The sequence below is a fragment of the Enterovibrio sp. QJM3NY_24 genome, assembly GCF_057786035.1.
This window is the reverse complement of record NZ_CM173519.1, coordinates 403,701-461,371: the sequence shown is the minus strand read 5'-3', so window position 1 is coordinate 461,371 and position 57,671 is coordinate 403,701. Positions and strand designations below refer to the sequence as shown.

Sequence of the window (57,671 nt, the reverse complement as noted above, 5' to 3'; positions counted from 1 at the left end):
ACGCTAAACTGGGGGCAACGGCACCAAAGAAGGGCGGTAAGTTATAGACTAAGGTTAACGGCCCAAACACTTCATTTGATATATAGAAGGAAAAACCAAAAATAACACCGGATAGCACGCGTGCGCCCATGGTCACCGTACGTAGTGGGCCGAAAACAAAGCTCAGCGCCAACAGCATCATTACACCGATAGACAGCGGCTGCAGTACCTTTCGCCACAGAGCAAGTTCATAGCGAGTCGCATCCTGTTTCGATGCCTTCAAGTATTCGACGTAACTGTATACTCCACTGAGTGATAACTCTTCTGGTTTCACCGTTACGATGGAAAGCTTCTCAGGTGTCAGCGTCGTTTTCCAGGCTAACTGATCTTCTTTGGTTTCACTGATTTTAATCGGGCCTTCAAAGTGAGTGACGGTGACATTGTTTAGCATCCAACTATCTTTATCCAGATAAGCCCCGCTATCCGCAAACACCATGCTTTTGAGTACTTGGTTGTCGTCAAACTTCCAAATATTCACGCCAGTCAGTGACTCTTTCTGATCGGTTCGTGCAATATAAATAAAATCACTGCCGTCTTTCGCCCAAACACCACTGCGAACAGACATGACGTTACCGCCTGATTTCGCGAACGTTCTCAGTTCACGTGCCGCTTTTTGGGCATCGGGTGCGCCCCACTGCCCTAATGCCAGCACCACCAGCATCAATGGCATTGCCGTTTTTAACACAGAAAGGCCAATATCTAGTTTGGAAAAACCCGAGGCCTGCATTACCACCAGTTCCGAACTTGATGCCAATGAGCCAAGGCCAATCAATGCACCCAGTAATACCGCCATCGGGAAAAACATCTCAATATCGCGCGGCATGCTCAACATGACATATTGCACAGCCGTCATCATGGTGAAAACACCATCACCCACTGAGCGTAGCTGTTCAACAAACTTGATAATGGCCGAAAGCCCCACCAAGGTTGCCAAACACAACGACGTTGTCGCAATAATCGTGCGCCCAATGTAAAGGTCGAGGATCTTAAACATTAGCCGGTCCTCCTCAATCGATATCTCAACTTACGCATGGGTAATGTGTCCCAGCTAATCAGCCCAATAGCCACCAACAATGCCAGTAAGTTGATACTCCAAAGACCGATTTCAGGCCGCAGGTTTCCTTCTTCTATTGCCGATTTAGCCGCGCTTATTGCAAGGAAATAAGTCAGATATATCAATACCGCAGGGAAAAGTTTTGCAAAGCGCCCCTGTCGAGGGTTCACCGCAGAGAGCGGCACAACGATCATTGTCATTAACGGGATACACAATACGAGAGCGATACGCCATTGCAACTCAGCCTTTGCTTGTGGCGACGACTCATTTAACAGAGCAGGCGTCGGCATGGCATCCCAATCACGTTGTTTCTGGCGAACTTCGCGCTGGCCAATCAACACCTGATAATTGTCATAGTCGGTAATGGTGTAATCCAGTCGAGTAGGTAAACCTTCATACCGGACACCGGTATTTAAATCCAATACCTGACGTCCATCTGGTAGCTCAGAAACAAAACCCTTTTCGGCAACAATCACGTTTGGACGCATCGTATCGCGAGGCACAGGCTGGGCAATAAAGACGTTATGCAGATTCTGTCCGCTTTCCGTGATTTCATTAACAAAGACCACTGCCTGACCATCTGGTGTGGTTTGGATTTGCCCTTGCACGAGAAGCTCAAGACCAGAATCAGATTCCAGGCTTTCCATCACCTTAATTTCTTTGTCATTCGCCCAAGGCGTCAGCCACAGTGCATTAAATGCCGCAACAGCCCCTGTCAACAAAGCCAAATACAATGCCGCGTGGATCAGGAACTTGTTCCCAATCCCCGTCGCATTCATCACGGTAATCTCACTTTCAGCATAAAGACGGCCAAAAGTGATCAAAATCCCGATATAAAGGCTAAGTGGCAACATCAACATTGCCATCGATGGCATGTAAAGACCGACCAGTGTTAACACATCACTACCCGGAATTGAGCCATCTGTAGCGTTTGCCAGCACACGTATGAACTTCTGACTAAAAAAGACCAGAAAAAGCACAAACAACACAGCGAGTTGCGTTTTCACTGTCTCTCGGATCAAATACCGAACAATAATCACGGTGTTTTACCTTTAGAAAACTTGTTTTTTTACTCGAATCGCTATAGTTTTTGGGTAAATGAGTTATTTTTTAATCTTTCGGCCAAGTGTTGACCTGCTTAATTCAATTTACCTCGAACACGAAATCGAGTTCCAATAAAGCGGGCATTATCCAACATTTAGCCTCACTTGTCTTTAGGATGTAGGAGTACGCATGGAGTTCAGTGTAAAAAGCGGGAGTCCCGAGAAGCAACGTAGCGCGTGTATCGTAGTTGGTGTGTTTGAACCACGCCGTTTGTCTCCGGTGGCAGAACAACTCGATAAAATCAGCGATGGGTACATTAGTAGCCTTTTGCGCCGCGGAGATCTCGAAGGAAAGCCTGGCCAGATGCTGCTACTGCATCACGTTCCTAATGTACTTTCTGAGCGAGTGTTGTTGGTTGGTTGCGGTAAAGAGCGTGAACTCGGTGAGCGTCAATATAAAGAAATTATCAAGAACACCATCAACACGCTTAACGAAACTGGCTCAATGGAAGCAGTCTGCTTCCTGACCGAATTGCACGTAAAAGGTCGCGACACGTACTGGAAAGTTCGTCAAGCAGTAGAAAGCACCAAAGACAGCCTCTACACCTTCAATCAATTCAAGAGTGTGAAACCGGAAACCCGTCGTCCACTTCGTAAATTGGTATTCAATGTACCTACCCGTCGCGAGCTAAACCTAGGTGAGCGCGCGATTACCCATGGTCTCGCTGTTGCGTCTGGCGTTAAAGCGTGTAAAGACCTTGGCAACATGCCACCAAACGTAGCAAACCCGGCATACCTTGCCTCTCAAGCGCGCCGTTTGGCAGATGACTTCGATAAAGTCAGCACCAAGATCATCGGCGAACAAGAGATGAAAGAGCTAGGCATGACATCTTACTTAGCCGTTGGCCAAGGCTCACGTAACGAATCGATGATGTCAATCATGGAGTACAAAGGCCATCCAGACCCTGATGCCAAACCAATTATCTTGGTTGGTAAAGGTTTGACCTTTGACGCTGGCGGTATATCTCTGAAGCCACCAGCCAGCATGGACGAAATGAAGTACGACATGTGTGGTGCAGCATCGGTATTTGGCGCAATGAAGTCGTTAGCAAAACTTGAGCTACCAATCAATGTTATTGGTGTCTTAGCAGGTTGTGAAAACATGCCAGATGGCGGCGCTTATCGTCCGGGTGACATCGTAACCACTATGTCAGGTCAAACGGTTGAAGTATTAAATACCGACGCAGAAGGCCGTTTGGTTCTATGTGACGCACTGACCTATGTTGAGCGTTATGAACCTGAGTGCGTGATTGACGTAGCCACACTAACCGGTGCTTGTATTGTTGCACTAAGTCATCACATCAGTGGCTTGTTATCCAATCACAATCCGCTGGCGCATGAAATTGTCAACGCCTCAGAGCAAGCCGGTGACCGCGCATGGCGTCTGCCAATGACCGAAGAGTATCAAGAACAGCTGAAGAGCCCATTTGCCGATATGGCCAACATTGGTTCACCTGGTGGTGGCACTATCGTTGCTGGTTGTTTCCTCTCACGCTTTGCAAAGAAATATAACTGGGCGCACCTTGATGTTGCTGGCACATCTTTTAAAGGTGGAGCCAACAAAGGGGCGACAGGTCGCCCTGTCCCATTGCTCGTCCAGTTCTTACTGAACCGCTCTGGCCTGGAGACGGTGGAGTAAAACTTCACAACATCGACAAGGAGGCTAAACAGCCTCCTTTTTTTCGTTTGTCATGTCGTTAGCCAAAGAAAAAGCGATGGCTTTTCAGGCAAGCTAACCGCAAACTTAACCGCATTAATTCGCCGTTAAATAGAGAAACTCACATGGCATTGGCAACCTTCTATTTATTAGATGACACCCATACAGATCCCCAGCGCTGTATGGTAGAAAAAGCCGGCCAACTTTCAGCGCTTTTTAGTCAACAAGGTATGAAGGTTTACATTTCGGCGAACGATAAATCTCAAGCGGAAAGCGTCGACGAATACCTTTGGCAACAGTCACCCGATAACTTTGTCGCACACAATCTTGTGGGTGAAGGGCCGAGAGGCGGCGCGCAAGTTGAAATAGGCTGGGCAGGAGTCCGACATACCGGGCACAGAAATGTGCTGATAAATCTGTCCGAAGAAGCAGCAATTTTTGCGCCTTCCTTTGCACAAGTGGTAGACTTCGTGCCTTGCGATGAAACTCTCAAGCAACAAGCGCGAGAGCGCTACAAAATTTACAGAATGGCTGGGCGTCAAATGCGAACCCTCGCCATTGATGACATGTCCTAAATCTCACACTGATCCGTCAAGAGCGCTATGGAAAAGACATACAACCCAACATCAATTGAAAAGGCGCTTTACCAGCGCTGGGAAGAGGCTGGTTATTTTAAGCCTCACGGTGATACATCAAAAGATGCATACAGCATCATGATCCCACCACCCAATGTCACCGGCAGCCTGCACATGGGTCACGCGTTCCAAGATACCATCATGGACACCTTGATCCGTTGCGAGCGTATGAAAGGCAAAAACACCCTTTGGCAGGTAGGTACCGATCACGCAGGTATCGCCACGCAAATGGTTGTTGAGCGCAAGATCGCGGCAGAAGAAGGCAAGACTAAGCACGATTACGGTCGTGATGCCTTCATCGATAAGATCTGGGAATGGAAGAACGAATCTGGTGGCACCATCACCAAACAGCTTCGTCGCCTTGGCGCATCTGTCGATTGGGATCGTGAACGCTTCACCATGGATGACGGTTTATCAAATGCCGTTCAAGAAGTGTTCGTCCGTCTTTTCCAAGAAGATCTGATCTATCGCGGCAAGCGACTGGTTAACTGGGATCCAAAACTGCACACCGCCATTTCAGACCTAGAAGTCGAAAACAAAGACGTCAAAGGCTACATGTGGCATTTCCGTTACCCATTAGCGGATGGCGTGAAAACGGCTGATGGCAAAGACTACATTGTTGTCGCAACCACTCGTCCAGAAACTATGCTGGGTGATACGGGTGTTGCCGTTAACCCTGAAGATCCGCGTTATAAAGATCTGATCGGCAAAGAAATCATGCTTCCGATTGTTGGCCGTCGCATCCCAATCTTGGGCGATGAGCACGCAGACATGGAGAAAGGCACAGGCTGTGTGAAAATCACCCCTGCGCATGACTTCAATGACTATGAAGTCGGCAAACGCCACCAGCTGCCAATGATAAACATTTTGACCTTCAATGCTGACATCCGTGACAGCGCTGAAGTGTTTAGCACCAACGGCGAATCAAGCGACGCTTACAGCAGTGAGCTGCCAGAAGCGTACCGTGGCATGGAGCGCTTTGCCGCGCGTAAAGCCATCGTTGCTGAACTTGATAGCCTTGGCCTGCTAGAAGAAATTAAAGACCACGACCTTACCGTGCCTTACGGTGACCGTGGTGGTGTGGTTATCGAACCAATGCTGACCGACCAATGGTACGTGCGCGCAGCAACACTGGCGCAGCCAGCGGTTGAAGCCGTCGAGAATGGCGACATTCAATTCGTGCCTAAGCAATACGAAAACATGTACTTCTCTTGGATGCGTGACATTCAAGATTGGTGTATCTCTCGCCAGCTTTGGTGGGGACACCGCATTCCTGCATGGTATGACAACGACGGTAACGTCTATGTTGGCCGCAGCGAAGAAGAAGTGCGTGAGCAAAATAACCTTGCACCCGTGGTTGTGCTTCGCCAAGACGACGATGTGCTTGATACCTGGTTCTCATCTGCATTGTGGACGTTTGGTACACAAGGTTGGCCTGAGCAAACCCCTGATCTAAAAACCTTCCACCCGTCTGACGTGTTGGTAACAGGTTTCGACATCATCTTTTTCTGGGTTGCTCGCATGATCATGATGACCATGCACTTCTGTAAAGACGAAGATGGCAAAGCGCAAGTGCCATTCAAAACCGTTTATGTCACCGGTCTTATCCGTGATGAAAACGGCGATAAGATGTCGAAATCCAAGGGTAACGTCCTTGACCCAATCGACATGATTGATGGTATCGGTCTTGAAGAGTTAGTTGAAAAGCGTTGTGGCAACATGATGCAGCCTCAACTTGCTGCCAAGATTGAAAAGAACACGCGCAAAGCCTTTGAAGGCGGCATTGAACCTTACGGTACAGATGCACTGCGTTTCACCCTAGCAGCCATGGCATCAACAGGCCGTGACATCAACTGGGACATGAAGCGCCTTGAAGGTTACCGTAACTTCTGTAACAAGCTATGGAACGCAAGCCGTTACGTGCTGATGAATGCAAAAGACCAAGATTGCGGAACCTCTTTGTCTAAAGAGCAGCGCGCTGCGATGGAATTCTCACTGGCAGACAAATGGATTGAGTCTCAATTCCAACTGGCAGCGAAAGATTTCAACGCACACATCGAGAACTTCCGTCTGGATATGGCAGCCAACACGCTGTACGAATTCATCTGGAACCAATTCTGTGACTGGTACCTAGAACTGACCAAACCTGTTCTTTGGAAAGGCACAGAAGCGCAACAGCAAGCGACGCGCTTCACACTGATCACTGTGCTTGAGAAGACATTACGTCTTGCTCACCCAGTACTGCCATATATCACCGAGTCTATTTGGCAGAGCGTTAAGCCATTGGTTGAAGGTATTGATGCAGCTAACTTTGATGAAACCATTATGCTGCAAGCATTGCCGCAGTATGATGAAGCACAGTTTGATGCAGATGCCTTGGCTGACATTGAGTGGGTGAAAGCCTTCATCACCTCAATTCGTAACCTGCGTGCAGAATATGATATAGCGCCAAGCAAACCGTTGGATGTCATGCTGAAAGCCGCCGATGATAAAGACATCGCGCGCGTGGAAGCAAACAAACAAGTACTGATGTCTCTCGCTAAGCTTGAAGACATTCGTGTACTGACATCAGGTGAAGAAACCCCAGCATGTGCGACAGCACTTGTGGGTAAATCTACCCTAATGATCCCAATGGCAGGCCTCATCGATAAAGATGAAGAGCTAGCGCGTCTAGATAAAGAAATTGCCAAGACACAAGGCGAAATCAAACGTATCTCTGGCAAGCTGAGCAATCAAGGTTTCGTGGCTAAAGCGCCAGAAGCGGTTGTTGAAGCAGAGCGTGCGAAACTAGACGGTTACCACGAAACACTGGTGAAACTGGAAGAACAGAAAGCGATCATCGCTGCACTGTAATTCAACGCTTCAAACGGTTTAACCAATAAAAGGCTGACGAGTAATCGTCAGCCTTTTTTGCATTTCAAGATTCGAGATTCGGTAAACAATTCTCACCCAATCAACGTCCATATCCCGTATAGCAGCAGATAAAGATAACCCTGCTCTAGTGGTTTGTTTCTTTGATTGATTTTCGCCTCGGTTCTTTACACATCGCCAATCAATAGGTTTAACCTATCAAAATAATTCACAGAAAAGCCATTTACAAATGAGAATTATTTACAATAATAGATCTGTACCCATGAGGGATCTGAGGACCTATTATGAAAAAGACCATGAGCTTTGCTGTCATTCACTTTACTGTTGCGTTTACTGTCGCTTATATCCTGACAGGCGATATTCTGATTGGTAGCTTGATTGCGATGATCGAGCCCATGGTCAATACGGTTGCTTTTTACTTCCATGAAAAAGCTTGGGACAGCAAGCGCTTAAAGCGCACCATGAAAAATAACCCTGGCCGTAAAACAGCAAGCTTTGCGGTGATTCATTTCAGTGTCGCGTTTGGTGTGGTGTACGTGCTAACAGGCGATATCTTGATTGGTAGCGTGATGGCGATGATCGAGCCTTGTATCAATACCATGGCGTATTACCTTCACGAGCGTGTTTGGCAGAAAAAAGAAGCGTTTCGTATGATGCAATGTCGCCACAATCACACTGTCACCGCATAACACCTCATCAAAAATAACAGGGCAGCTGAGGCTGCTCTCTTTGTCACTGATAACCCCTAACGTCTCTTCCCTCTTCAGTTTGTTGAATCAACGCAGTCATTTTTATTTTGGTTAAAAATACTAATGCCTTACTCTGTATGACGTAAGCCATTTGCGATTCATCGCGAGACACCGAAGTTAATGGAGACACTATGCACTCAGGTCCTGTGGAAATTCGATCTTTAGTCCGACAGCTGCTCAGACATCGTGGGCTATTAGATAATATTTATGGCACCGCAGGCCTGACGACAGTGCAATGTCATGTTCTGATCGAGCTTGAGCAAGGTGCATTAAGCGCAGAAGAATTGGCAACACGACTCAACATTGACGTGATCAACGCTAACCGCACCCTCGCTATCTTGATTAATAATGACACCGTGGCCTATCAAGTCGATGCCAGAAATGCACAACCGCGTTATCTGCTAAGCGACTTTGGACACGATCGGCTCAACCAGCACCATGTCGGCATCAATCAAGAAATCGCCTTGTACCTTGAGCAGCTAGATCTCGATGAAATCGAAAATCTCTCCCGCTCATTGCATCGCTACAACCGAGCAATGGAACAGAGCGAGCATCAAAAGGGCTTCACCTTGCGCCCACTAGAGCCTGCTGATAACGCAGCCATCGCCGCAGTTATTCGTAAAGTATCGACAGAATATGGGCTAACAGAAGATAAGGGTTACAGCGTGGCCGACCCAGCGCTCGATTCGCTCAGTGAATGCTACCAAGCAGATAATGCCTCATATTGGGTCGTAGAACATAAAGGGAAGATCTTGGGTGGCGGCGGCATTGCACCATTGGAGGGAGAGGCATCGCTGTGTGAACTACAGAAAATGTATTTTCGTCCCGAGCTGCGAGGCAAAGGTTTTGCCCGTCGTCTTGCCGCAATGGCGATGAAATTCGCCCGTGAAAAAGGCTATACCGGTTGCTATCTCGAAACCACAGCCTGTTTAAAAGAAGCGATTCATCTTTATGAATCTCTTGGTTTTAAACACCTAGATAAACCCTTGGGGAAAACCGGACATGGTGACTGTGAAGTTGTGATGCTGAAAACCTTTTAGGTTGGTAGTGATAATCTCCAATCACGGATCAGCGCGCACAAAAAAGCCGGACGAATCCGGCTTTTTCCGTTTTGTAAGAGAGAACGCGATTATTTCGCGTCTTCCTCTTCTTCCAAGTCACCTTCTTCTTCGTCGTCTTCTTCATCAGACTCAAAGTAAGTGCCCCAGCCGTCGTAATCGATCTTATGTTTTTCAGCCAATGCCGCTAGTTTCTCAACCTGCTCATCGATGCGTTCTGCATCAAGGGCTGATTCCATCACAGCATCAAAGCAAATAACCGTCGAGCCATCATCTAGTTCAAGTTCTTCTGCATCTAGCACTTCAAAACCTAGTTTGAACGCCTCAACCGCTGCACCTTCCAGCTCAGCAAAACTGTCAGCAGACAGGTGATGCTCGATGGTATAAAGCGCATCTGGATCGCTACCATCATCTAGCAGCGCAGCAATGATTTCGCGGGTTTCCGCTTTTTGTTCTTCAATAATGTCAGCGTAAGACATTGGATAACTCCAGACTGAAATAATAACCGAAGCACTATCGCATGGATTGGCTTGCTTTGCCACGTCCAATTGATAGCGCATGAAGACGCAGTATGACTGCGTTTATCGCTAAAAATCTCGCATTGAATGCATGTTAATTAAAAGTAAAATTGACCTTAACCAACAAGGTTGTCATTATTTGAGAACAGGGAAATAACAACACAAGATGCTACACATACTTAGGTTTTGCCTCATCTTGCGCCAAGAAAACCCTAAATTATGGAATAGTGTGCATTTATATCGCATAGATAAGCACAAATGAGCGCATGCACTGGCAGGTCAAGCACGAGATACCGCTGACTCGGCAAGCCGAAGTGCTGCTGTTGAGATAAATGGATTTACGACACGTTTTCAGGCGTCTTTGCTAGCAAACGCCCCTGTTACAGAATTCTGTCGCTTAATCTCCATGTTTTCCCGCCATTCCGGACAAAATGATCGCGTTTAAATCCACTATTCTGACTCCAGATCAGTGGCTTCGATTCGCATATTTTGCCAACTGGCGGAGCTAATAATAATTCAAGAGAGAAACGATCATGAGTCAGTTATATGTGGGTTCTGAAGTCGGACAATTGAAACGTGTGCTGCTGCATAGACCAGAGCGAGCCCTCAACCACCTCACTCCTTCAAATTACAAAGATCTGCTGTTTGATGATGTTTTGGCCGTCGAACGTGCCGGGGAAGAGCATGATCAGTTTGCACAAACATTACGAGATCAAAACGTAGAAGTCTTACTGCTGCACGATCTGCTGGCAGAGACCTTAGCCATACCAGAGGCTAAAACTTGGCTTCTCGATGTGCAGGTTGGTGAATACCGCTTGGGCTACCAATTTGCAGGGGACGTACGCACGTACCTTAACGAGTTAAGCCATGAAGAGTTGGCACACATTCTTCTCGGTGGTTTGAGCTATATCGACTTCCCTCTTCAGTCGTCCTCTATGATGCAGGCAATGCATGAGCGCACTGATTTCATTATCGACCCATTGCCGAACCACCTGTTTACCCGTGACACATCTTGCTGGATATACGGTGGTGTATCGCTCAACCCAATGGCGAAACCTGCTCGTCAGCGCGAAACCAATCATCTCCGTGCCATTTACCGTTGGCACCCGATATTTGCGGGCAGTGACTTCCTCACTTACCTAGGGGCAGAGCAGCGCGACTACGACAACGCCATGGTTGAAGGTGGTGATGTGCTTGTAATCGGTAATGGGGCAGTGTTAGTCGGCATGTCTGAGCGCACCACACCACAAGGTGTTGAGGCGTTGGCAAAAAGCCTATTTGAACAAGGTCAGGCCAAAGAAGTTATCGCCATTAACTTACCTAAACATCGTTCTTGCATGCACTTAGACACTGTCATGACCCACATGGATATTGATACCTTCTCAGTCTATCCGCAGGTTATGCGCAAAGATCTGCAATCTTGGCGATTAACCAACAAAGGCAATGGAGACGTCGACGTGAAAGAAGCCGATTACTTCCTTCATGCCATTGAGAAAGCACTTGATATCCCGCAACTCAATATCATCACCACGGGTGGTGACAGTTTTGAAGCCGAGCGTGAGCAATGGAATGACGCGAATAATGTCCTCACCGTACGCCCTGGCGTCGTTGTTGGTTACGAAGGCAACGTGTATACCAACGAAAAATACGACAAAGCAGGGATTACCGTGCTGCCTATTCCCGGCGATCAGCTTGGACGCGGACGCGGTGGCGCGCGCTGCATGAGCTGCCCTATCGAACGCGAAGGGCTATAACTCCCGGCTTATTCCACACTCCTGAATCGATGAAGGCCGCTGTAAAGTGGCCGCTTTTTTTATTCCCTACGCCTCTCTATTTTAATGAATACCGATCCATCACATATAATTATTTATTCACGGGGGTTGCATTCCTACTCACGTTTAAGTGAAAATCGTGATTATTATCATAGTGGACCATGATTCTGCTATTCAGTTGTACACGGGATTTTGAAGGGAACTCATTATGGCTTTTAATCTTCGTCACCGGAATTTTCTCAAGCTGTTGGATTTCACGCCTCGCGAGATTGAACACCTGCTTTCTTTGTCTGCCGAGCTTAAAAAAGCCAAATATAATGGCTACGAACAGCCACGTTTGAAAGGCAAGAATATTGCCCTGATCTTTGAAAAGGCCTCCACCCGTACACGCTGTGCATTCGAAGTGGCCGCGTTCGATCAAGGCGCACAAGTCTCGTACCTTGGCCCATCAGGTTCGCAGATTGGCCATAAAGAATCGATGAAAGACACGGCACGCGTGCTGGGTAGAATGTACGACGGCATTCAGTACCGCGGTTTTGGACAAGAGATTGTTGAAGAACTCGGTAAATATGCAGGTGTGCCTGTTTGGAATGGCCTGACGGATGAGTTCCATCCAACACAAATCCTCGCTGATTTTCTCACCATGCAAGAGCATGGTCGTGGCAAACAATTGCATGAAATCAAATTTGCCTATCTGGGCGATGCGCGCAATAACATGGGTAACTCGCTCATGGTGGGCGCAGCAAAAATGGGCATGGATATTCGTTTGGTTGCGCCGAAACAATTTTGGCCAGAAGCCAGCCTCGTTGAACAATGCAAAGCCATTGCAGAAACAACTGGCGCGCAAATCACCTTGACCGAAAACGTTGAAGACGGCGTGAAAGGGTGTGATTTTCTCTACACCGATGTTTGGGTGTCGATGGGCGAATCAAAAGAAGCATGGGATGAACGTGTCGCACTGATGACGCCATACCAAGTCAACATGAACGTCATCAACGCCACGGGCAATCCGCATGTGAAGTTTATGCATTGCCTGCCCGCTTTCCACAACGATGAAACCACCATCGGCGCAGAAATCGCTGAAAAATACGACATGAATGGTCTCGAAGTCACTGAAGATGTGTTTGAGTCCGACTATTCCATCGTGTTTGATGAAGCAGAAAACCGCATGCACACCATTAAAGCAGTGTTAGTGGCCACGCTGGGCAACTAACCGTTTCCCCCTGATTACCGCTGTGTGATACAGCGGTTTGTTATCTTGTCAGACACGCGTCGCTGCGATCCCCTTTGCCCTCATGACTCTCTCAGGTTTATTCTACGAGTCTTGCGCCCTCACAAAATGGGCGTATAATTCTCCGCAATTTGTCAGAAAAATGAATCGAAATGCCACACTTAGCGACACAATCAACGGCTAAACAGTGCCCTAAAGTGGCAATGGCATCCTATTTCGTTTTTCATGTATTGATAAAAAAAGCCTCCTGATCGGGAGGCTTTTTTTTGACCAAAATGTACCACCGATAGCCATCATGAACTGGGTTTACACCAAGCTCAGACGTGATGAGCAACCACAGAGGGAAGAAAAGACATGGCGACCTCGCTGTACAACAAACACATTATCTCCATCCCGGAGTTGTCCCGCGAAGAATTGGAATTGATTGTCGATACGGCCGGCAAACTGAAAGCTGAGCCAAACCCGACCTTGCTGAAAAATAAAGTTGTCGCCAGTTGCTTCTTTGAAGCCTCCACACGCACGCGCCTATCGTTTGAAACGGCTGTTCAGCGTCTTGGCGGGACCGTAATAGGTTTTCCTGATGCAGGGAATACGTCATCAGGCAAAAAAGGGGAAACCCTGTCTGATTCCGTGCAGGTCATTTCTTCTTATGTTGATGCTTTCGTTATGCGTCATCCTAAAGAAGGCGCTGCACGTCTGGCATCAGAGTTTTCTAAAGGCGTGCCAGTGATTAATGGCGGAGATGGCGCAAACCAACACCCGACTCAGACACTGCTCGATCTGTTCAGCATTTTCGAAACCCAAGGTCGTTTGGATAACCTGAGCATTGCCATGGTTGGAGACCTGAAATACGGCCGTACCGTCCATTCTCTGACGCAGGCACTCTCTAAGTTCGACAACAATCGCTTCTACTTCATTGCACCAGATGCTCTGGCGATGCCCGATTATCTTCTGGAAGAATTAGACGAAACAGGGATCCCTTACAGCTTGCACAGCAGCATCGAAGATGTGGTGCCAAAGCTCGATATTCTTTATATGACTCGTGTTCAAAAAGAGCGTTTTGACGAATCTGAATATGCGCACATTAAAGCGGCATTTATTCTCGACACACCCGCACTTGAGCATGCTCGTGAGAACCTGAAAGTGCTTCACCCGCTTCCACGCGTGGATGAAATTACTGTCGCTGTTGATAAAACGCCTTATGCGTATTACTTCCAGCAGGCAGAAAATGGCGTCTATGCACGTCAGGCGCTATTAGCACTGGTTATGAACGAAGAGATTTAAGGCAGGAGCAAAGGTCATGGTAAAACAAAATAAACTGCAGGTTGAAGCCATCAAGAACGGAACGGTTATCGACCACATTCCTGCCAACGTCGGCTTTAAAGTGATGAAACTGTTTAAGCTGCATAAGAGCAACGAACGCGTCACTGTCGGCCTGAATCTGCCTTCATCTGCATTGGGTGCAAAAGACATTATCAAGATTGAAAATATCTTTGTCAGCGAAGAGCAAGCGCAGCAATTGGCACTGTACGCACCTAACGCTACTGTGAATCAAATTGAGAACTATGAAGTGGTGGCTAAGCTTCCACTCACGCTACCTCTGGATATTCTTGGCGTGTTCAGTTGCCCAAATACGAACTGTATTACGCACGATGAAAGCGCAGTAGAAACTAGCTTTAACGTCATTAACAAAGCCGATGACATCCATCTGAAGTGCAAATATTGCGAGAAAGTATTCTCACGCGAAATCATGACCGAGAATCACTGATAACGACTCGCCAACAGCATTAAAGCACGAAATAAACTGACTCGACTGCGCCGTGAGTCAGGCCGACGGAAATCGTCGGCTTTTTCTTGCGCTTGATGCGAACAAGAAACGACAACACACCTAAAATGTGATTTAGCAGGTTTACCTAATCGCTGCCAAGATGCAGACTAGGCGCCTACCCTGTTTCCGTACCCAATGTTTAATTAAGGATAGGTAAATGACTAAAGTGCTTCACACTGAACACGCGCCAGCAGCGATCGGTCCATACATTCAAGGTGTTGATCTTGGCAACATGGTACTGACCTCAGGCCAGATCCCAGTTAACCCAGTCACCGGTGAAGTATCTCCCGATATTGCTGTTCAGGCACGTCAGTCACTGGAAAATGTGAAAGCGGTTGTTGAGTCATCAGGCCTGAAAGTAGGCGATATCGTAAAAATGACTGTGTTCGTTAAAGATCTTAACGATTTCGGTACAGTGAACGATGTCTACGGTAAGTTCTTTGATGAGCACAATGTAGAACACTACCCAGCGCGTTCTTGCGTGGAAGTGGCTCGCCTGCCAAAAGATGTCGGCATCGAAATCGAAGCCATTGCGGTACGTAAGTAATTATTACGCCCGCAATTGACAGCGATAGAACGAAAAAAGCGGCGTGAATACGCCGCTTTTTATTTGTCTGTCACACCGAGTCTACGCTTACGCTGTTAGCTGCTTTTCAACATGGTCGACAACCTGAGAGAACCATGCCGTAAATCGCTCAGGCGTATCACGCATCGCACCAAGCATTTCGGCCTCTGGCCACCAATGCCAATCCATCACTTCATCAGGATTAGGCACAAGCGCCACATCATCCGCTTTACATACAATAATTTGGTCCAGCTCATGCTCAGTCAAATGGTTATCAAGTTCCGCGCGATAGCAAAATGTTACACCCATTTGAAACGCTAGCGGCGCAACAATCCCCAATTCTTCGTTCAGGCGACGTGCAGCGGCAGCATCAAAAGATTCACCCTGCATGGGATGGGAGCAACACGTGTTAGTCCATAAACCGCCACTGTGATATTTGCTCTGAGCACGTTGCTGCAGTAAATACTCGCGCCCTTGCAACGTGTCGCGATAGATCATCACAGAAAAAGCCAAGTGCAGCAGACCTTGCTGATGCGCTGCCATTTTGTCAGCAAGCCCAATCGGCTCGCCGCTTTCCGTTACTAGAACAACCCAATCTTTCCGCATATCTGTTCTACTACTCTCAAAAACACCTGCAGTTATAAACACAAAAGGATACGCATCTGCGTATCCTTTTGTTCAACGTGTTTAGCCTTGAGCTTAAATGAAAGTTTATGACTTCTTGTTCAACTCGGCCACTTCTGCGTCAAGTTGCGCCAATTTTTCAGCCATCACATCATGGCAACGAGAAGCCAGTTCACGCACCTGCTCTTTGGTTAAGCCTTCAGTAGAGATAGGATCCATCACCTCCACAATCACGTGGCCGTTATCACCGCGCGATACGCTAAGATCACGGGTTGAGCTACACACGATAGGAACAATCGGCACACCAGCACCAATGGCTGCGTGAAACGCACCCGTTTTGAATGGCAGAAGTCCACGACCACGAGAACGCGTTCCTTCAGGGAACAGCCAAACAGAAACATTATTCTCTTTGATTTTATCTACGACCTGACCAATCGTGCCCATCGCTTTACTTCGATTGTTACGATCAATCAAAATATTGCCGGTTAACCAATAAATAAGACCAAAAATAGGAATGTAAGTAAGGCTTTTCTTACCAACCGTCACCGCACCAGGGCGCACAGCGTTAGAAACCGTCACCAAATCCCAAGTATTCTGGTGATTGGCAATATACACACAAGTCCCTACGTCTTTTGAAGCCTCAGTCTGACGCAAGTCCAGTTTAATACCAAAAATGCTTGAAAGCCTGCCGAACCAGCGACCAATCGTATAAACATTCTTTGGATTTCTTGGACTTAGCAGGCAGTAACCACAACCGAAAACAAAGATGACAATCGCAAACAAGGCAATAGCCAACAGTCGTAGTATAAAGTACATTTTTCTCTCCTAATGCCTGACACCCGCAATCGGGGTAAGGAAAACGTCCCTGTGAGTAATACCCAACTCGCGTTGGCATTACAGCGTACAGGTGTGCGCTAAAACTCAATGGCGACTAGTATACGTATCCAACGACAAAATTCACCCATCGATCGGTCAATCATCGCCAAGCTGATAAAAAAACCCTCCTTCCGGAGGGTTTCGATTTTGATTTCGTGACTACGCTTCCGGTGTTTCTGATGGCTCAGCATCATTCGGTGATGCAATCTCTATCGTGGTAACCCGTTGTAATCCACGAGGCAACATTGCTCCACGTCGTCCACGCTCTCCGCGGAAGTTATCAATGTCAGAAGGCTTGAGCGAAAGCTTACGCTTGCCGGCATGCAGAGTCACGGTAGCACCACTTGGTACCACGAATAACTGAGCAAGCAACTCTTCACGCGCTTTGGCGCGTGCAGCAGGGATATTAATGATCTTATTCCCTTTGCCTTTGCCCAACTGCGGCAACTCTTTCACCGGGAAGACCAACATACGGCCTTCGTTAGTGATAGCAATAATGTCGTCGTGATCGAGATCGCCCACTTTTTGAGGAGGCATTACTTCTGCAGCCTGAGGCAAACTGAGCAATGCTTTACCACTGCGGTTCTTCGACAGCAGATCATCATGCTTACACACAAAACCATAACCTGCGTCTGATGCCATCAGCACCACATTCTCGTTCTCGCCCATCAGTACATGACGGATTGTCGTGCCTGCAGTAACATTCAGGCGACCAGTAATAGGCTCACCTTGGCTACGTGCAGACGGCAAGCTGTGCGATTCAAGCGCATAGCTTCGGCCATCCGTACCAATGAATACGACAGGTTGACTGCTCTTACCGCGTGCGGCAGCAAGGAAGCTATCACCAGATTTATAACTCAATGTGGTTGCATCTACATCATGCCCTTTGGCATGACGGATCCAACCTTTGTCTGACAGCACAACAGTGATCGGCTCGCTTGGGATCAGATCACGCTCTGTCATGGCTTTTGCTTCTTCGCGCTCAACCAATGGCGAGCGACGATCATCACCGTACTTTTCAGCATCGGCCATGATCTCTTTTTTCATCAGCGTGTTCATACGACGCTCAGAACCTAATAACTTCTCTAAGTGATCACGTTCTTTATTCAGCTCGTCTTGCTCACCGCGGATCTTAATCTCTTCCAGTTTTGCTAACTGGCGAAGTTTGATTTCAAGAATGGCTTCCGCTTGCGTCTCGCTAAGCTCAAAGCGCTGCATCAGCACATTTTTAGGCTTATCTTCGGTGCGGATGATCTCAATGACTTCATCAATGTTGAGATACGCTGCCAACAAACCATCAAGGATATGCAGGCGAGCCAATACTTTGTCTAAACGGAATTGCAGGCGACGGCGAACCGTTTCACGACGGAACACAAGCCATTCAGTCAGAATATGCAGCAGGCCTTTCACCTGTGGACGACCATCAAGGCCGATCATATTCATGTTCGCACGGTAGCTGCGCTCAAGGTCGGTAGAAGCAAACAGGTGATTCATCAGCTGATCGCAATCAACACGATTCGAACGTGGCACGATCACAATGCGAGTTGGGTTCTCGTGATCAGATTCATCACGAAGATCTTCCACCATTGGCAGTTTCTTCGCGCGCATTTGGTTGGCAATTTGCTCAAGCAACTTGGCACCAGACACCTGATGAGGCAATGCCGAAATGACGATATCGCCATTTTCTTTATGCCAAACAGCACGCATTCTGACCGAACCTTTACCACTGCGATAAAGCTTTTTCAGCTCCACATTCGGGGTAATGATTTCAGCTTCAGTTGGATAGTCTGGCCCTTTCACATGTTCCAGAATGCCATCCAGATCAAGCTGAGGCGTATCAATCAATGCCACCAGCGCATTCGCCACTTCACGGGCATTGTGTGGGGGAATGTCTGTCGCCATACCCACCGCAATGCCCGTCACACCATTCAACAGAATGTGTGGCAAGCGCGCAGGCATGGTTTTTGGCTCTTTCATGGTGCCATCGAAGTTCGGCTGCCAATCAACAGTGCCTTGGCTGATTTCGCTCAACAACACTTCAGAGAATCGAGACAAGCGCGATTCTGTGTAACGCATTGCTGCAAAGGATTTTGGATCATCCGGCGCACCCCAGTTACCCTGACCATCCACCAAGGGATAACGGTAGGAGAACGGTTGAGCCATCAATACCATGGCCTCATAACACGCTGAATCGCCGTGTGGGTGGTACTTACCCAACACGTCACCCACAGTACGGGCGGATTTTTTATATTTTGCTGTAGCCGACAGGCCCAGTTCCGACATTGCATAGATAATGCGGCGCTGTACTGGCTTTAGACCGTCACCGATAAACGGGAGTGCGCGGTCCATGATGACGTACATCGAGTAGTTGAGGTATGCATCCTCAGTGAACTTCCTAAGAGGAAGCTGCTCGACACCGTCATAAGTGATATCAGTCATTGAAAACGTCCGATCTTAAAATCAAATTAAATGTCTGCCAACTCGGCCATATCGCCTTTTTCTTGCAGCCAATGGCGGCGATCTTCAGCGCGTTTCTTGCCTAGCAGCATATCCATCATGCGATCCGTTTCTTCTTGATCGTCTATGGTGAGCTGCACCAAACGACGAGTATTAGGATCCATGGTGGTTTCGCGAAGCTGCAATGGGTTCATCTCACCCAGACCTTTGAATCGCTGAACATCAATTTTTGCGCGCTTTTTACTTAAGCTTTCTAAAATGCCCTTTTTCTCTGCATCATCGAGGGCATAGAACACTTCTTTACCACAGTCGATACGATACAAAGGCGGCATCGCCACATAAACGTGTCCGGCTTTTACTAGCGCATGGAAATGTTTAACAAACAACGCACACAGCAAGGTCGCAATGTGAAGACCATCCGAGTCCGCATCCGCGAGGATACACACTTTGCCGTAACGCAGGCTGGTCAGATCTTCGCTGTCAGGATCAATACCCAACGCCACTGAAATATCGTGAACTTCTTGAGATGCCAACACTTGGTCAGCAGACACTTCCCACGTATTTAGGATCTTACCGCGCAATGGCATGATCGCCTGAAATTCACGATCGCGGGCTTGTTTCGCTGAACCACCTGCCGAGTCACCCTCGACAAGGAAAAGTTCTGTACGTGCCAAATCTTGCATCGAGCAATCGGTCAGCTTACCCGGCAATGCAGGGCCAGAAGCCACCTTCTTACGCACGACTTTCTTGGCTGCGCGCATACGTTTGTGTGCGTTCGCAATACAAACTTCGGCTAACTGCTCTGCCAGTTGAGGGCGCTCATTGAGCCAAAGGCTGAATGAATCTTTCACCACACCAGAAACAAACGCGGCACATTGGCGCGACGACAAACGTTCTTTGGTTTGGCCAGCAAACTGCGGGTCCTGCATCTTCACCGAAAGCACATAGGCACAGCGCTCCCAGATATCGTCAGCCGTCAGCTTCACGCCACGAGGGAGCAAGTTACGGAATTCACAGAACTCACGCATCGCATCCAACAAACCTTGGCGCAGACCATTAACGTGCGTACCGCCTTGCGCTGTTGGGATAAGGTTCACATAGCTTTCAGTTACTAGCTCGCCGCCCTCAGGCAGCCAAATCACAGCCCAATCGGCCGCTTCATGCGGGGCACTAAAATCGCCAGTAAAGGGTTCTGCTGGTAACAGCTCATAACCTTTCACACCCTCAGTGAGATAGTCTTTTAGACCCGTTTCGTAACACCATCGAATGGTTTCATTGGTGTTTTTATCGGTAAAGACAATCTCCAGACCTGGGCACAAAACGGCCTTGGCTTTGAGGTTACTTTTAAGGCGAGAAACAGAAAATTTCGGGGAGTCAAAGTAAGAGGTATCCGGCCAGAAATGGACGCGAGTACCTTTGGCGCGACGGCCACAGGTACCGGTTACGGTGAGCTCTTGAACTTTATCGCCATTTTCAAATGCAATTTCATACACTTGACCATCACGTTTAACAGAGACTTCGACACGCTTTGACAGCGCATTCACCACGGATATACCTACGCCGTGCAAACCACCACTGAATTGGTAGTTATTATTCGAGAACTTACCACCAGCGTGCAATTTGCACATGATCAGCTCGACGCCTGACACCCCTTCTTCAGGGTGGATATCAACAGGCATACCTCGACCGTCATCCGTCACCTCAAGGGATTGATCCGCATGGAGAATGACTTCCACCTTCCGAGCATGTCCCGCCAACGCCTCATCGACGCTGTTGTCGATGACTTCTTGACCGAGATGATTGGGGCGAGTCGTGTCTGTATACATACCGGGACGACGACGTACCGGTTCAAGACCATTGAGAACTTCAATGGATCCAGCGTTATAAACTTGATCTGTCATAGATGATTGGTTTCTAAATTTTGTCACATGGTCTGTGAAGGTTCGCTAGCTTGCCAAATAATGACACAGCTGACGCGATCATTCTGTGAGTTACAGTCACAGTCCTAAGAATTGAATAATCTCAGCGGGATATCTATCAAAGCCGACGAAAGCGTGATCGCCGCCCGCTTCAACAGTTTGCTTACATCCCTGATACTTGGAGACGGCTTGCCTGTAATCAAGCACCTCATCACCTTCTTGCTGTAACAGCCACATTGAATCGGGATGTGTAATGGATTCTGTCTCCAGCGCTTTAAGCTCATCCATATGATGAGGTTGCAGCAGGTATTGCTCCCCGGTATACGGGTTTTGTTGCGGGCCAAGATAATCTGCCAGCAACGCATAAGGCTTCACGGCTGGATTCACTAAGGCGGCGCGAAAGCCATATTTGTCATTGAGCCAGGTTGATAGATAACCACCAAGAGAACTACCGACCAAACCGATACAATAGTCACCTTTATATTGCTCAACAAGCTGCTCTAGCTGAGCGGCAGCGTCGGCAGGGTAACAGGCAAGACGGGGAACTTCCAGCTTTATGTCTGGGCGGTTAGTCTCACACCACGCTTTCATTTGCTGCGCTTTTACTGACAACGGCGAGCTATTAAAGCCATGGATATAAAGCAGTAATGAAGACATGATTCAGTAACCTGACGAGTTCATATCAGGCTGGAAGTCAGAGCCTTTCAAGCGACCAATCTTCGACGTAATCGTGCCATCTTGATGCAAAGAAATCTCACGCCAGCCCGGGTTGGTTGAATCGAGCGCAAAATCATCAGAATCAGGCAAAAACTGAATACACGTCGACGGTGCTGCCATGACGCGACAGCCTTTGAACTGAGTGTCTAAATCCTGATGGATATGACCACACACCACGCCTTTGACGTTGTTGTACTTTTCGACCTGCGCCCAAAAATCATTTTGGTTGTGAAGCTGATGCTGATCCAGCCATGCACTGCCCGCTGGTAATGGGTGATGGTGAAGTAACACCAAGGTATGACGAGACGGATTCACCGCTAGGGCTTGCTCTAGAAGTATCAATTGCTCAGTCGACAAGCGTCCATGGGGGACACCTTTAACCTGACTGTCCAACATCACGAGCTGCCAGTCTTCTCCCACTAGCACCTTATCGCAGCGTACCAGAGTAGATTGTGTCAGCGCTTTTTGCATTTCCGGCTGATAATCATGGTTGCCTGGTAGCCAATAGCAAGGTTGCGACCAATCCGCGATACCTTCTACGAAACGTAGATACGATTGCTCAGTATGGTCTTGTGACAAATCGCCCGTTGCAATAATCGCATCAAATTCAATGTTTTGAGATCGAATTTCCGCCACAACGGCCTTATAGCTCGCAGCGGTATTCACCCCCAGCAAACAGCCATAAGGATCTGCGAAAAGGTGGGTATCTGTAATTTGCAACAACCGGACGGTCTGGCTGTTTTGGCTAGTAAGATGGCAAATCCGCAACGTCTTGAAAATCCTGATCATAAATACGCGTTGTCATGTTAACGCGTCAAACTAATAAATAATGTTTTGTTTTGTCATTCCGTTTCGCAAGCAATGCGCCAACCAGTCGGCAAGGAAAGCATTAATCTGGTGCTTTTCGTCCCGCTGATGCATTCGTGGATTCGGGTAATCATAACGCGGCTGAATCCGAGAAATCTGCTGACTCGTACACACTTCAGCGACACGTGCATCATGATACATACGAACCGTGAGCCGAGGTCTCAAATAATGAGGAATATCCCCGCGCTGCCATATATCGAGCAGCGTGGTATAGCGAGTTGATTCAACAATGTCTAGTTGAAATTCATTGCCTTGAATGTCATAGACACAGAACTCTCCGACATCATCCTGATGTGGCATCAGTCTGAGCAGTTTTGCGTAATTGGTTTCATACATTCGCATCAAGGCACTTAAATCGACCTGATACCCTCGTCTTAACATATCACTACCCGCTTACGGTCAGACGAGTGTGTCACTCAATCTGCTCGCCACCTCTTGAGATTTAATGCCAACCACTGCAATGCAATGATTGATGCTGCGTTTTCAATCTTACCGTCTTCCATCCACTGCATCGCCGTTGTGCGCGGCACAAGATGAACTAATATATCTTCCCCTTCTTCAGGCAAGCCATGTATGCCTTCTGCATCACTGGCATCAACAATACCCAAGAACAGGTGAATACGTTCAGAGCAACCACCAGAACTTGATAAGTAACTGGTCATCGGCAGCAACTCTTTCACTGCAAGCCCAGCTTCTTCTTCGGCTTCACGCACAGCCACCGCTTCTGGCGTTTCATCTTTGTCGATAATGCCCGCGACAATTTCTAACTGCCAAGGGGATGGACTCGCTGCCATCGCGCCGATACGAATTTGCTCAACCAATACGACCTTGTCACTCACAGGATCGTAAGGGAGCATCGCTACCGCGTGTCCACGTTCAAAGAGTTCACGTTCAATGGTTTCACTCCAGCCACCCGCAAATAAGCGATGACGAAAACGATATTTAACCATCTTAAAGTAACCATTATAGACAACGTCAGTGTTATCAATATGAACGTCATTAACGCCAAACTGGTTAGGTTGAATTTGCTGTGGCGCGTTTTGTCCCATATAGCCTCCGAGCTAGGCGTAAATGATAAGTCTCACAAATATGTGCCCGCAATCATAAACCTTCACTTTTTTGGTATGGATTGCAGAAATATTTGAATAGCGTCAAGGTTTAGATGTTTTTACAACCAATTTTTCTTAATAAACCCTCATATTGTCAGTTCCAAGTCAGCAAGCATGGTTTACACTAGGCTGAATGCCCTTTGGCAATTTATAAAACGAACAAAAGTTCAGGGATTACCTTTATGAAAAAATTGCTCCCCTATTTCATCGGGGTTGCGCTAAGTTCCACGGCCCCCTTGGTCAGCGCAGATGATTTAATTCAAGTATATGAGCAAGCGAAACAAAGCGACCCGCAACTGCTGCAATCAGCTGCGACACGCGACGCTGCCTTTGCCGCCATTGATACGACCCGCGGAACGCTATTACCACAAATTAATCTATCCGCTGGCTACAACTTGATTCGTAACAGTGAAGAGAGCAGCAGTGGTCCTTATGACACCAACACGCTAACCGCCGGTGTGGATTTGAGCCAAGAACTGTTCGATCAAAACAGCTGGATCAATTTGGATATTGCTGAAATCACTGCACGCCAAGCCGATGCGGTGTATGCCGTGCAACAACAAGGTCTTATTCTTCGCGTTTCAGAAGCTTACTTTAATGTGCTGCGCGCTATCGATGATTTGATTTTTGTTCAGGCAGAAAAAGCCGCCGTCGGTCGTCAACTAGAGCAAACAAAACAACGTTTTGAAGTTGGGCTATCAGCAATCACTGACGTACATGACGCGCAGGCTCAGTATGACTCGGTATTGGCACAAGAAATTCTGTCTGAGAACACGGTGAGCAACAGCTACGAAGAATTGCGTGAAATCACAGGGCAGCGTCATGAATCGCTGAATATCCTGAACACCAAATCTTTCTCAGCAACTCGCCCAGACCAAACGCCAGAGGCATTGGTCAAGCAGGCAGAAGAAACCAACCTAAGCCTATTGGCACAGCGCATTTCTCGAGACGCTTCGAAAGAACGCATCAGCTTGGCTGAATCTGGTCACATGCCATCACTGACGTTTGATTTGGGTTATGGCTATACCGATCAGGACAACAAAACAGTCCCTACTCGTGATGCAAGCAATAACCAACTGTCTGGTGGTATTAACTTTGCGATGCCGTTGTACTCCGGTGGCTCGATCAGCGCGGGTGTAAAAGAAGCACAATATAACTATGTTGCCGCTTCTGAGCAGCTTGAAGGCACTTACCGTTCAACAGTAAAAGATGTTCGCGCGTTTTATAACAATATCAACGCCAGCATTGGTGCACTGCGTGCGTACGAGCAAACCGTGATTTCTCAGAAATCTGCGTTGGAAGCAACAGAAGCAGGTTTTGAAGTTGGTACGCGTACGATCGTTGACGTACTGGATGCGACACGTCGTCTTTATGACGCGAACCGCAATCTGTCAGATGCACGTTATGACTACATCGTGAGTGTTCTCCAACTGCGTCAAGCAGTGGGTACACTGACCGAGAACGATCTGGTTGAGATCAACAATGGTCTTATCCCACCGAAAAAATAATTTCGCTGAGTAACCAAATCTAAGCATCAAAAAAGGCACCGCAATGCGGTGCCTTTTTTTTCGCTTAAACATTGAATGATGAATACTCAATATTCAAGATAAAATGCGATCAGTTATGACCGCTTAAAATCGAATTGATAATTTCTGTGGTTGAGCAACCATCTTCGAAGTTCAGCACCAGCACTTCACCACCAGCCGCAATCACTTCTTCACCGCCTGCAATCTCATCAGGTTTGTAGTCGCCGCCTTTTACCAGCAAGCTTGGTAATACTTCACTGATCAATCGCTGTGGCGTTTCTTCGCCAAACGGTACAACCCAATCTACCGCACTCAAGCCCGCCAATACCGCCATACGGCGATCCGTTGGGTTAACCGGACGACCCGGGCCTTTGAGGCCGCGAACAGACTCATCGGTGTTTACCGCCACAATCAGGCGATCGCCTAATTTCGCCGCTTCGTTCAAGTAAGCCACATGACCCGCATGCAAGATGTCAAAACAACCATTGGTCATCACGACTTTCTCACCGCGCGCTTTCGCCACTTGAACTGCTGTAATTAGTTGATTCTCTGTCACCACGCCATAGCCAGATTGGTGGCTACCATGTACCGCTTCTGTCAGCTCAATCGTCGACAGTGTCGATGTACCCAGTTTACCAACAACGACGCCTGCCGCAGCATTCGCCAGCGCACACGCATCAGCCAATGATTTCCCAGCAGCCAGCGACGACGCCAACACAGAAATCACGGTATCGCCCGCGCCTGTCACGTCATACACTTCTTTCGCCAGTGTTGGCAGGCTCAAAGGTTCATGACCTTCTTGCAACAACATCATGCCGTGCTCGCTACGAGTCACAAGCAGCGCATCGAACTCGAACTGACGGATAAGCTCTAAGCCTTTCTCGATGATGTCGCCTTCCGATAGGCATGCGCCCACAACCGTTTCAAACTCGCTCATGTTTGGCGTTAGCAGTGTCGCCCCGCGGTAACGCTCAAAGTCAGCCCCTTTTGGATCCACCAGCGTAGGAATGCCCGCCTTACGTGCCAATTGGATCATCGGCTGTACATTTTGCAATGCGCCTTTGGCGTAGTCAGACAGGATCATCGCTTTGGTTTGAGGCAATGCTGCTTCAATGCGATCTAAAATCGGCTGCACATCCACATTGTGGAAGCTCTCTTCAAAATCTAAACGGATAAGCTGCTGGTTGCGGCTCATCACACGCAGTTTCGTAATGGTCGGATATTCAGCCAGACCAACGAAATGACAATCCACTTTCAGAGAGCTCAGGGTGTCGTTCAGCACCTGCGCTTGTTCGTCCTGACCGACAAGGCCGATCAGTCTTGCTTTGCCGCCGAGCGCTGCAATGTTCATTGCCACGTTCGCAGCGCCGCCTGGACGTTCTTCGGTTTGGTTGATTTTCACCACAGGCACAGGTGCTTCTGGTGAAATACGTCCAGTCGGACCGTACCAGTAACGGTCAAGCATTACATCACCAACAACCAGAACGTCGGCTTGCTGATAGTCAGGCAAAGTGAGTTTCATTGTTTTCTCCACGGACAAAGGAACGTCGGCGATAGTACCATAAAGCCCACAAAGCAACAGCCGATTAGGCCCCTCTGCGCGCTCTCTAACACACTGAAACATGCATCTTGGTCAGAGTTAAGGTTACAATGCATTTCTTCTGTTTATCGATTGAGTCAGGAAACACGTAACCACCATGGGTCAAACATCAGACGCTCCGACATTTCAATGGTCTTATCTCCATCCAAAGTATCTGCATACCTGGATTGGCGTTGGCTTGATGTTTCTCATCAGCTGGCTACCTTATCGCGTTCAGCGGTTTTTAGGCCAAAATATTGGCCTGCTGGTGATGAAGCTATTTAAAAGTCGTCGAAAAATTGCCGACCGTAATCTGCAGCTTTGCTTCCCGGAAATGACAGGGGGTGAGCGTCAAGCCTTGCTAAAAGAGAATTTTCAGCACATGGGTTTGGCGCTTTTTGAAACCTGCATGGCATGGTTTTGGCCTGACTGGCGCATTAAGAAACACATGAAGTACGTCGGGTTTGAGCAACTTGAAGAGATTCAGGCCAGTCAGCAAGGTGTGCTAATCATCGCGGTCCATTCCTTTAACCTTGAGTTGGGCGCACGTTCATTTGGCACACATACGTCGGGCTATGGCGTATATCGCCCGAATGCAAATCCCGTGTATGACTGGTTTCAATATCGTGGTCGCACGAGAGACAATGGCGCTATCGATCGTCGCGATGTTAAACGTATGGTTAAAGTGCTGCGTAAAGGCGCACTGCTTTGGTATGCGCCTGACCACGATTATGGTCGCCACCGCTATACATGGGCGCCATTATTTGCGGTAGAGAAAGCATGTACCACCACGGGCACACATTTGCTGGCTTCTGCAGGAAAAGCCAAGGTGATGACGTTTACTATTACGCGAGATCGCGAAGGTACCGGCTACACCCTGACGCTAGATCCGCCAATGGATGCGTTCCCCTACGATGACGAAAAAGCAGCGGCAATTTACACCAACAAGTTTATTGAACGCTCGATCATGCGCGCGCCAGAACAATACATGTGGTTGCATCGCCGCTTTAAGAGCCGACCTGACGGTGAGCCTTCACTCTACGATTGAGAATGTTAGGTCCTAGATTCTAGGACCTGCTTTCTAACCCTTCGGTTCCATCAACTGCGACCACGCCTCACGTACCACTTCACGCTCGTGAGCAAAGCTGTCATTGGCCACTTCTACAGACGCATCGAGTAAATTCAAACGGTGGATTTCATCCCGCATCACAACATACGCATCACGCAGAGCAAGTGCCTGTGCCGTATCTAAAATTCCCGCTTGCGCCATGTCTTCGAGAATACGTACATTATCACTCCAACGCGTTAGCGCAGGCTCGTCATGACTGTGAGCAAGCACCAAAAATTGGGTCATAAATTCGATGTCGGTAATACCACCGGGATCTTGTTTGATATGAAATTTCCCGCTTTCTTTGCTGCCAAGATGCTCACGCATTTTTACCCGCATGTCAGCCACGTCTTTTCTCAGCGACGCCACATCACGCGCTTGGGTTAGCACTTGTTTGCGTACTTTTCCAAAGCCTTGTCCTAGCGCCACATCACCATAAATCAATCGTGTGCGAACCAGTGCTTGATGCTCCCACGTCCATGCTTCTTTGTTCTGATAGTCTTGGAAGGATTCAAGCGTCGTCACCAACATACCCGATACACCAGAAGGGCGAAGGCGGGTATCGATTTCATACAAAACACCGGATGTGGTGCGTGTTGAAAACAAGTGAACAATACGCTGCGCAAGACGCAGATAAAACTGCCGCCCGTCGATTTCTTTGGGTCCATCGGTATACACATTGTCAGGGCAGTCATGCAAGAACACCACGTCCAGATCCGAGCCATAACCGAGCTCTATACCACCAACTTTGCCATACCCTACCACCGCGAAACCGCGGCCATCTCGCTCAAGTAAATGCTTCGGCTGTCCATATTTTTCAGCCATTTGATACCACGCCTGATTCACCACGGCTTCCACAATGGCTTCCGCTAAATACGTCAGGTGATCGCTGACTTTCATCACAGGCAATACGTCCGCGATGTCTGCCGCTGCAATGCGCAATAACTGAGTTTGCTTGTACTGGCGGATCATCTCCATCTGCTGCTCCATATCCTCTTCAGGGATACGAGCCAAGAAATCGAACAATTCATTGCGATACTGATCAAGCGGCGTCGGGTTATAGAGATGCTGAAGATCCAGCAATTCATCAAGCAGAATGGGGTACGAGGCTAACTGCTCTGCGACCATTCGGCTGGCACTGCACAAGCGAACCAACTGCGTAATAGCACCATGATGCTCATCCAACAGCTCAAGATAAGTGGTACGCGTGGCAATGCTAACCAGAAGCTTCAGCACACGTTCTAACACTGCCAAACTGTTCTCACGGCAGACAATGTTACTCAATACCACGGGCATCAGGCGGTTTAATACTTCGCGACCGCGCGGGCCCAAGGTACGCTTTGCTAATTCTTCTTTAAAGCGCAGTAATGCTTGTGCTTTTTCCACCGGGTTCGCCGCAGACATATCGACCAAGATCTTCTCGACCAGATCGGGATCACGTGCCGCATCCCAGATCTCACCAAAATCGGCGTCGATCTTCGTCTCACCATTGTCTTCTTCATCACCAATCAGATCGTCAAAAACCGTATGTACCCCGAGCATATGCGCGCTGATCGCTGCGGTGAGATCATCCCAACTGTTTTCACCCATCGCAATTGCAAGGCGAATTTGATCCAGCGGATTATCCGGTAAGGTCTGCGTTTGTTTGTCGTCTATCGCCTGCAAAAGGTTTTCAACACGACGCAGATAGCGATAAGACGCCTCTAACGTGTCCACTTCAGCTTCAGGCAATAAACCAAGCTCACGAATGGCATAAAGGGTAAAGAACAGGCCACGGCGACGAAGAATAGGATCTCGACCACCGCGTATTAATTGGAAAGATTGGGCTATGAATTCGATTTCACGAATACCGCCCGCGCCGAGCTTGATGTTATTGGTGAGGCCACGACGGCGAACTTCACTGCGGATCATTGCCTTCATGCGGCGTAAAGATTGGATCGCACTGAAATCGATATAACGACGGAACACAAACGGGCGCAGCATTTGGCGAAGCGTCTGATAACAATCAAACTGCTCTTTGCCCATCACGCGGGCTTTGATCATCGCGTAACGTTCCCATTCACGTCCCTGCTCTTGATAGTAATCTTCAAGTGCTGCAAAGCTCATCACCAACGGGCCACTGTCACCAAAGGGGCGCAATCGCATATCGACGCGATAGCAAAAGCCATCAAACGTTTGCTGGTCGAGCGCTTTGATCAGACGCTGACCAAGACGCGTAAAGAATTGAGCGTTCGCAATGCTGCGACGTGCACCTTGCGTTTCACCGTTTTCTGGATACGTGAAAATCAAATCAATATCAGATGAAAAGTTCAGCTCACCGCCACCGAGTTTGCCCATCCCCAGCACCAGCATAGGTTGAGGATTTCCTTCTGCGTCACAAGGCGTACCCCATTCAGTGCAACAATGACGATACAGCCAACCGTAAGCCTCCATGATCAGCGCCTCCGCCAACTTAGACAAATGGGAAAGACTGTCGTCTAGCGTCATGGTGTCATTGAAATCATGCCATGCCAGCCATGTCATTTCCTGTCGTCGGAAACGGCGTAACTCACGCATCAAGCCGTTTTCGTCTTGCTGGCTATCGAGCTTCTCTTTCAATCGCTTTCGATACTGTGGCGCGCGCAGACCTGACGGCAGATTTTCCTCAAGCCAAGGCAGTAAAGTGTCATCGTGCAAAATGGACTCTGCAATGAAATCACTCAATGCCAAAGTGCGAGTCAGCGTTTCGCGCTGCGCACCTTGCCAAGACGCAAGATTGTCTGACTGCTGTTCAGCCAGCGCTTCTAACCTGCGAGCTGCGCAAGTTTCCAGTTCCATGGGCAATGACATCAGTTCCTTTCCTATCGCTAATTGTGGTTGCGAATCGTGACGGCGAATAAGTATCGCTAAATGCAGCCGTCAATTATTTTTATTAATCGCTCGCCTTTAAAATATCACAAAAAAAGCCCGCACAAAGGTGCGGGCTTCTTGATTCGCGTGTAGAAACTACACCGCAAACTCCTTGATTTTCAAATCCAGCGCTTCGGCATTGTTTTGAATATCACCCGAGGTTTCTGCCAACTCAGTCACCACGGTCACCGAGGCTTCCACCAACTCTCTCACATTATTGAGATTAAGGTTCATTTCATCCGTGACCGAGGATTGTTGCTCCGCAGCCGTCGCGATGTGGAAATTCATGTCATTGATCTGAGCAATTTGATCCACAATCAAATTCAGCTCTTCACCCGCCTTGCTGACTGACGCGACACTCTCCACCGCTTCGACCACACTTTGCTCCATCAAACCAACAGCTTGTCGTGCTGACGATTGCAGCTGCGTGATCATATCTTGAATTTCTACCGTCGCTTTTTGCGTACTTTGCGCCAAGTTGCGCACTTCATCAGCGACGACAGCAAAACCGCGCCCTTGCTCGCCTGCTCGCGCCGCCTCAATGGCCGCATTCAGAGCCAGCAGATTCGTTTGTTCAGAGATCCCTTGAATGGTGACCACCACAGAGCTTATCTTCTCAACGCGCTCTTCTACCTGATTCACCACATTGGCAGACTCACGGATATCATCAGACAGCTTATTGATCGTGCCAATGGTATTGCTGACATAGCGCTGACCACTGACGGCCTGTTCACGCGAACTTTCGGTGGCCTGTGACGCAGCGCGAGCATGACCCGCAACGTCTTGTACCGTAGATGTCATTTCGCTCATCGCCGATGCCAACTGATCAATTTCACCAAATTGCTCTTTGGCTGACTCACGGGTTTCATCCATGCTAATCGTCATCACCTCTGCCATTGAAGACAGATCTTCTGATGAAGTGCGCTGTGTTTTAATCACGCTGACCAATTGAAGACGTGTTTTCTCAAGTTCACGCGCCAGCTCGCCAAACTCGTCACCACAATCCATATTGACAGGCTGACTCAAGTTCTTACGCGCCATTTCACGAATGCAATCAATCAAGTAATTGATTTGACGTAACATCAGACGTGACCCACCGAGTAGGATCACCATAAACGCGACAATCATGCCCGCTGTCTGCCAAGCGACCTGAACCAGATATGCTTGATAGTATTGATCAGCCGCAGAGTCAGCTTGTGACGCCACAGCCACCCAGTCAGTTCCCGTCACAGGGACGACAAAGCCGTGACGCGCTTGATCGGTAAGATGATATTTGAACTCACCTTGTGCATTGCGCATTTGTTCAGCAAGCTGGCGGCCACTTTCCAATGGCAAATTTAACCCTTGGTATGAAGAGATAGAGGGGTGAGCCAACACATCTCCACTAGCACTGTTGGCAAAAAAGACGTATTCATTGCTATTGCTGGTCAGATTTTCACTTTTTGCCACACGCTCTAGTAAAGCGGCACCCTCTGGCAGCGCCAGCAGCGTTTTTGCCAATTCAGCACTTCGCAACGCTTGGCTATGGCTTTGCGCTTCCGTGATTTCGGTGACCGACGCGCGAAATGCATTCGCATCCCAAAGTTGCTTTGCAAGCAACAAAGCGGTACTAAATACCATTAGTATCACAAGCTTGGGGACGAGTTTGATGTTGCTAACAGCCTTTTCCCAAGGCTTGAATATCATCTGAGACATTCTTGGTGACTCCTTTATCATTGCTTCGCAAAGTTGCGAGACACTAGCGTTGACGCAAAGCGGGTAGACATTCGCCATATTTTTAACGGCAGCAAAGGCAGTTCATGAAGTGATGACAGAGACAAAAACACAAAACTTAGATCTGAATCCAATGAGTTTGTTGAGCTTACTGCTCTCTTTCGTCTCATTATGTGTCGTCAGCACTCTGGTGCTACTGCCTAAAAGTGATCCTCTTTATACCTTATTGCTCGGTGTCGACACGCTGATCTGTATGATTTTTCTGCTTCAACTCTCAATACATTTTCTTAAAAGTGATAATAAACTCACTTATTTGAAAACTCATTGGATAGATATCCTCGCCAGCATTCCTGTTGTGGAAGCCCTGCGCTTCGCGCGTGTGTTTCAGATTTTCAGAGTGATCCGACTGCTCAAGGCGAGCGAACCCTTAGTTTTCTACATGCGAAAAAACCGCAATGAAACGGCCATGGCCAGTATTCTGCTGCTGCTGACCGTGCTTATTTCTGCTGGCTCTGCCGCGATTTTTGCTTTCGAAAGTACAGACAATAACGCCAATATTGACAGTTTGACCGACGCTATTTGGTGGATGTTCGTAACGATATCGACCGTTGGGTATGGCGACCACTACCCCGTCACCGCCGCAGGTCGAGCGGTTGCCGTGGTGGTGATTGTCTGTGGAGTCGGTATTTTCGGCGCAGTAACCGGTCTGGTGGCGTCTTATATCACCAAGCCGGAGAAGAAAGAGCAGGAACAAGCAATACGCCAAAGCGTGGTGCTTGAAACCTTATTAGCACAACAACAGCAAATGTTAACGCGCTTGGCCGATATGGAAGCGCGACTCAACATGCTAGCGCCAGCAACTCCCGAGCAAGAAAACATCGCGGATAAACCGACAAAAAAATAGCGCCATCAGGCGCTATTTTTATTTTTGCATGGGTGCTCAAGTAACCAAGGTTACTGCTCCCAATAAGCTTACTGATCCCAGTAAGGATCGAGGGCTAATCCGATTTGGCGAGATTGCATCATGGCATGAAGCAGTGATTCTTCTTTACGACGAAGCCATTTTTCGATCTGCGCTTTATCGTCCTCACTAAAATCTTCGTCTTCAGCAAGTTTACGAACCGGCTCAAGCAGTAAAATATCGTCAATGCCTTGCAGTAAATCCAGCCAAGGTAATCGGAAGGTTTCACGATCTTCAGCATCATACAAAGCAGCCACACAGCAGCCTGACAGCAAGTTACGAGTCAAGCGAGGCTGTTGGTCTAAATAGCCAAACCTATCGAGTTCATTTTCAAGCGAAAACACACTCAGCAACTCATCACTTGATACTGCTAGCGAACGATTGGCGAAACTGCGAATAGGCTCTTCGAGCTTTTCGCGCGCTTTATCATCCAAGAACGGCTGCCAGCCTCGCGTCAAAATCCAACGACTAAGGTCAAGCAAGAGATTGCAATATCGCGAAGAGTGAAGTAATTCCAGTACTTCTGCACGCTCAGGCAGTGCGTCGTAGCATTCACCAAGCTTCGACAGCAACGGTTTTTGCACATTCAGCTTTCTCAGGAAATAGCCTTTGTCATCAACCAGACGCTCAATCGCACGCGCTTCGTTGATCCAATCAAGCTCACCTTCCAGCCATTGCAATTCTTGACGCAACAAGGCACTGGCGCGACGAGGGATCAAACCGCCGTATAACACCAAGACTTGGCGGATAAGCGCCACAGCACTGCACATTTCAAAAATGGCATCTTGCTCAGGGCGCTCAACGTAAATCTGCTCGTGATAATGCCAATGCTCCAGCGCATGCTCTAGCGCCGTGACAAAAGCTTGTTCTGTCGACTCGGTGCTTTTCACATCAACGATCGACAGTGATTTAACGACATCGCCTTGATAGCCGGTTGCGAGACGGTATCCACGCGCAGCCTTGCTCAAGTTTCCTAGACGTAACCCACCGTTTTCGGCTAACTCACGTGCCAAGACAAACAAGGCATCAGTCTGACCGGATTTCAGTTCAATCTCGACTTCACAGATCGGATCATAACCGCCATCTTTGGTGGTCACTTCGCCGCTATCGAACGCCAGTTCAACCTGACTACTGTCGGGCATGGCAAGTAACCATTGTTGACGTTCGAAGTCCGTCGAGAATAAAGGAAATAAATTGGCGCTGAGGGCGTCGACGTCTAATCCGTCGGGCCAAGCATCGGCAGAAATTAGAGAGAGGTCAGGAACGGGCGATTCAAGTTCCGCATTGTATTCTGGTCGTTGGTGCAACCCCGCGACAACGCGGCCAGCAGTTTTTAGGGTTTGGACAAATACATCATCGTATCGTCGCACCCTTAAACCAATATCATGCTTGCGCAGCAAGAAATCCGGCGTGTCGTAGTAGATATTGCCAAGGTTGCGCTGACGTTGCTGCAATACCTTTAAATCAGTAATTTTGTCGCGAATTTGTCGTGAAAAATCGGGCGAGACAAAAAACTTTAACTCAATCTCAGTTTCCATAAAGGTACCTATAACCAATAGCAGAACAAGGATATGAGTAATTGGGCACTCGAGCAAGGGACTTTCATTGATCTGAAACGGTATCAATAAGAATGTGATTACGCTAACATTCGCGGCTTGTACACCATCGTGTAAAATTTAGTCTGCATCCAATTCAGACTTGATAGGTAGATACGGCTATGCCAGTAAATACAATCATGGGGCTATTCGCAAAGAGCCCTCTAAAACCTTTGCAACGTCACGTGAGCCGCGTCAATGACTGCTGTTCACTATTGGTTCCCTTCTTCGCAGCTTGCGAGCAAGGTGACTGGGTACGTGCAGAGGCTTTGCGCCACGAAATTTCGACGCTAGAAAAAGAAGCGGATGTCTTGAAGCGCGAAATTCGTCTTAAATTACCTCGTGGTCTTTTCCTCCCCGTAGACCGCACAGATATGCTTGATTTGCTGACTCAGCAAGACAAGCTAGCCAACCTCGCAAAAGACATTGCTGGTCGTGTAATCGGCCGACAACTTCAGGTTCCCTCACTTCTTTACCCAGACTTTGTTGCGTATGTGCAGCGTTGTCTCGACGCCGCCGATCAGGCGCGCCGCGTTATTAGTGAACTGGATGAATTACTCGAAACTGGCTTTAAAGGACGTGAAGTAACGCTAGTGGAAGAGATGATCAACGAATTGGATGCCATCGAAGATGACACCGATACGATGCAAATTCATCTGCGTCAGCAACTGATGTCAGTCGAGGGTGAATACAACCCCGTTGATGTGATGTTCCTGTACAAGATCCTTGAATGGGTCGGCGAAATCGCCGATCAGGCACAACGTGTTGGCTCGCGCCTTGAGCTTATGCTTTCTCGTTCGTAGTGCAACGTTCACCGAACAAATAACAAGGTAAAACAATGGAAATCCTAGCGAATTACGGCACCATCATTATTTTGGTGGCCGCGGCTTTTGGTTTCATGATGGCGATTGGTATTGGTGCAAATGATGTCGCTAATGCCATGGGAACATCTGTTGGCTCGAAAGCGCTAACCGTTAAACAAGCAATCATCATTGCAATGATCTTCGAATTTGCAGGTGCATACCTCGCAGGTGGCGAAGTGACCGACACCATACGCAAAGGCGTCATAGACACCTCCTTGTACGCCAGTCAGCCTGAGGTACTTGTCTACGGCATGATGTCAGCATTGTTGGCAGCGGGTACTTGGCTGTTGCTTGCATCCTTTATGGGCTGGCCGGTATCAACCACGCACTCCATCATTGGCGCCATTATTGGTTTCGCCTGTGTCTCTGTTGGCGCACACGCCGTAGACTGGAGCTCAGTGCAAGGTATTGTGGGCAGTTGGCTTGTGACCCCGCTGATATCAGGTATTTTTGCTTACGTCATTTTCCTCAGTGCGCAGCGCCTGATTTTTGATACCGACCAACCGCTTATCAATGCCAAACGTTTTGTACCTGTTTACATGTTTATGACGGCAATGATCATCGCGATGGTTACCATCAAAAAAGGCCTCAAACATGTCGGTCTTCACCTAACAACAGGTGAAGCGGTGATGGTATCAATTGCGCTATCTGCATTGATCATGGCATTTGGTTATGTCTACATCAGCCGTAAATACAAGAACGACGACGTGGGTGCCAATGGTTACCAAGGCGTTGAACGCGTATTTAGCTTGCTGATGGTAGTGACGGCCTGTGCGATGGCATTTGCGCATGGTTCGAATGACGTTGCCAATGCGATTGGTCCTCTGTCTGCTATCGTTTCAACGGTTGAGAACATGGGTCAAATCTCAGAAACAACCCAAATTGCATGGTGGATTTTGCCACTGGGCGGTGTGGGTATCGTTGTTGGTTTGGCGACACTGGGCCACAAGGTCATGGCAACCGTGGGAACAGGCATTACCGAACTGACACCAAGTCGTGGTTTCGCCGCGCAACTAGCAACCGCTTCAACCGTGGTTCTGGCATCAGGAACGGGTCTGCCAATCTCGACCACACAAACCCTAGTTGGTGCTGTGTTGGGTGTTGGTTTTGCGCGCGGTATTGGCGCATTGAACTTGGGCGTAGTGAGAAACATTGTTGCGTCTTGGGTCGTGACTTTGCCAGCAGGCGCACTGCTCGCCGTTATTTTCTTCTATATCATGGAAGCAATCTTCGGTTTGTAAGCACCCTAAGAAAGGCATTTCCGTCACGTTTTTGTGCAGCGATGTCAGTCTTCGGTCAAAAAAGGGAGGTTATGCCTCCCTTTTGTTGTACCTAGACCCGAAAATTTTTTAGTATCTGATACCAATCGGATTAAATCTCTGCTCGATGATTGCGTCAGCAAGGGTGAGCAAAGCGTTAATCCGGCAGGTACAAAACAAACGACACTCACGAACAACCAAAGGAATACTCCGTGAAGCAACTTTTCTCTGCCCTGGCTATGCTGATGATGCTAGTGGTCCCTGCGGCAAACGCTCAGGACAACTTCATCTCTGACGAGCTTTTTACTTACATGCATTCTGGCCCGGGCTCACAATATCGCATCGTGGGTAGCGTAGATGCAGGTACAAAGATTACAGTTGTGGACCGTAACCGGAATGCGGGTTACAGCCAAGTGATTGATGACCGAGGCCGTAAAGGCTGGGTAGAAACCAAGTACGTCACCAACCAAGCGGGTTTAAAAACACGTTTACCTGCGCTGGAAAAAGAGCTTTCCCAAGTAAAAGCAGCATTGGAAAGCGCACAAGGCGATACGGAAGCCAAAACCAAAGGTTTGATCACATCACTGGATCAGCGTAACGCTCAAGTGAAAGAGCTCGAGCAACACACCAGCGAACTGAATCAGAACTTGATCGACGCACAAACAGAAATTCGTGAACTGCGTGCGCGTATCGATACGCAAAAAGACGACTTGCTGATGCGCTACTTCACTTATGGTGGCATTGTCGCTGGCGGTGGTCTGCTGTTCGGTTTGGTGTTACCTCACCTTATTCCGCGTCGTAAAAAGCGTAATAACGGTTGGGCGTAATCTCCTAAGCGATAGGCATGACGACAAAAAGCCGCATTTAATAATGCGGCTTTTTTTGGTTTTTCGGTGTCCCGTCCTATTCTAGAACCTGTTTATCCTAAGGCGAGCTCTTCCTAGGCTCTCAGCCACGTATTCCATTTACCACGTCGTCAACGCAGGAATTGCAATCAAGGCATTCTCAAACTGCACAACAACCTGCTGTGGCTCTATACCACGAAGCAGCACGCCATCAGCGACCAGTTCACCTTCACGAGTTTCTTTGTTATTCACTTTGATCCAACGTGATTTAGCATTCGATGCGTAGATATGAGTTTGAAAGTCCATTTTGGGAAGGCGATTTAGCATGTCAGCAGAAAGATCGGCGATAGCCACCACATCAATATCATTCTGAATCCGCTGTAACTTCGCTTCCAATGTACGGGATTTATCGCTGCTCAAGGCCGTTTCTACTTTCAACGCCAATTCTGGCGAGAGCACCGATAAATCAAGATCATCCAGCGTGAGCTGATCTTTGTCGGCTTTAGACAGGTTAGATTTTTCAGTTTGTCTGCGTTCCGGTTTTGTGGCTGGCGCACTCGCTGGCACTGCTCTTGGTTCAACATACTCTGGCTCAGCAAAAACAGGCTCAGGGAGGGACTGTAGCGCCACATCGAACACATCAGACTCTGGCAATACCACAATGTCACCATCCGCAATCAGAGCTTGTTCAGACGGCGTTGCATTCACGCTGTTCACCAAAATTGGCCCCGGCATCTCAAGTACCCTATCCAACACCATAAAGGTCAGTGGCCCTGGAATGCCGTCGGCATCCAAGTCATTGCTACGCTGAAACTCACGCACTTTGCTTCGCTGCGCCAAACCAAATTGATTCGAAATAGGATCCGTGCTGCCGAGTACCAAATTCAAGCGCTGCTCAAGCCAGCGAACGCGTTCGCCACGTTGGCTTGAGGTAATCGCAGAGGGGTTCCCCAGAGGTGGACGCCATAAAATAAGTGCCTCACCGTTCCACATTTGTTTAAGAAACGCCTCACTGACCAAAACTCGGCGGTCACCTGCGAGTAACTCATATTGCTTGTTGCCCTTGCTAAAGAGCACGGCAAACCATGTACTCCCCTCAGGCCCATTCATGGCAAGAACCGCAGGACGGTCGATCGTCAGCAGTTGATCAAACGGTAATTTACTCTTGTAACAAGCAAGTTCACCACGCACTTGTTTTGAACAACTCGCCGCCAATACATCAGCATCAAAGCCCCACAGCTTATAAAGCGCTTGCATGGCAGAACCAGCACTCAGGCTTTCGTCCACCAGCGCCGAGAATGTCATGGTTTCAGGCTGTGTTGAGCCAGTGTTCGTTGGCGGCTCAACCACACGGTTCGTTACCGTTGCGGGCGCAGGTTGTGATTCGATCACCGTAACAGCCTCAACCACAGGCTCTGCCACAATGACAGCAGCAGGCGGTAAGCTTGTAGCCGTGTTCGCCGCCACAGGCGGAGACACATCACCCGCGCCGCCACTCAGGCCAATACGAATAGCGATAGCGAGTAGCGCCGCTCCACCAATTGCCCCTGCGTAATACGGCCAGTAGCGACTCACTGAACGTTGCGTATTGTGGCCAAAGGCTGGCTTACTGGCGTCTTGCCAATCGAGAACATCACGGCAGGCTTGTGACGCAATGTCTTTGTTTACACGCTGTTTGGATTCTCTAAAAGCCAGCTTCAAAGACTGATCACAGACCACATTAATCAAACGCGGCACACCGCCAGTTTCTTTGGCGATCAGCTTCACGGCCGATACATCAAACAAAGGCTCGAGCCCACCAGCACAACTGATACGGTGAGTAATGTATTGATGCACTTCATCTGGTGTTAGCGGCATAAGGTGATAACGCGCGGTAATACGTTGCGCGAGCTGACGCAGGTTAGGCTGACGCAGCATTTGTTGCAGTTCAGGCTGCCCGATCAAAATCACTTTGAGCAGTTTGCGGTAAGAGGTTTCGATGTTGGTGAGTAGACGAAGCTGTTCGAGAACATCCGGCATCAGATGCTGCGCTTCATCCACCAGCAAAATGGTTTGAATACCTTTGGACTCATTGTTAAACAACTTGTCGGCAATGGCGTCATACAAGCGCTTAAAACTGTCGTCTTCGCGGTATTCCAGCCCGAGTTCATCACACAGTGATTGCAGCAGTTCAAGCACCGACACGCTGGGGTTGAGAATGGTCGCCACTTGCGTTTTCTCAGGCAAACGCTCAAGCATCGCTTTCATGGTGGTGGTTTTTCCGGTACCTACTTCTCCGGTCAATAACGCCAACCCCCCCCCATCTTCGATACCAGAAAGGACATGACTCAACGCTTCTTTATGGCGCTCACTCAAGAAGTAGAATTTAGGGTTTGGCACGATCGCAAACGGTGATTCGGTAAGCCGGAAAAAATCTTGATACATGAAAGTTCTCTGTGTCCTCAATCGCGTTTGATTGGCATGTCACGGTATCGTGCTGCCCCAACCATGTAAAGGCTATCACTAGGTGTGACAGGTGAATCGAGGGCGGGTTCGCAGCTTTTACACACTAATACGACATACCACGCCCGCCGAGACCTGCATCTTGAGGTTGTTTGGGTATATCATAATGACATTATTGCTTAAATTTCGGATACTCATGTGAAAACCTACCTCGTTGGCGGTGCCGTAAGAGACAAGCTGTTAGGGCTTAATGTCGCAGACAAAGACTGGGTGGTTGTCGGTGCCGATATCAACACCATGCTGGATGCAGGTTATCAGCAAGTGGGCGCAGACTTTCCTGTCTTCTTGCACCCTAAATCTCATGAAGAACATGCCCTCGCCCGTACCGAACGTAAATCCGGCTCGGGTTACACAGGCTTTGTGTGCGATTTCGCCCCGAATGTCACGCTGGAAGAAGATTTGGCGCGTCGCGACCTCACCATCAATGCCATTGCGCAAGCGAAAGACGGCACGCTAATTGACCCTTATGACGGACAAGGTGATCTCGCGAATCGCGTCTTGCGTCATGTCTCCCCCGCTTTTGTCGAAGACCCGCTTCGAGTGTTGCGAGTGGCGCGTTTTGCGGCGCGATTCCATCATCTCGGTTTTGCGGTAGCGGACGAGACGATGGCACTCATGAACACCATGGTTAAAAGTGGTGAGCTGAGCGCCCTGACGCCAGAACGCGTATGGAAAGAATGGGAGAAATCCTTGTTCACCGCTCATCCTGAAGTATTTTTGCGTGTACTTCGTGACTGCGGTGCGCTTGCCGTGGTGCTGCCAGAAATCGATGCGTTGTTTGGCATCCCCCAACCTGAGCAGTGGCACCCAGAAATTGATACGGGCATTCATACCTTAATGGTCGCTGAGCAAGCAGCACAGCTGACTGAAGACCCCGTGATCCGTTTTGCGGCGCAGGTGCACGACCTAGGGAAAGCGCTCACACCCAAAGAAGAGTGACCAAGCCACAAACTCCACACCAAGCTCGGATTAAAACCCGTCAAAGCGCTGTGTGAGCGTATACGCGTACCGAATACCTATCGTGATACGGGTTTATTGGTCTGCGCTGAACACACCAACGTGCATAACGCGGGCGAGCTAAAAGCCGCGACCTTCATTAAGATATTTGACCGAAACGATTGCTGGCGAAAGCCCGAAAAAGTGCCGCAACTTGCCATCGGCAGCCAAGCCGATCATCAAGGACGAACGGGGTTTGAAGATCGCCCCTATCCGCAAGCTACCTTGTTGCTAGGCACGTTTGAGGCGGCATTAAGCGTGGAAGTGAAACACATCGTAGCGGCAGGATTTCAAGGGCCGCTAATTCGCGAGGAATTGACGCGCCAACGTATTGAAGCGGTGAAAGGGTTTCTTGCCGAGGCAAGGCCGGAGAAGCCGGAGTAATAATCAAGGTCCTAGGGTCCTAAAGAAAACATTGCCCCGAAATAAGAGACTAAAAAAGCGGCTTCTGATAACAGAGCCGCTTTTTTCTTTTCTAGGACCTAGGCCCTTCTTTTCCTGCTCTATCTGCTCTTAACACTTAGCGCGTCGCAAGAAACGCCATCAAACCCAGTCCCAACACAATGCGGTAAATCACAAACGGCTTCATACCCATGGTGGTCACCAGCTTCAAGAACCAGTGAATACAGATGTAGGCACTCACAAACGATACCGCAACGCCAACCAATATCGGCGCCCACATAACCGGCACGTCGCTTTTAACCAGCCCCAAACCAAGGTAGCTACCCGCCAACACAATGATCGGGATAGACATCAGGAACGAGAAACGCGCCGCCGCTTCACGGGTATAACCCAAGTAAAGCGCCATGGTCATGGTTGCACCAGAACGAGACGTACCAGGGATCATTGCTAGCGCTTGCGATAGGCCAATCAACAATGCAGATTTAGGCGTGGTTTTGTACTCATCAATTTCGCACTTGGCGTTGTTGTCCACCCACCACAGTAGCAAACCGAAAACGATACACGTCACCGCAATCACCCACGCCGAACGCAGATAAATTTCGATGATGTCTTTCATTAACAAACCGAAGATACAGGCAGGGATCGTCGCCAGCGCAATCATCCACGCAAGCGTTGCATCAGATGAACGCTCACCTTTGAAAATTGAGCGGAAAAAGGCACCGAGCAATTGCGTCACTTCCTTGCGGAAATACCCCACAACAGCCAGTAACGTACCAACGTGAACCGCAACATCAAAGGCTAAGCCTTGATCCTGCCAGCCAAGAATTTCAGAAGGGAGAATAAGGTGCGCAGAGCTCGACACAGGAAGAAATTCTGTCAGGCCCTGAATTAAAGCCAGCGCAAAGGCTTCAAACATGCTCATAGTGGTTAGTCACTTATTATTGGTTATCAAAAGAAATGAATTACAACGAAAAATCGGTTACCGGCCAAAGAGGTTGTTCATCACTAAACGCGTCCCAAGCTTGTTGGTAAGTTTGCGTGTCACCGGGAATGACCTGATCCGGGCAAAGCTCTGCCAATGGCCAAAGGGTAAACGCAAATTTGTAAACATCCTTCCTTGGCAACACAGGTCCAGAAGGCTGAGATAGCTCGCCGTAAGTTAGCAAATCAATATCAAGCGTACGGTCACGGAACTTAATTGCATCGCGTTCACGTCCCCAGCGAGATTCGATTTCACGCAGCGCAGCCATGATGTCTTCGAGGCTTAAATCGGTATGAAGTTCAGCCACAAGATTGTAAAAGTTCGGGCCTTCGAAGCCAACGGGAACGGCTTCGAAAATGCGAGAGCTGCGACAGTTTGGGTCAAGCGCTTTGAGCGCCGCCATGCCTTCCGCAATATGGTGCTCACGTTCAATGTTCGACCCAACACTTACCAGAACCTGAATCACCGCACGCCTCGCTCAATCACAACGCCGACGGCACGCGCTTGTGGCACCGCGCCAGGTTTGCTCACTTTCACCCGCACCCAAGGCACGGAGAATTGCGTTTGAATAAGAGTAGCAATTTCTTCAGCCACACGCTCAACCAGCAGAAAACGACCGTTTTCGACCAAATCAAGAATCGCGCCGCTAACAGAAGAGTAATCTAGGGCAAAAGCAACATCATCACTGCTAGCAGCAGGTTTGTTGTCATGCGCCATTTCAATATCAAACACCAGTTTTTGTTTGATTTGCTGTTCCCAGTCGTACACACCAATGGTGGTAATGACTTCCAGCTGCTCAATAAATACTAAATCCATGTTCACTCAAAAAATTCAGAGGTCGGATACCTATTATGCGCAAAAGCACGTAACATCGGTCAACCAGCGCCTAACTCGCGGTGCTGCACATACACAAAATCTCTAAATAATTGGATACTTTGTGTCTGTTGCGCGAACTATAGCAAGTTCTCGCCGCCCTAGCGAATGTTCAACGTGGATGAAAAAATGACCGCACTCGGAATGCTAATGATTGTTGCTGCCTACCTACTGGGGTCGATATCCAGTGCAGTGTTGATCTGTCGGCTTTACGGTCTGCCAGACCCACGAGAGCAAGGTTCAGGCAACCCCGGCGCCACTAATGTATTTCGCTTAGGTGGACGTTTCGCTGCCGCCTTGGTCCTGCTGTGCGACATGCTCAAAGGCACCATTCCCGTCTGGATCAGTTACCTTATCGGCATCAACCCTTTCATGCTTGGCTTGATTGGTATCGCCGCCTGTCTTGGGCATATCTACCCCATCTTCTTCCACTTTCGCGGTGGCAAAGGCGTTGCAACCGCCTTAGGTGCAATCGCACCTATTGGTTTAGACCTCACAGGGATGATGCTTGGCACATGGTTGGCCACATTATTACTGACCGGATACTCATCCGTTGGCGCACTCATCGCATCTTTGTTCGCCCCGTTGTTCACTTGGATGGTCAAACCGCAATTCACCATGCCTGTCGCCATGCTGTCGTGTCTCATCATTTTCCGTCATCAGGAAAACATTAAGCGACTATTGAACGGCACAGAGCAAAAAGTGTGGAATAAGAAGAAAAAATCGAAAGAAGAAGAGCAACAGGAAGAACAAGAGGGATAGATCCTAGGAAGAGCAGGTCCTAGGGCCCTAGGGCCTAGAAAAAGAAAAAGCGGCTACTGATAACAGTGCCGCTTTCTACTACTTGGAGCGCCAGTATTGCTCTTGGCTTTTCCTAGGATCTTCTTTTCCTAGGGCTTGCTCTTCCTAGGCCCAGCTCTAGCTCTTAAACTTCAACCGACTTAAGCTGATCAATCGGCCAACGCGGGAAGGCTTTCACGCCCAAATCGTTGTGCTCGCCGTTTTTCAGACGCTGCATACCCGCATAAGCAATCATGGCACCGTTGTCAGTGCAAAACTCAGTTCGTGGGTAATACACCTCACCGCCGATAGAATCTGCCAACGCTTCCAGCTTCACACGCAGATGACGGTTAGCACTCACACCGCCCGCAATCACAATGCGCTTCATACCGCTCAGTTTCAACGCACGCTTGCACTTGATCACCAAGGTATCGACCACTGCATCTTCAAATGCACGTGCGATATCCGCGCGAGTCTGATCGTCATTATCATTCGCAGAAATCGTATTGGCCGCGAACGTTTTCAAGCCAGAGAAGCTCATGTCCAAACCCGGTACGTTTGTCATCGGACGCGGGAAGGTAAAACGGCTACTGTCGCCCTTTTCTGCCAGCTTAGAAAGCAACGGTCCGCCTGGGTAATCAAGGCCCATTAGCTTAGCGGTTTTATCAAACGCTTCACCCGCAGCATCATCAATCGATTCGCCAAGGATTTTGTACTCACCAATGGCTTTTACTTCCACCAACAAGGTATGGCCGCCAGAAACCAACAGTGCGACAAACGGAAACGGAGGAGGGTTATCTTCCAGCATTGGCGCCAGTAAGTGCCCTTCCATATGGTGAACTGCCACAGCCGGCAAATCCCACGCATACGCAAGACTACGACCAATGGTAGCACCAACCAGCAACGCGCCCACCAAACCAGGGCCCGCCGTGTATGCCACGCCATCCAGATCTTGAGGCGTTAACCCCGCCTCTTCTAGCGTCGCTTTGATCAGTGGAATCGTCTTCTTCACATGATCACGAGAAGCAAGCTCAGGCACCACGCCGCCGTAGTCAGCGTGCACTTCTACTTGGCTATATAACTGATGTGCCAGAAGCCCTTTTTCATCATCATAAATCGCAACGCCAGTCTCATCGCACGATGTCTCGATGCCTAGAATTCGCATAACACCTCAGCTCACTTCGTTTATATTCAATCTGTCTTCTCAAAAACAGGCCGCAATATTACATGGGCGCGATCAAATTCACCAGTTATGCTTTACAAGCACCCGCAGATCGGATTAGAATTCCGCACCATTTTTAAACAAAGCTGGTCATTTTTTGTCTCCAGCGATTAACGAACAACCCCTGAGGTGAAAGGCACATGCCAGTAGTTAAAGTACGTGAAAACGAACCATTCGACGTAGCACTGCGTCGCTTCAAGCGCTCTTGTGAAAAAGCAGGTATTCTTTCTGAAGTTCGCCGTCGTGAGCACTTCGAAAAGCCAACTACCGTTCGCAAACGCGCTAAGGCTGCCGCTGTTAAGCGTCACCTGAAGAAGCTGGCTCGCGAGAACGCTCGCCGCGTTCGCCTGTACTAATTACGATTAATACAGGATTGTGATATGGAATTGATTACTCGCATTAAGAGTGAGCAAATAGTAGCGATGAAGGCGAAAGATAAACTTCGCCTTGGCACTATTCGTTTGATGATATCTGCAATTAGACAACAAGAAATCGACGGTCAGAAAACACTGACTGACGACGAAGTGTTGGCAGTCATCGTCAAGATGGTTAAGCAACGTCGTGACTCCGTATCGCAATATCAGTCAGCAGGTCGTGATGACCTTGCTGATGTGGAATTGGCTGAAATCTCCGTCTTAGAAGAATTCATGCCACAACCACTCAGCGACGACGAAGTGGATGTAATGGTAAAAGATGCCATTGCAGCCTCTGGTGCGAGCTCCATGCAAGACATGGGCAAGATCATGGCCATCCTGAAACCTCAAGTTCAGGGCCGCGCTGACATGGGTAAAATCAGCCAATTGGTTAAATCCAATCTGGCATAAGGTTTTTACCTAACCTGCAAACAAGCCGTGCTATCCAATTTTGGAGTGCGCGGCTTGTTCGTATCTTCTCGTTAGTAAATACTGTTCCTGTTTTCTGACTAGAACATACTGAATTCACTCACGTTCCCGTATTCAAAAAACGCACATAGGTTTATGGCAGGAAAAATCCCACGCTCATTTATTGACGATCTACTTGCCCGACTAGACATTGTCGAGCTCATAGACGCGCGGGTAAAATTAAAAAAGCAGGGTAAAAACTACGGTGCCTGCTGCCCTTTCCATAACGAAAAAACCCCCTCATTCACGGTGAGTCAGGAAAAACAGTTCTACCACTGCTTCGGTTGTGGCGTACACGGCAATGCCATTGATTTTGTGATGGAATTTGACCGTCTTGAATTTGTTGAAGCGATTGAAGAACTGGCCTCACAGCTTGGTTTAGATGTCCCCCGTGAACAGAGTGATGGTGGCGCCCCAAAAGGCCCTTATGCGCGTAGCGATCAAAAACGCGACCTGTACCAGATGATGGGGCAAATCGCCCAATTTTATCAGGGTGGGCTGCGTAGCGAAGCGGGACAAACAGCTATCGATTACCTTAAAGGCCGCGGCCTATCGGGGGAAATCGTACAAAAATTTGGCATTGGCTATGTCGCCGACGAGTGGGATCAAGTTCGCACACGCTTTGGCAAAGACAATGCGAGTCAGCAAGCGCTGGTATCAACGGGCATGTTGATCGAAAACGATAATGGACGCCGCTATGACCGCTTTCGCGGTCGAGTCATGTTCCCCATTCGTGATCGACGTGGCCGAGTGATCGGCTTTGGTGGTCGAGTATTAGGCGATGGTACGCCCAAATACCTCAACTCCCCAGAAACGCCCATTTTCCATAAAGGGCGAGAGTTATACGGTCTTTACGAAGTGCTACAAGCGCATCGCGAACCGAAACAACTTCTGGTGGTCGAAGGGTATATGGACGTGGTGGCGTTGGCACAATTTGATGTCGACTATGCTGTTGCCTCACTCGGTACAGCCACCACCGCAGAACACATGCAAACCCTGTATCGACAAACATCGAACGTGGTTTGTTGTTATGATGGTGACCGCGCCGGACGCGATGCTGCATGGCGCGCCATGGAGCAAGCATTACCGCACTTAGTTGATGGTCGTCAGTTGAAGTTCATGTTTTTGCCCGACGGCGAAGACCCGGATTCCATGGTTAGACAGGAAGGCAAAGAAGGTTTTGAACAACGCATGGCGAAAGCCATGTCGCTATCAGAATTCTTGTTCTCCACCCTAATGGAACAAGTGGACAGCAGCAGTCAGGAAGGCAAAGCCAAACTGACCACGTTAGCCGTACCACTGATCGACAAAGTTCCGGGAGGCACATTGCGCCTCTACTTACGGAATACATTAGGGCAAAGGCTCGGTCTTCCTGATGAACAGCAGCTTGAAAAACTGCTCAGCAAACAAGGGCAAACGCAAACACGCAAGCCACTACCAGAAATGAAACGCACGCCGATGCGTGAAGTCATTACACTGTTATTACAGAATCCTGGGTTTGTTGAATCTGTGCCACCACTTGATGGCGTGGAAGCGCTGGGGATACCCGGCATAAATTTATTCACGACTATGCTTGAACTTTGCCGTCATCGTCCCAATATTACGACTGGACAGCTGCTCGAACATTGGCGCGGCTCAGATCAAGAAGCATTGTTGGCCAAACTGGCCAGTTGGGAACTTCCCATTAATGAAGACAATGCATTAGATGTATTTTTAGACTCACTGGACAGAATATTGGCTCAGTGTGTCGCGCAACAAATAGATAAATTACAGGCTCGAGACAGAAGCATCGGCTTATCAGCTGAAGAGAGACGGGAATTATGGCAGTTACTTCAAAGCCGTCCCGACTAGAAAGTAGTCAGAACCATTGTAATTTGCTAGAATTGGCGGTTTGCGTTCCCGCATACTAAATTCTTCACTCAGACCCGAAGTTGGATATCGTCTATGGATCAAAATCCGCAGTCACAGCTAAAGTTGCTTGTCGCAAAAGGTAAGGAACAAGGCTATCTAACCTATGCAGAAGTAAACGACCATCTACCAGAAGACATTGTCGATTCCGATCAGATTGAAGATATTATTCAGATGATCAACGACATGGGCATTCAGGTGGTGGAAACTGCTCCTGATGCCGATGAGCTAATGATGACTGAAACTGTAGCTGACGAAGATGCCGTCGAAGCCGCAGCAGCAGCATTATCTAGCGTTGAATCTGAAATCGGCCGTACGACAGACCCTGTCCGCATGTATATGCGTGAAATGGGTACGGTAGAACTGCTTACCCGCGAAGGCGAAATCGACATCGCCAAACGCATCGAAGATGGTATCAACCAAGTACAGGTTTCGGTTGCCGAATATCCTGGCTCGATTGCATACCTGCTAGACCAATTCGATAAAGTTGAAGCTGAAGAGCTTCGTCTCACAGACATCATTTCTGGCTTTGTAGACCCAAGCCAAGACGACATCGCACCGACAGCAACACACATCGGTTCAGAGCTGACAAAAGAGCAGCTTGAAGATGAAGATAAAAATGACGACGATGACGACGAAGAAGAAGAAGACACTGGCATTGATCCAGAGCTAGCGCGCGAGAAGTTCAATGAACTGCGCATTGCTTATGACACAATGCAAGTTGCTATCAACAAAAACGGACGTTTCCACAAAGACACGGCAGAATCAGTTGCAGAGCTGTCTGAAGTGTTCAAGCAGTTCCGCTTGATCCCGAAACAGTTCGATCGCCTGGTTAAAGAAATGCGCGGCACAATGGATCGCGTACGTACACAAGAGCGCCTTGTTATGCGCCTGTGTGTTGACCAAGCTAAAATGCCTAAGAAAACCTTCGTACAGCTATTTAGCGGCAACGAATCTTCTGACAACTGGCTGGATGCAGCACTCGCGTCAGAAAAACCGTTCGTTGATCGCCTTAAGCAATACGAAGAAGATCTCCGTCGCAGTGTTCAAAAGCTGAGAATCATCGAAGATGAAACCGGCCTGAACGTAGAGCGTATCAAAGACATCAGCCGTCGCATGTCAATCGGTGAAGCGAAAGCACGCCGTGCGAAAAAAGAGATGGTTGAAGCGAACTTACGTCTGGTTATTTCGATTGCTAAGAAATACACCAACCGTGGCCTGCAATTCCTGGATCTAATCCAAGAAGGTAACATCGGCCTAATGAAAGCGGTAGATAAGTTCGAATACCGTCGTGGTTACAAGTTCTCGACGTACGCAACATGGTGGATCCGTCAGGCAATCACACGTTCAATTGCTGATCAGGCGCGTACTATTCGTATCCCTGTTCACATGATTGAAACCATCAACAAACTGAACCGTATCTCACGTCAGATGCTTCAGGAGATGGGCCGTGAGCCACTGCCAGAAGAACTGGCAGAGCGCATGCAAATGCCAGAAGACAAGATCCGCAAAGTGCTGAAGATCGCCAAAGAGCCAATCTCCATGGAAACACCAATCGGTGATGATGAAGATTCGCATCTGGGTGACTTTATCGAGGATACTACCCTCGAGCTGCCAATGGATTCAGCGACAATGAACAACCTACGCATGGCAACCAGCGAAGTACTTGCTGGCCTAACGCCACGTGAAGCGAAAGTTCTGCGTATGCGTTTCGGTATCGACATGAATACCGATCACACGCTGGAAGAAGTCGGCAAACAGTTTGACGTAACGCGTGAGCGTATCCGTCAGATTGAAGCGAAAGCACTGCGTAAACTGCGTCACCCAAGCCGCTCAGAAGTTCTGCGCAGCTTCTTGGATGAATAATCCACGCGGTTAAAAACAGTAAAAATGAGAAGGCGAGCACAGCTCGCCTTTTTCATATCCAAGATTTGGTTTAAGTGGCTAAAATCCATACTGATTAGGGTATGGTTGCGTCTAGACACCTCGCTCCCCTTCCCCTATAATCATTCGCCTACATGGCCCCTTAGCTCAGTGGTTAGAGCACTCGACTCATAATCGATTGGTCCCCAGTTCAAGTCTGGGAGGGGCCACCATATACAGCAAGGCCTGAGGGGTTAGTAACCACTCAGGCCTTTCGCGTTTTTTAGCTCTGTGTAGCACCTGTGTAGCAGATTTTTGCTATAACAGACGCTCGTTATAGCAGTTCTCAAGTAACACCTTCACCGTTTCACTTCTTTCTAAACACCTCATCGAATACCCCGTTCAACCATGTACCGAGATTCCAATAGCTGTGATTAATTAGCTGTATCGTAAAATGATGAGCGGCTGACATGCCAAAACGAAACGATCACATTCTGGTTTTGCTCACCACTGCGCCATGGTGGGTAAGCATCATTTTCTCAGCGGTTGTATACGTGGTTCTCGCATTCCTCGCTCCAGCTTGGCTGGAAAACGGCTCGCCGATAGGTGAAGGGCTTGCGCAAACATCAGAGAAGCTCGCACCATTCTTTGGTGTGATGTTTCTTGTTCCAGCGGTGTTATCACTGATTAGGGATTGGCTATCAGGACTTTGAGGTTTTTGGATTGTCCCTACTTTGGTTACTGTCGCCACTCATCGGTATGAGATGTCATCTCGGTTTCTTTTACCTCTGGCAACTCACTCATTCTAAGTTCGCAATGACAACATTTCACCGAACCAACTGCCTCTTCAACACGCATTCGCCCAATCGCAATTTGGAGCAAGCTGTAGAATCGTTTTCCACAACGAGGGCATTCTGCCGTTGCTAAACGCCAATACAGAATAAATATGGTGATAGTGATTACAGCGTTAAAAATGGCGAAGGGAGGAATAGCAACAGCTGCCACTGCTGACAATAGAAAGAGACTAAAGAGTGGCCATTTTAGCGAATGGAGGTTGTTATGACGCTGCTTTATCTTTCTGAGGCCAGCTAGGTAATCTTCCATGACAAAAACCATCGAAACCAATTAAAACAAGTTAGCTAAACTATATGTCATCCTTATCGCACTCCTCAATTACAGCATCTAAAAGTACAGAAAAATCATCCAAAGCTTTGACGTGAGAAACGAGCAACAGGCGCATATAAACAAGCCCAATCAGAAGTAAAACTGCAACTAGAAATAATAATTTAACCGAAGTAATGGTAAATACATCCAGTATGCCCAACCCATAAAGCACAGGAACGATCACAGTAACAACAGCACAAAAAGCTGTGAACTCTTGAGTATATTGCTCATGCTTCAATTTGTTTGAAGACACTGAACTCTTTGCACTCCTGAAATGTTTGCGTGTAAGCCCTTTTTTCTCCCTTATTTTTATTAGCCTGCCCATCCAAACCTCGTTAAAAGCGGCTTCTCGCCTTAATGATTGGCAGTAGTTATCTGGTAGAAATTTATAAAAAATTGGTTGAATTAACTTCCCACAAAAGCCCAAGCTACGAATGTGTTCAGCCCTTCCTTTCACATACTCTTTAAAAATAAGATCAAGCCACATACCCAAACCACCTCACAGACCAAATAGCCCCACAGAAAAGAAACTGCTTTGCTGCGCAATATTTCTTCTAATTTTGGCCAACTTTGGTCGACGTGATGAAGTGATAATTGAGAAAATACAGTTATTCACAGAACTCCAAGTAAAAGCACATTTGCCACTAGGACAAATGCCACTCGTTGACGCGGGTGATGATAGTTTTCCCGCCTGCTGAGATACCTTTGAGTACCTTTAAAAGCTCCTCGTCGCTGTACATGGAGCTTTTTACCTCTCCCGTCGCGTAATCCACACTCAGTTCGTAATGAGGCGCGATAGCTTGTTCTGTGCGCTTACAGAACACACCGCCCATCAAAGCTGTGTAGGATTTCCAACAGCCGTTATCAGCGGCTTCGTGAATGTCTGTGGCTAACTTGCTTTCGCCCATCATGTCTTTAAGGCGGCGCAGTTCGCGCCATACCGTGACGGAGCAACCGCCGAGTTGCTGAAACTGGCGAATGCTCCAACAGGCCGCCCACGCTTCTACCCTTGCCGCTGCGCATTTTGGGTCTTCACCGTAAACGCCTGATTCAAGGTTTTCGCCGTCGATGTTCTTTGAAATGTATTTGGCGATATAGCCCGTTGCTGAACCCTTGTTAGGGTCTATCTTCACTTCGGTGAAACGGTGTCGATCTGCGCCTGCTTCGTCGCCATCTTCGCGCAAGTTGTATTCACGCATGGTATCTATCAACACGTCATAATGCCTTGGCTCAACGAATAACAATAAATGCCAATGCGGTGTGCCGTCGTGTTGAGGCTCCACGACGCGAAAACCATAGAAACGCACCTCTTCACGTTGAAGTTTGGCGCGAATGAGTTTCCAAATGTCGTTGAGGTAGGCTTGCGCTTCGGCGGGTGTGTAACCGCCCCACTTTGGGTTTTCATCGCCTGTGGTGGCGTAACTACGGTGATACTTTGACGGGCATGTAAGGGTTAAAAACGTCGCTGAATGGCCGAGTTCGTTCGCAAGGTCTTCAAAGCCACGCGCACGAACCATCAATTCCATTTTGCGGATTTTCGGATCAGACACGCCCTTTTGTGAAAGCTCCAACAGGCTAAAGCTTTGGCCTAGTTGGTTCGTGGCTATCGTGTTCTCAAGATAACGTGCTTGGTGAAACTTTTGAGCGGTTCTGGCATCGAGCGTTTCGTCAGAACAGTAGATCGCTTTCACGCGGCTGACTTGATTCAAATGGCGCATCACGGTTTCAATATTCTTACGCAGCGCCTTGCGAAGTTTGCGCAGCCACCATGATTTATCAGAAAGCCTTCTTAGCCTTCCCTCTAACGTGTATTTGTTTTCATCTGGCGGCTCAAAGCCAAAGCTTAGGCAAAGCGCGTGAAGGGCACTAATCGTTTCGTCTTCTGCACCATACAAAGTGCGACGAATAGATAACGCAGCATCAACCAGCGCTTCGGCTTCTTCACGCAGTTCATCTTCTGAAATATTGAGGTTGAGCTTTTCAGGGGATACGGTCAGCTTCGAAACAAGGCTATCAACGGTTTCACGAAGGTCAGTGTTTCGGGTGAAAGCATCTGAAATGGCGATATAGCGTTTAAAGAGAATACGTTGCGCTTTGGGCGGAAAACGGCAAAGCCGTTCTTCCACGAACGGCCTGTCGAATCTATCTAGTGTTTCGTATTCTTCCTCAGTGATTGGAGACATCAATCGCCCTCCCTTTCTGAGTCAGTTCAAATACATCACGTTTAATGCCATAAGGGAAAATGGTTCGGTAGGTGATCAGCCCTTCTCGATACAGTTTCAGCACGGTACGAGGGTTCAATTTAATGTCGAAGCCTTTAGAGCCAACGTAACCCGTATTATTCACACGGTAATCAGCACAAAGTTCAAACCAATGACCCTCTTGCATGGCTTTGATGATGCTTGTTAGGTATGGATTTAACTTAAGCATGGACACCCCCATCACAAATGAGTTGGGTGTATTTGCGTTGGTTATCGAGCCATTGGTCGAGATCTTCTTTAAGGTAACGGACTGCGCGACCAATCTTGATAAATGGCGGTGCTTCGGTGCGATTCTGGCGGTGGCCTTCCATGCGTGATTGACGCAGAAAGGAACGGCTCATGCCGATATAGGCGGAGGTTTCTTGCTCTGTATATGCGCGTTTCTGGGTGTTGTCTGATTGCATTTGGGTAGCTCCTGTTGTGTATTAGGAGATACCTTAAGAGTCACTTCCAATGAGTGACTCTGGGTGTGACTCTAGTGGTGACTGTTTTTTTAACGCTTGTTTCTGGCTTTCGTTACATAGTTCCTGAAGGTTATATATTTCAAAATCTTAACCGCGTCATTTTTACCAAACCAAACGATTTCATCATTGTTCATTTCACTGATGACACCGTCCTCATCAATCTGACGGGGTTCAGTTCGATTGTCCTTCTTAATCACATTCCAAATGGTTTGATAATCGGCATCGGGTTTGGCTTTTAGTACCTTGTGAATCAAATCTTTGATTGGATGTGTTTCAACATCGCCCACTTTTACAATAGGTGGGCTTTGGAGCGCATTTTGATTGGTATCTAAACCAAATACTTTGTTAACCGATACCAAATCAAAGCGAAGTGAATCAAAGCCAATCTCAAGTGGTTTGATTGCTAATTCTTCATCGGTATCCATAAGCGCATTGAACATACCTTCAAGCCCTTCCTTTCTCCTTTCGTCTGCACCCGCTTTGGCTAGTTCCTTTATTCTCTGACCAAATACTGCTGCTGTACCGATTGAGGCAAAGGCGACGAACGAATCTACAGGCTGTTTACTCATCGTCGTGACCTGACTAAACCGAACATGTTTAGCTTTAGGGTAATCAACCAATGCACTTCGCCAATTGGCTACGAACTCCGGTTCATGGATAACGGTTCGTTTAATACTGGTTTTATGCGAATTCACACATTCAATCGATTGCTTGAACGTAAGGCTTAGCACGCCACGGTAATCAAACAGATTTGCCAATACTGGCCTATTAGGTTCGGAGCCTTTCAATTGCGCACCTAATGCTCTGGCATCAACCCACGCGCAAAGCGACAACTCGCTCCGCTCAACCGCATGAAGCAAATCGCCTTTGGTTATGGTGGTTACATCGTTGATTTCATCTAAGCGGTAAAAACGTCTTTTTTGCATCCTTGCCTTATTCCTAGCCTTTAGGTTTATAAGCCGAACAAACCGAACCTTTAGGCTTACACGTTTCGGTCAGAAGCCTAGTTTTTATGCGGCTTCGTCGGTTAAGAAGCCGAACGTTTGGTTTTGACCGAAAGAGACAACCTAAGGGTTAATCTAACTGAGGTTGGTATGTAGTGGTCAACTCATTCCGGACAGTAAATTAGGCTGATTTTCAGCTTTCGCAGGTGGAAGACCACCGTTATAACTATGCGGTCTCTTCCAGTTGTAATAGCTCATCAGGTAATGGCTGATATCTTTGGATGCCTCAGCAAAAGATGCATAGCCTGTTGCTGGTATCCATTCAGATTTTAGACTTCTAAATAGCCTTTCCATTGGAGCGTTGTCCCAGCAGTTGCCACGGCGACTCATGCTTTGTGTCATCCGATACCGCCACAGGTGTTGTCGAAACTGGCGACTGCTGTATTGGGAGCCTTGATCCGAATGGAACATCACGCCACTTGGTTTTCCTCGTTGCTCATACGCCATCGACAACGCTTTTGTCACCAATGCCGCATCAGGACTGTCAGACATGGCCCAACCGACAACCCGTCTGCGATACAGATCAATGACAACGGCAAGATAGCACCAACGATGACCCGCCCATATATAGGTAATATCGCCGCACCATACTTGATTTGGGGCGTCGACAGTGAACTGACGATCAAGCTGATTGGGAATATCAGGCCGTTCAACCGTAGCTTGCTTATAGTTATGTGAACCGGGTTGCTTGCTGATGAGTTGTGCCTCTTTCATCAATCGGCGAACCTTGAATCGTCCAATCTTATGTCCGATTTCACACATCATGCCGACCAGAGTGCGACTACCCGCAGAGCTTCTGCTCAGCGTAAACAGTCGGTTGATCTCGCTACGAAGATGCAAACGTTCAGCATCAATATCATGGCGTCGTTGGCAGTGCTCATAGTAAGTCGACGTGGCGATATCGAACACAGTACAGACCAATTCTACCGGTTCTTGCTCTCTCAATTGGTCTATCAGCGCGTACGTTCGAGTTCGTCCGACATCAAGAGAGCAGTAGCCTTTTTTAGAATAGATTTTTCTCGTTCAAGTCGATGGATCCTTGCCTCTAACTCTTGGATTTTCTGCTGCTCTGGCGTTAAGGCTTTGGAAACTGGCGTACTACCGCCGCGCTCTTGTTCAAGTTGTGTGACCCAGCGTCTGAGTCCCGTTTCACCGACGTTTAATGAGCGGCTAGCCTCAGCAATTGAATACCCTTGGTCAAGTACCAAACAGGCTGCTTCTAGTTTAAATTCAGCGGAGAATGAACGACGTTGTCTTGTCATGGAACACCTCTTTCTTTAGTGGTGACTTTACCACCTTAAATGGTGTCCGGGATCATTAAACCACTACAACCACTAAAATCAGCCTAATTTACTGTCCGGAATGAGTTGACCACTACAGCTTTACCTCAATCTTCAACCTCACAACGCCATGCTATTGAACAGATAAGACACCAGAAAGCCACATAAAAATGTATGGAAAAGCAAACATCATGTTATATTCAAGCCTAGAACACATGGGTTAGAAAACTAGATATCACTGCCATATACGTTTCCCTCATGAGTAAACATTTCACTGTTAATCAAATCAAAAAAACAGTATATATTGGAGCCAAAAGCATTGGATAACATTGATTTACTTTTAGAAATGGATGAGTCCCCAACCCTAGAATTCAAACGTCAATGGTACTGGGATAATCAAACGCCACGAGACGAAATGTCATCTATGTGGGGAGAATTAATTAAAGACCTAATATCACTTTCCAATGGTTACCTCGGTCACACTGGGAAAACACGCCATCTTATTTTTGGCTTCTGTGAAGAAGAGAAAGAAATATACTCCGTCAATTTTGATAACATAAAACAATTAAAAAACATCACAAAATTTAAAAAAGATTTAACTCAAAGGCTAGAGAAGTGCACTAGGCCATCATTTATTGACTTCAATATACATACAGTAAATAAAGATGAAAAGACACTATTTGTTTTTGAAATCCCAAGCCCATCATATCTAATCGAGCTAAAGAATGAGATAAAAACAAAAACTAGACACTTAGATGAGGGTGCTGTTTTGGTTAGAAAAGGCCAAAAACAAGATGAGGTAAGAACTGCAACGCCTGATGAAATTGAAAATATAAAACTTGAGTTAGAAAAATATAGAGAGACAAAACAAAAATTCAATCAAGAAAAAACAGCAGACATCGAATTAAAGCCAGAAAGGTCAATAGATAAAACCGTTCAAATATACATTGACAAAAACTCCAGCTATTCCCTAGATAACAGCTACCCCGTCAGAGTTAAAAACTGGAAAGAAGGGATTGTATACGAGGTATATAGACTAGTAGATGGGTTCAACGGAAGAAAAGAATTCATATACATTCACGAGAGTGCTAATCAAAGTAAA

The 57,671-nt window shown here is 48.1% G+C and carries 49 protein-coding genes, 1 tRNA gene and 2 pseudogenes (2 of these 52 cut by a window edge); 25 read left to right on the top strand and 27 right to left on the bottom strand.

What is annotated here, in order from left to right; genetic code table 11:
- Positions 1–1,033 carry the 5' portion of an LPS export ABC transporter permease LptG gene (lptG, locus tag AC3CIC_RS02075; RefSeq protein WP_016958936.1) on the bottom strand. Its footprint begins 41 nt before the window's first position, so only the first 1,033 of its 1,074 coding nucleotides appear in the window; the start codon lies at positions 1,031–1,033; its stop codon lies off the left edge, out of view.
- Entirely contained in the window at positions 1,033–2,133 is a 1,101-nt protein-coding gene (gene lptF, locus AC3CIC_RS02070) for an LPS export ABC transporter permease LptF (RefSeq protein ID WP_017006775.1), read from the bottom strand. Before lptF ends, lptG begins: the two co-directional genes overlap by 1 nt.
- 193 nt (positions 2,134–2,326) lie before the next feature.
- On the opposite strand from lptF, the gene pepA reads away from it, so the two are divergent.
- The 5 genes from pepA to AC3CIC_RS02045 all read left to right on the top strand — a co-directional run bounded on the left by pepA (position 2,327) and on the right by AC3CIC_RS02045 (position 9,148).
- Complete coding sequence (gene pepA / locus AC3CIC_RS02065; RefSeq protein WP_017006774.1) at positions 2,327–3,835, top strand: leucyl aminopeptidase; 1,509 nt, start codon at positions 2,327–2,329, stop codon at positions 3,833–3,835.
- Between the two features lie 143 nt (positions 3,836–3,978).
- Positions 3,979–4,428: a DNA polymerase III subunit chi gene (locus tag AC3CIC_RS02060; protein ID WP_017005127.1), complete on the top strand. Its 450-nt coding sequence runs from the start codon at positions 3,979–3,981 to the stop codon at positions 4,426–4,428.
- A 27-nt stretch (positions 4,429–4,455) separates the two neighbouring features.
- Positions 4,456–7,341, top strand: coding sequence for a valine--tRNA ligase (locus AC3CIC_RS02055; RefSeq protein WP_488515231.1), 2,886 nt, complete (start codon positions 4,456–4,458; stop codon positions 7,339–7,341).
- A gap of 302 nt (positions 7,342–7,643) precedes the next feature.
- Positions 7,644–8,048, top strand: a complete 405-nt coding sequence (locus tag AC3CIC_RS02050) for a DUF2061 domain-containing protein (RefSeq protein WP_394212324.1) — start codon at positions 7,644–7,646, stop codon at positions 8,046–8,048.
- 191 nt (positions 8,049–8,239) lie between these two features.
- Positions 8,240–9,148 (top strand): bifunctional helix-turn-helix transcriptional regulator/GNAT family N-acetyltransferase, encoded by a 909-nt coding sequence (locus tag AC3CIC_RS02045; RefSeq protein WP_488515230.1) that lies wholly within the window; start codon positions 8,240–8,242, stop codon positions 9,146–9,148.
- Positions 9,149–9,237: 89 nt separating this feature from the next.
- Here AC3CIC_RS02045 and rraB read toward each other — a convergent pair whose 3' ends face one another.
- Positions 9,238–9,645 (bottom strand): ribonuclease E inhibitor RraB, encoded by a 408-nt coding sequence (gene rraB, locus AC3CIC_RS02040; protein ID WP_371733799.1) that lies wholly within the window; start codon positions 9,643–9,645, stop codon positions 9,238–9,240.
- 572 nt (positions 9,646–10,217) lie between these two features.
- On the opposite strand from rraB, the gene arcA reads away from it, so the two are divergent.
- The 5 genes from arcA to AC3CIC_RS02015 all read left to right on the top strand — a co-directional run bounded on the left by arcA (position 10,218) and on the right by AC3CIC_RS02015 (position 15,062).
- Positions 10,218–11,438, top strand: a complete 1,221-nt coding sequence (arcA, locus tag AC3CIC_RS02035) for an arginine deiminase (protein WP_016958944.1) — start codon at positions 10,218–10,220, stop codon at positions 11,436–11,438.
- Between the two features lie 226 nt (positions 11,439–11,664).
- Complete coding sequence (gene argF, locus AC3CIC_RS02030; protein WP_488515229.1) at positions 11,665–12,669, top strand: ornithine carbamoyltransferase; 1,005 nt, start codon at positions 11,665–11,667, stop codon at positions 12,667–12,669.
- A 372-nt stretch (positions 12,670–13,041) separates the two neighbouring features.
- Positions 13,042–13,971 (top strand): aspartate carbamoyltransferase, encoded by a 930-nt coding sequence (pyrB, locus tag AC3CIC_RS02025; protein WP_488515228.1) that lies wholly within the window; start codon positions 13,042–13,044, stop codon positions 13,969–13,971.
- Positions 13,972–13,987: 16 nt separating this feature from the next.
- On the top strand, positions 13,988–14,455 hold the full coding sequence (gene pyrI / locus AC3CIC_RS02020; protein WP_016958947.1) for an aspartate carbamoyltransferase regulatory subunit: 468 nt from the start codon (positions 13,988–13,990) through the stop codon (positions 14,453–14,455).
- 217 nt (positions 14,456–14,672) lie between these two features.
- Positions 14,673–15,062: a RidA family protein gene (locus AC3CIC_RS02015; protein ID WP_016958948.1), complete on the top strand. Its 390-nt coding sequence runs from the start codon at positions 14,673–14,675 to the stop codon at positions 15,060–15,062.
- An 87-nt stretch (positions 15,063–15,149) separates the two neighbouring features.
- Here the strand turns inward: AC3CIC_RS02015 and idi are convergent, their stop codons facing one another.
- From idi to nudF, 8 genes are all read right to left on the bottom strand, one after another.
- Entirely contained in the window at positions 15,150–15,686 is a 537-nt protein-coding gene (gene idi / locus AC3CIC_RS02010) for an isopentenyl-diphosphate Delta-isomerase (RefSeq protein ID WP_016958949.1), read from the bottom strand.
- 105 nt (positions 15,687–15,791) lie between these two features.
- Entirely contained in the window at positions 15,792–16,520 is a 729-nt protein-coding gene (locus AC3CIC_RS02005; protein WP_016958950.1) for a 1-acylglycerol-3-phosphate O-acyltransferase, read from the bottom strand.
- A 219-nt stretch (positions 16,521–16,739) separates the two neighbouring features.
- Positions 16,740–19,019, bottom strand: a complete 2,280-nt coding sequence (gene parC / locus AC3CIC_RS02000; RefSeq protein WP_017005130.1) for a DNA topoisomerase IV subunit A — start codon at positions 19,017–19,019, stop codon at positions 16,740–16,742.
- Between the two features lie 26 nt (positions 19,020–19,045).
- Complete coding sequence (gene parE, locus AC3CIC_RS01995; RefSeq protein WP_016958952.1) at positions 19,046–20,938, bottom strand: DNA topoisomerase IV subunit B; 1,893 nt, start codon at positions 20,936–20,938, stop codon at positions 19,046–19,048.
- A gap of 96 nt (positions 20,939–21,034) precedes the next feature.
- Positions 21,035–21,613 carry an esterase YqiA gene (gene yqiA / locus AC3CIC_RS01990; protein ID WP_017005131.1) on the bottom strand — a complete coding sequence of 193 codons (579 nt, stop codon included), beginning with the start codon at positions 21,611–21,613 and terminating at the stop codon, positions 21,035–21,037.
- A gap of 3 nt (positions 21,614–21,616) precedes the next feature.
- On the bottom strand, positions 21,617–22,462 hold the full coding sequence (gene cpdA / locus AC3CIC_RS01985) for a 3',5'-cyclic-AMP phosphodiesterase (RefSeq protein WP_488515227.1): 846 nt from the start codon (positions 22,460–22,462) through the stop codon (positions 21,617–21,619).
- 30 nt (positions 22,463–22,492) lie between these two features.
- On the bottom strand, positions 22,493–22,921 hold the full coding sequence (locus tag AC3CIC_RS01980; protein WP_026024092.1) for a DUF1249 family protein: 429 nt from the start codon (positions 22,919–22,921) through the stop codon (positions 22,493–22,495).
- Between the two features lie 35 nt (positions 22,922–22,956).
- Positions 22,957–23,589: an ADP-ribose diphosphatase gene (nudF, locus tag AC3CIC_RS01975; protein ID WP_488515226.1), complete on the bottom strand. Its 633-nt coding sequence runs from the start codon at positions 23,587–23,589 to the stop codon at positions 22,957–22,959.
- 242 nt (positions 23,590–23,831) lie between these two features.
- Here nudF and tolC point away from each other — a divergent pair, with 242 nt between their 5' ends.
- Positions 23,832–25,157, top strand: coding sequence for an outer membrane channel protein TolC (gene tolC, locus AC3CIC_RS01970; protein ID WP_488515225.1), 1,326 nt, complete (start codon positions 23,832–23,834; stop codon positions 25,155–25,157).
- A gap of 109 nt (positions 25,158–25,266) precedes the next feature.
- On the opposite strand, the gene hldE is transcribed toward tolC, so the two are convergent.
- Entirely contained in the window at positions 25,267–26,697 is a 1,431-nt protein-coding gene (gene hldE, locus AC3CIC_RS01965) for a bifunctional D-glycero-beta-D-manno-heptose-7-phosphate kinase/D-glycero-beta-D-manno-heptose 1-phosphate adenylyltransferase HldE (RefSeq protein ID WP_016958958.1), read from the bottom strand.
- A gap of 175 nt (positions 26,698–26,872) precedes the next feature.
- On the opposite strand from hldE, the gene lpxL reads away from it, so the two are divergent.
- On the top strand, positions 26,873–27,802 hold the full coding sequence (gene lpxL, locus AC3CIC_RS01960) for an LpxL/LpxP family Kdo(2)-lipid IV(A) lauroyl/palmitoleoyl acyltransferase (protein WP_488515224.1): 930 nt from the start codon (positions 26,873–26,875) through the stop codon (positions 27,800–27,802).
- 33 nt (positions 27,803–27,835) lie between these two features.
- Here the strand turns inward: lpxL and glnE are convergent, their stop codons facing one another.
- Both glnE and AC3CIC_RS01950 read right to left on the bottom strand, forming a co-directional pair.
- The gene (gene glnE / locus AC3CIC_RS01955; RefSeq protein ID WP_488515223.1) at positions 27,836–30,691 is read right to left on the bottom strand and encodes a bifunctional [glutamate--ammonia ligase]-adenylyl-L-tyrosine phosphorylase/[glutamate--ammonia-ligase] adenylyltransferase; all 2,856 of its coding nucleotides are present in this window, start codon (positions 30,689–30,691) and stop codon (positions 27,836–27,838) included.
- A 156-nt stretch (positions 30,692–30,847) separates the two neighbouring features.
- A complete protein-coding gene (locus AC3CIC_RS01950; RefSeq protein ID WP_488515222.1) occupies positions 30,848–32,446 on the bottom strand; it encodes a methyl-accepting chemotaxis protein in 1,599 nt (532 codons plus the stop codon).
- 112 nt (positions 32,447–32,558) lie between these two features.
- Between AC3CIC_RS01950 and AC3CIC_RS01945 the strand changes: the two genes are divergently transcribed.
- Entirely contained in the window at positions 32,559–33,368 is an 810-nt protein-coding gene (locus tag AC3CIC_RS01945) for an ion transporter (RefSeq protein WP_371732874.1), read from the top strand.
- 68 nt (positions 33,369–33,436) lie between these two features.
- Here the strand turns inward: AC3CIC_RS01945 and AC3CIC_RS01940 are convergent, their stop codons facing one another.
- Complete coding sequence (locus tag AC3CIC_RS01940; RefSeq protein WP_016958963.1) at positions 33,437–34,963, bottom strand: CYTH and CHAD domain-containing protein; 1,527 nt, start codon at positions 34,961–34,963, stop codon at positions 33,437–33,439.
- 179 nt (positions 34,964–35,142) lie between these two features.
- On the opposite strand from AC3CIC_RS01940, the gene AC3CIC_RS01935 reads away from it, so the two are divergent.
- The 3 genes from AC3CIC_RS01935 to AC3CIC_RS01925 all read left to right on the top strand — a co-directional run bounded on the left by AC3CIC_RS01935 (position 35,143) and on the right by AC3CIC_RS01925 (position 37,969).
- Positions 35,143–35,823 carry a TIGR00153 family protein gene (locus AC3CIC_RS01935; RefSeq protein WP_016958964.1) on the top strand — a complete coding sequence of 227 codons (681 nt, stop codon included), beginning with the start codon at positions 35,143–35,145 and terminating at the stop codon, positions 35,821–35,823.
- 35 nt (positions 35,824–35,858) lie between these two features.
- Positions 35,859–37,124, top strand: a complete 1,266-nt coding sequence (locus AC3CIC_RS01930; protein ID WP_016958965.1) for an inorganic phosphate transporter — start codon at positions 35,859–35,861, stop codon at positions 37,122–37,124.
- A gap of 230 nt (positions 37,125–37,354) precedes the next feature.
- The gene (locus AC3CIC_RS01925; RefSeq protein WP_016958966.1) at positions 37,355–37,969 is read left to right on the top strand and encodes a TIGR04211 family SH3 domain-containing protein; all 615 of its coding nucleotides are present in this window, start codon (positions 37,355–37,357) and stop codon (positions 37,967–37,969) included.
- A 138-nt stretch (positions 37,970–38,107) separates the two neighbouring features.
- Here the strand turns inward: AC3CIC_RS01925 and AC3CIC_RS01920 are convergent, their stop codons facing one another.
- On the bottom strand, positions 38,108–40,411 hold the full coding sequence (locus AC3CIC_RS01920; RefSeq protein WP_488515221.1) for an AAA family ATPase: 2,304 nt from the start codon (positions 40,409–40,411) through the stop codon (positions 38,108–38,110).
- Between the two features lie 216 nt (positions 40,412–40,627).
- Between AC3CIC_RS01920 and AC3CIC_RS01915 the strand changes: the two are divergent.
- A pseudogene (locus AC3CIC_RS01915) lies at positions 40,628–41,869 on the top strand (multifunctional CCA addition/repair protein).
- A gap of 136 nt (positions 41,870–42,005) precedes the next feature.
- On the opposite strand, the gene AC3CIC_RS01910 reads toward AC3CIC_RS01915, so the two are convergent.
- Genes AC3CIC_RS01910 through folB form a run of 3 tightly spaced genes read right to left on the bottom strand, consistent with a single transcriptional unit; the run spans position 42,006 to position 43,685 of the window.
- On the bottom strand, positions 42,006–42,809 hold the full coding sequence (locus tag AC3CIC_RS01910) for an undecaprenyl-diphosphate phosphatase (RefSeq protein ID WP_394212303.1): 804 nt from the start codon (positions 42,807–42,809) through the stop codon (positions 42,006–42,008).
- A gap of 40 nt (positions 42,810–42,849) precedes the next feature.
- Complete coding sequence (gene folK / locus AC3CIC_RS01905) at positions 42,850–43,335, bottom strand: 2-amino-4-hydroxy-6-hydroxymethyldihydropteridine diphosphokinase (RefSeq protein WP_488515220.1); 486 nt, start codon at positions 43,333–43,335, stop codon at positions 42,850–42,852.
- Positions 43,332–43,685, bottom strand: a complete 354-nt coding sequence (gene folB, locus AC3CIC_RS01900; RefSeq protein WP_016958971.1) for a dihydroneopterin aldolase — start codon at positions 43,683–43,685, stop codon at positions 43,332–43,334. The genes folK and folB overlap by 4 nt, the downstream gene beginning before the upstream one ends.
- Positions 43,686–43,871: 186 nt before the next feature.
- On the opposite strand from folB, the gene plsY reads away from it, so the two are divergent.
- Positions 43,872–44,504, top strand: a complete 633-nt coding sequence (plsY, locus tag AC3CIC_RS01895) for a glycerol-3-phosphate 1-O-acyltransferase PlsY (RefSeq protein WP_026024095.1) — start codon at positions 43,872–43,874, stop codon at positions 44,502–44,504.
- Between the two features lie 163 nt (positions 44,505–44,667).
- Here the strand turns inward: plsY and tsaD are convergent, their stop codons facing one another.
- Positions 44,668–45,687: a tRNA (adenosine(37)-N6)-threonylcarbamoyltransferase complex transferase subunit TsaD gene (tsaD, locus tag AC3CIC_RS01890; RefSeq protein ID WP_017005144.1), complete on the bottom strand. Its 1,020-nt coding sequence runs from the start codon at positions 45,685–45,687 to the stop codon at positions 44,668–44,670.
- A 197-nt stretch (positions 45,688–45,884) separates the two neighbouring features.
- On the opposite strand from tsaD, the gene rpsU reads away from it, so the two are divergent.
- From rpsU to AC3CIC_RS01860, 6 genes and pseudogenes are all read left to right on the top strand, one after another.
- Positions 45,885–46,100, top strand: a complete 216-nt coding sequence (gene rpsU, locus AC3CIC_RS01885) for a 30S ribosomal protein S21 (protein WP_002537656.1) — start codon at positions 45,885–45,887, stop codon at positions 46,098–46,100.
- A gap of 24 nt (positions 46,101–46,124) precedes the next feature.
- Entirely contained in the window at positions 46,125–46,568 is a 444-nt protein-coding gene (locus tag AC3CIC_RS01880; protein WP_016958974.1) for a GatB/YqeY domain-containing protein, read from the top strand.
- Between the two features lie 153 nt (positions 46,569–46,721).
- A complete protein-coding gene (gene dnaG / locus AC3CIC_RS01875) occupies positions 46,722–48,476 on the top strand; it encodes a DNA primase (RefSeq protein ID WP_488515219.1) in 1,755 nt (584 codons plus the stop codon).
- Between the two features lie 81 nt (positions 48,477–48,557).
- Positions 48,558–50,399: pseudogene (rpoD, locus tag AC3CIC_RS01870) on the top strand (RNA polymerase sigma factor RpoD); the annotation flags it as partial.
- A gap of 154 nt (positions 50,400–50,553) precedes the next feature.
- Positions 50,554–50,629: transfer RNA gene (locus AC3CIC_RS01865), tRNA-Ile, on the top strand.
- A gap of 237 nt (positions 50,630–50,866) precedes the next feature.
- Positions 50,867–51,109 (top strand): hypothetical protein, encoded by a 243-nt coding sequence (locus AC3CIC_RS01860; protein ID WP_488515218.1) that lies wholly within the window; start codon positions 50,867–50,869, stop codon positions 51,107–51,109.
- A gap of 25 nt (positions 51,110–51,134) precedes the next feature.
- Here the strand turns inward: AC3CIC_RS01860 and AC3CIC_RS01855 are convergent, their stop codons facing one another.
- The 7 genes from AC3CIC_RS01855 to AC3CIC_RS01825 all read right to left on the bottom strand — a co-directional run bounded on the left by AC3CIC_RS01855 (position 51,135) and on the right by AC3CIC_RS01825 (position 56,551).
- Entirely contained in the window at positions 51,135–51,500 is a 366-nt protein-coding gene (locus tag AC3CIC_RS01855) for a hypothetical protein (protein WP_488515217.1), read from the bottom strand.
- 40 nt (positions 51,501–51,540) lie between these two features.
- Complete coding sequence (locus AC3CIC_RS01850; RefSeq protein ID WP_488515216.1) at positions 51,541–52,047, bottom strand: hypothetical protein; 507 nt, start codon at positions 52,045–52,047, stop codon at positions 51,541–51,543.
- A gap of 157 nt (positions 52,048–52,204) precedes the next feature.
- A complete protein-coding gene (locus tag AC3CIC_RS01845) occupies positions 52,205–53,743 on the bottom strand; it encodes a replication endonuclease (protein ID WP_488515215.1) in 1,539 nt (512 codons plus the stop codon).
- Positions 53,727–53,990 (bottom strand): hypothetical protein, encoded by a 264-nt coding sequence (locus AC3CIC_RS01840; protein ID WP_488515214.1) that lies wholly within the window; start codon positions 53,988–53,990, stop codon positions 53,727–53,729. Before AC3CIC_RS01840 ends, AC3CIC_RS01845 begins: the two co-directional genes overlap by 17 nt.
- The gene (locus tag AC3CIC_RS01835) at positions 53,983–54,225 is read right to left on the bottom strand and encodes a helix-turn-helix transcriptional regulator (protein WP_488515213.1); all 243 of its coding nucleotides are present in this window, start codon (positions 54,223–54,225) and stop codon (positions 53,983–53,985) included. Before AC3CIC_RS01835 ends, AC3CIC_RS01840 begins: the two co-directional genes overlap by 8 nt.
- Before the next feature lie 89 nt (positions 54,226–54,314).
- Positions 54,315–55,211, bottom strand: coding sequence for a hypothetical protein (locus AC3CIC_RS01830; protein ID WP_488515212.1), 897 nt, complete (start codon positions 55,209–55,211; stop codon positions 54,315–54,317).
- 177 nt (positions 55,212–55,388) lie between these two features.
- Positions 55,389–56,551, bottom strand: a protein-coding gene (locus AC3CIC_RS01825; RefSeq protein ID WP_488514316.1) for an IS3 family transposase whose coding sequence is annotated in 2 segments (ribosomal slippage) — positions 55,389–56,296 and positions 56,296–56,551 — 1,164 coding nt in all. Because the reading frame shifts where the segments join, the coding sequence is not laid out codon by codon here.
- Between the two features lie 337 nt (positions 56,552–56,888).
- Here AC3CIC_RS01825 and AC3CIC_RS01820 point away from each other — a divergent pair.
- Positions 56,889–57,671, top strand: partial view of a P-loop domain-containing protein gene (locus AC3CIC_RS01820; RefSeq protein ID WP_488515211.1) — the start only. 2,157 nt of this gene lie beyond the right edge of the window; 783 of the gene's 2,940 nt are visible here — the first part of the coding sequence; the start codon lies at positions 56,889–56,891; its stop codon lies beyond the right edge, outside the window.

Excerpts from the sequence above, each read along its gene's own strand:
- plsY (WP_026024095.1), top strand. The coding sequence starts at position 43,872 with ATGACCGCACTCGGAATGCTAATGATTGTTGCTGCCTACCTACTGGGG.
- AC3CIC_RS01855 (WP_488515217.1), bottom strand. The coding sequence starts at position 51,500 with ATGGAAGATTACCTAGCTGGCCTCAGAAAGATAAAGCAGCGTCATAAC.
- AC3CIC_RS01935 (WP_016958964.1), top strand. The coding sequence starts at position 35,143 with ATGCCAGTAAATACAATCATGGGGCTATTCGCAAAGAGCCCTCTAAAA.
- lpxL (WP_488515224.1), top strand. The coding sequence starts at position 26,873 with ATGGGTCAAACATCAGACGCTCCGACATTTCAATGGTCTTATCTCCAT.
- AC3CIC_RS02055 (WP_488515231.1), top strand. The coding sequence starts at position 4,456 with ATGGAAAAGACATACAACCCAACATCAATTGAAAAGGCGCTTTACCAG.
- AC3CIC_RS01830 (WP_488515212.1), bottom strand. The coding sequence starts at position 55,211 with ATGCAAAAAAGACGTTTTTACCGCTTAGATGAAATCAACGATGTAACC.
- AC3CIC_RS01835 (WP_488515213.1), bottom strand. The coding sequence starts at position 54,225 with ATGCAATCAGACAACACCCAGAAACGCGCATATACAGAGCAAGAAACC.
- AC3CIC_RS01840 (WP_488515214.1), bottom strand. The coding sequence starts at position 53,990 with ATGCTTAAGTTAAATCCATACCTAACAAGCATCATCAAAGCCATGCAA.
- hldE (WP_016958958.1), bottom strand. The coding sequence starts at position 26,697 with ATGAAACTCACTTTGCCTGACTATCAGCAAGCCGACGTTCTGGTTGTT.
- AC3CIC_RS02050 (WP_394212324.1), top strand. The coding sequence starts at position 7,644 with ATGAAAAAGACCATGAGCTTTGCTGTCATTCACTTTACTGTTGCGTTT.
- glnE (WP_488515223.1), bottom strand. The coding sequence starts at position 30,691 with ATGTCATTGCCCATGGAACTGGAAACTTGCGCAGCTCGCAGGTTAGAA.
- AC3CIC_RS01860 (WP_488515218.1), top strand. The coding sequence starts at position 50,867 with ATGCCAAAACGAAACGATCACATTCTGGTTTTGCTCACCACTGCGCCA.
- AC3CIC_RS02005 (WP_016958950.1), bottom strand. The coding sequence starts at position 16,520 with ATGTACTTTATACTACGACTGTTGGCTATTGCCTTGTTTGCGATTGTC.
- yqiA (WP_017005131.1), bottom strand. The coding sequence starts at position 21,613 with ATGTCTTCATTACTGCTTTATATCCATGGCTTTAATAGCTCGCCGTTG.
- rpsU (WP_002537656.1), top strand. The coding sequence starts at position 45,885 with ATGCCAGTAGTTAAAGTACGTGAAAACGAACCATTCGACGTAGCACTG.
- cpdA (WP_488515227.1), bottom strand. The coding sequence starts at position 22,462 with ATGATCAGGATTTTCAAGACGTTGCGGATTTGCCATCTTACTAGCCAA.
- pyrB (WP_488515228.1), top strand. The coding sequence starts at position 13,042 with ATGGCGACCTCGCTGTACAACAAACACATTATCTCCATCCCGGAGTTG.
- dnaG (WP_488515219.1), top strand. The coding sequence starts at position 46,722 with ATGGCAGGAAAAATCCCACGCTCATTTATTGACGATCTACTTGCCCGA.
- AC3CIC_RS01845 (WP_488515215.1), bottom strand. The coding sequence starts at position 53,743 with ATGTCTCCAATCACTGAGGAAGAATACGAAACACTAGATAGATTCGAC.
- parC (WP_017005130.1), bottom strand. The coding sequence starts at position 19,019 with ATGACTGATATCACTTATGACGGTGTCGAGCAGCTTCCTCTTAGGAAG.
- pyrI (WP_016958947.1), top strand. The coding sequence starts at position 13,988 with ATGGTAAAACAAAATAAACTGCAGGTTGAAGCCATCAAGAACGGAACG.
- idi (WP_016958949.1), bottom strand. The coding sequence starts at position 15,686 with ATGCGGAAAGATTGGGTTGTTCTAGTAACGGAAAGCGGCGAGCCGATT.
- arcA (WP_016958944.1), top strand. The coding sequence starts at position 10,218 with ATGAGTCAGTTATATGTGGGTTCTGAAGTCGGACAATTGAAACGTGTG.
- AC3CIC_RS01910 (WP_394212303.1), bottom strand. The coding sequence starts at position 42,809 with ATGAGCATGTTTGAAGCCTTTGCGCTGGCTTTAATTCAGGGCCTGACA.
- AC3CIC_RS01930 (WP_016958965.1), top strand. The coding sequence starts at position 35,859 with ATGGAAATCCTAGCGAATTACGGCACCATCATTATTTTGGTGGCCGCG.
- rraB (WP_371733799.1), bottom strand. The coding sequence starts at position 9,645 with ATGTCTTACGCTGACATTATTGAAGAACAAAAAGCGGAAACCCGCGAA.
- AC3CIC_RS02060 (WP_017005127.1), top strand. The coding sequence starts at position 3,979 with ATGGCATTGGCAACCTTCTATTTATTAGATGACACCCATACAGATCCC.
- AC3CIC_RS01850 (WP_488515216.1), bottom strand. The coding sequence starts at position 52,047 with ATGTGGCTTGATCTTATTTTTAAAGAGTATGTGAAAGGAAGGGCTGAA.
- nudF (WP_488515226.1), bottom strand. The coding sequence starts at position 23,589 with ATGGGACAAAACGCGCCACAGCAAATTCAACCTAACCAGTTTGGCGTT.
- tolC (WP_488515225.1), top strand. The coding sequence starts at position 23,832 with ATGAAAAAATTGCTCCCCTATTTCATCGGGGTTGCGCTAAGTTCCACG.
- AC3CIC_RS01980 (WP_026024092.1), bottom strand. The coding sequence starts at position 22,921 with ATGTTAAGACGAGGGTATCAGGTCGATTTAAGTGCCTTGATGCGAATG.
- tsaD (WP_017005144.1), bottom strand. The coding sequence starts at position 45,687 with ATGCGAATTCTAGGCATCGAGACATCGTGCGATGAGACTGGCGTTGCG.
- folB (WP_016958971.1), bottom strand. The coding sequence starts at position 43,685 with ATGGATTTAGTATTTATTGAGCAGCTGGAAGTCATTACCACCATTGGT.
- AC3CIC_RS01950 (WP_488515222.1), bottom strand. The coding sequence starts at position 32,446 with ATGTCTCAGATGATATTCAAGCCTTGGGAAAAGGCTGTTAGCAACATC.
- pepA (WP_017006774.1), top strand. The coding sequence starts at position 2,327 with ATGGAGTTCAGTGTAAAAAGCGGGAGTCCCGAGAAGCAACGTAGCGCG.
- AC3CIC_RS01940 (WP_016958963.1), bottom strand. The coding sequence starts at position 34,963 with ATGGAAACTGAGATTGAGTTAAAGTTTTTTGTCTCGCCCGATTTTTCA.
- AC3CIC_RS01880 (WP_016958974.1), top strand. The coding sequence starts at position 46,125 with ATGGAATTGATTACTCGCATTAAGAGTGAGCAAATAGTAGCGATGAAG.
- AC3CIC_RS01920 (WP_488515221.1), bottom strand. The coding sequence starts at position 40,411 with ATGTATCAAGATTTTTTCCGGCTTACCGAATCACCGTTTGCGATCGTG.
- AC3CIC_RS02045 (WP_488515230.1), top strand. The coding sequence starts at position 8,240 with ATGCACTCAGGTCCTGTGGAAATTCGATCTTTAGTCCGACAGCTGCTC.
- AC3CIC_RS02015 (WP_016958948.1), top strand. The coding sequence starts at position 14,673 with ATGACTAAAGTGCTTCACACTGAACACGCGCCAGCAGCGATCGGTCCA.
- argF (WP_488515229.1), top strand. The coding sequence starts at position 11,665 with ATGGCTTTTAATCTTCGTCACCGGAATTTTCTCAAGCTGTTGGATTTC.
- AC3CIC_RS01945 (WP_371732874.1), top strand. The coding sequence starts at position 32,559 with ATGACAGAGACAAAAACACAAAACTTAGATCTGAATCCAATGAGTTTG.
- parE (WP_016958952.1), bottom strand. The coding sequence starts at position 20,938 with ATGACAGATCAAGTTTATAACGCTGGATCCATTGAAGTTCTCAATGGT.